Raw genomic sequence first — 57,671 nt, 5'->3', positions numbered from 1 at the left:
CACTCGGCTGGTTGATTTACCTGCCGGTGTTGTTGTGGGCGATCTGTCGTGCGCCGTGGGTCGAGTTGTTCACTGACAGTCGCCGCCAGCATCTGCTGTTCGGCACGGTGTTCGCCTTGTTTCTGCTGTGGATGGTGCGCAGGGATTTCGACACCGGGGTTTCTTATCACTTTATCGGCATGACCGCCGTGACGTTGCTGCTCGACTGGCCGCTGGCGATCATCGGCGGGCTGGTGGCGCAGCTCGGGCTGGTGTTGCTCGGGCGTCAGGATCTGGCTGCGGTCGGGGTCAACGGTACGTTGCTGATCCTGTTGCCGGTGTTGATCACCGAGTGCGTTGCGATGGTGGTCGAGCGCGCCCAGCCGCGTAATCCGTTTGTGTACATCTTCTGTTCCGGGTTCTTTGCCGCAGCGTTGTCCGCATTGCTGTGTCTGACGCTGAGTCTGGGCCTGCTGTGGTACGACGGTCTGTTTGCCATGCCGGAATGGCTGGAAGATTTCATCGGCTACCTGTGGCTGCTGATCTTTCCCGAAGCGTTCATCAACGGCATGGTGATCAGCGCGCTGGTGGTGTTCAGCCCCGAGTGGCTGGAAACCTTCAACCGCACCCGCTACCTTTCGGCGCCCTGGAAGGACGACGATCCCAAGTCTTGATCCACATCAAATCCGTCATCCACGCGGCATTTCATGCTCGGCCAAATTCCTTCAGGAGCAGCGGCATGAGTGTTTACGAGTGGGCGAGGCAGGAGACCCGGCAGAGTCTGGACATGGCGCTGGAGGTGGGCTTCGATCCGGGCCTGAGTTTGCGCGCCTTGCTCAGCGCGGTGGTGCAGCAGAGCAAGACGGTGCGCAACGCCGAAGACCTGGCCGACGAGTTGCGCTTTCTCGCGGAAAACCTCGACGACGATCAGGACTACGGCTTCATGCGGCCCTGATCGCGATCAGTGACGCGGGTCGAAATCGCCGGAGAACATTTCGTCTTCGGCATCCGGAGCGACCGGAATCTTGTGCTCTTCGGACGCCCAGGCGCCGAGGTCGATCAGCTTGCAGCGATCGGAGCAGAACGGGCGGAATTTGTTCTCGGGGGTAAATTCCACGGGGGCGCCGCAGGTTGGGCATTCGACGGTTGTAGGGCTCATGACTGGCCTCCGGATAAAGTCAGGTAAAAGTGATGCAGGCGCTCGACTTCGCTGTGCAACGAGGCGAGGTCGCGGTCGTTGACCACCACATCATCGGCACGGCTCACGCGGTCTTCACGGCTTGACTGGGCCTTGAGGATCGCCTGGACCTGCTGCTCGCTGGTCTGGTCACGCTGCAAGGTGCGTTCGATCTGCAGTTGTTGCGGGGCGTCGATCACCAGGATGCGCTGGGTCATCGCGTACTGCCCGGATTCGATCAGCAGCGGCGACACCAGAATCGCATAAGGCGATGTTGCCAGCGCCAGATGGTGAGCGATTTCCTCGGCGATCAACGGATGCAGCAGGGCTTCGAGCCAGCGGCGTTCTTCAGACACTTCAAAGATCAACTTGCGCAGGGCCGCACGGTCCAGCGTGCCATCGGCTTGCAGGACACCGGAACCGAAGTGTTCAGCAATCTTCGCCAGTGCCGGGCGCCCCGGCTCGACCACCCAGCGCGCCGCATGGTCGGCGTCGACCACATGGATCCCGAGATCGATGAAGTGCTGGGCCGCGGCGCTTTTGCCGCTGCCGATGCCGCCGGTCAGGCCGAGAATCCAGGGTTTTTCCACAGGGGTATTCATTTCAAACCGACAAACTGCCAATAGAAGTCGGTTATTTGACCACCCCAGAGCAAGGCAATCCAGCCGGCAATTGCCAGATACGGGCCGAAGGGGATCGGCGTCGAGGTTTTCTGCTCACGCAGACGTAGCAGAATCACTCCGACAATCGCCCCCACCAGCGACGACAGCAGGATTGTCAGCGGCAGAATCTGCCAGCCGCCCCAGGCCCCGAGCAGCGCCAGCAGCTTGAAATCGCCGTGGCCGATGCCGTCCTTGCCGGTCAGCAGCTTGAACAGCCAGAACACCGACCACAGCGCCATGTAACCGGCCACCGCACCCCACAACGCCGCGTGCAGCGAGACGAACAGCCCGAAACTGTTGACGATCAGCCCCAGCCACAACAACGGCAACACCAGCACATCGGGCAGCAGTTGATGTTCGGTGTCGATCAGGCTCATCGCCAGCAGCCCCCAGGTAAGGACGATCAACAGGCCCGCCGGCCAGCCGAAACCCAAATGCCAGGCAACGAATGCCGAAAGCAGGCCGCAGGCCAGTTCGGTCAGGGGATAACGTTTGCTGATGGGCGCGGCACACGCCGAACAGCGTCCGCGCAGCACCAGGTAACTGAGCAGCGGAATGTTTTCCCAAGCCCGAATCCGGTGGCCGCAGTGTGGGCACTGGGAGTGCGGCAGCATCAGGTTGTAGGTCGGCAGTGGCGTTTCGGTCGGCAGGCCGAGGACGTCCTGCGCCTGCTGGCGCCAATCGCGCTCGAGCATTCTCGGCAGGCGCCAGACCAGTACGTTGAGGAAACTGCCGACCACCAGACCCAACAGCAGGGCGGTGCACACAAAGGCCAGCGGATACAGACTGAAGAGTTCGTCGATAGGCATGTCAGATCGCTGAGCCAAGCTGGAAGATCGGCAGGTACATGGCCACGACCAGCCCGCCGACGATGACCCCGAGCACCACCATGACGAACGGCTCCATCAGGCTGGTGAGGTTGTCGACCATGTTATCCACTTCCTCTTCATAAAAACCGGCGACCTTGTCGAGCATGTCATCCAGCGCGCCCGATTCCTCACCGATGGCGGTCATCTGCACCGCCATGTTGGGGAAGACGCCGGTGCTGCGCATCGAGAAATTCAGCTGCATGCCGGTGGCGACGTCCTGACGGATGCGCAGCACCGCGCGTTTGAACACCACGTTACCGGTGGCACCCGCCACCGAATCCAGTGCCTCCACCAGCGGTACGCCAGCGGCAAAGGTAGTCGACAGGGTGCGGGCGAATCGCGCCACCGCCGATTTGTACATCAGCGTGCCCACCAGCGGCAGCTTCAGCAGCCAGGTGTCTTTGCGGTCGCGCAAGGCCTGGGATTTCTTCAGCGCATGGCGGATGCCGAACACCGCCGCGATCAGCGCACCAAGTACCGCCCACCACCATTGCTGCAGGAACTCCGAGATACTGATTACCATCAGGGTGAAGGCCGGCAATTCGGCGCCGAAGCCGGAAAATACCGACTGAAACTGCGGCACCACTTTTACCAGCAGAATCCCGGTAACGACCATTGCCACCAGCACCACGGCGCTGGGGTAGGTCAGGGCTTTCTTGATCTTGGCCTTGAGCGCTTCGCTTTTTTCCTTATAGGTCGCGACCCGCTCAAGCAACGTATCGAGGGCGCCGGATTGCTCGCCGGCATCCACCAGGTTGCAATACAGCTCATCGAAATACTGCGGTTTCTTGCGCAGTGCGGCGGCGAAGCTGTTGCCGGCGGCCACTTCCTGCTTCACCTCGTCTACCAGTTTGCGCATCGCCGGGTTGTCGAAGCCTTCGCCAATGATGTCGAACGACTGCAGCAGCGGTACGCCGGCTTTCATCATGGTTGCCATCTGCCGGGTGAACAGGGCGATGTCCTGGGCCTTGATGCGTTTGCCGAGGCTGAGCAGGGAGGTGGATTTCTTCCGTACCTTGCCCGGATTGATTCCTTGCTTGCGCAGTTGGGCCTTGATCAGCGCGGGGTTCTGCCCGCTCAACTCGCCCGTGACCTTGCTGCCTTTGCGATCCGTGCCTTCCCAGGCGTAGATGCTGATTTTCGCTGCCTTGACCGCCATGTTCAGTCCTTGGTGACCCGGTTGATTTCTTCCAGGCTGGTGATGCCTTGCATGGCCTTGTGCAGGCCCGAGGTGCGCAGGTCGTCGAAGCCGTCGCGACGCATCTGGCTGTCGATTTCCAGCGAATTGCCTTCGGCCATGATCAGCCGTTGCAGGTCAGGGGTGTTTTTCACCACTTCGTAAATCCCCACGCGTCCCTTGTAGCCGCCGTTGCAGAGGTCGCAACCGACCGGCTCATAGATCGTGAAACTGCCGATCTGTTCCGGCGGGAAACCTTCCTTGATCAGTGTTTCGCGGGGGATCTCGATCGGTTTCTTGCAGTGGCTGCACAGCTTGCGCGCCAGGCGCTGTGCGATGATCAGGCTGACCGAGGTGGCGATGTTGAACCCGGGAATGCCCATGTTGTGCAGACGGGTCAGGGTTTCGGCAGCGCTGTTGGTGTGCAGCGTGGACAGCACCAGGTGGCCGGTCTGCGCGGCCTTGATCGCGATTTCGGCGGTTTCCAGGTCGCGGATTTCCCCGACCATGATCACGTCCGGATCCTGCCGCAGAAACGAACGCAGGGCCTGAGCAAAATCCAGCCCCTGTTTCGGATTGACGTTGACCTGGTTGATGCCTTCCATGTTGATTTCCACCGGGTCTTCGGCGGTGGAAATGTTGATGTCGACGGTGTTGAGAATATTGAGGCCGGTGTACAGCGATACGGTTTTCCCCGACCCGGTAGGTCCGGTTACCAGAATCATCCCTTGGGGCTGCTTGAGCGCGGCCATGTACAGGTCTTTCTGCGCCGGTTCGTAACCCAATGCATCGATGCCGATCTGCGCGCTGGACGGGTCGAGAATCCGGATCACCACTTTTTCGCCCCATAGGGTCGGTAAAGTGTTGACCCGGAAGTCGATGGACTTGGTCTTCGACAGGCGCATCTTGATCCGCCCGTCCTGGGGTTTGCGCCGTTCCGAGATATCCAGGCTGGCCATGACTTTCAGGCGTGCGGCGATTCGCCCGGCCAACTGGATCGGCGGTTTGGCCACCTCGCGCAGGATGCCGTCGGTGCGCACCCGCACCCGGAAGGTCTTTTCGTAAGGTTCGAAGTGCAGGTCAGAGGAGCCACTCTTGATCGCGTCGAGCAGCATCTTGTGCACGAAACGCACGACCGGCGCGTCATCGGCGTCGAGTCCGCCGATGGCGTCCTGGCGGCTGTCGTCGACGGACTCGACATCCACGCCGTCGAGATCGACGTCGGCCATTTCTTCGAGGCCGCTGGCGTGGGTGTCGAAGAATTTCTCGATGGCCTCGGTGAGCTTGTCGTCCTCCACCAGAATGGCTTCGGTACTCAGCCCGGTGCTGAACTGAATGTCATTGATCGCCTGATGATTGCTCGGGTCGGAAATGCCCACGAACAGCTTGTTGCCACGGCGCCACAAGGGCAGGGCGTGATGCTGGCGCACCAGTTTTTCACTGACCAGGCCTTTGGGCTGGGTTTCCTTGTCCAGGCAATTGAGGTCCATGAAGGCCATACCGAAATGCTCGGAAGCGATCTCGGCCACCTGTGAGCTCTTCACCAGTTTGTTCTGCACCAGGTAGCTGACCAGCGACAGCCGATTGCGCTGCGCCTGTTGCCAGGCCTGCTGGGCGCTTTTTTCCGTAAGCAGTTCGGCCTGCACCAATTGCTTGGCCAGACCGCTCAGAGCGATGTCATTCATGGGGATTCCGGATGCTGACAGTTCATGACTTATAGCCTAGTCAAGTGACAGCGCCAAACACGCCCGGTACAGGTGACAAAAAGTGTCAGATAGTGCGGTTACGGGTTGTAGGAAAGCGCGACACGGCACCTTTATGCCGAGCGTGCGGGGTCTGCAAGCGGTTGGCACGGCCTATGCTGAGCCCTTTGCAGATCATGAGATTCCGACTCATGCATGGAGAGCCTGTCTATGAACAACCAAAAAGGTTTCACTCTGATCGAGCTGCTGATCGTGGTAGCGATCATCGGGATTCTGGCGACGATTGCCCTGCCGCAATACACCAAGTATCAGGCACGCTCGAAAGTCACTGCCGGGCTGGCGGAAATCAGCGCGCTAAAAGTGCCTTTCGAGGACACCATTAATCAAGGTACGGACCCGACGCTGACGCTGGTGGCAGGTAGCGCGTCGTTTACTACCACCAATTGCGGCACCGTGACCGCGTCCGGCACGGCGTCGACTGGCGCGGGGACCATCGTCTGCACCTTGGCCAACGCCCCGGCTCCAGTGCTGGGCAAAACCATCACGCTGACTCGTTCTTCGGGGACCGGCTCGGCGGCGGGTGTCTGGAGCTGCGCTTCGACGGTGAACGCCGACTACGCGCCTAAGGGTTGCCCAGGCAGCGGTGCCTGATTGACTCGACAAGCGTCACCGGATGCCCCGCTTTGCGGGGCATTTTTTTGTCTTTTGACGCTGGAAAAAAGCTTCAAGAATTTCAGCGTGTTAGGAACTTTCCGAAAAGCCGCAACTTGCATGTCGATAATGCACTTGTCATGCAAATTGCATGATTCCGAAAATTTGCTTAATTCATAACTCATTGATTTAAAAGGATTTATTGTCTTTCGAAAAGTTGGCACAGCCTTCGCAATATACCCAGTAACCCTGCTGACAAGACAACCAGCAGACTTTCCAGAAAAACAGGAGTTACTCGTATGAAGAAGTTCGCTATCACTGCCGCTGCTGCTACCGCGCTGACCCTGACCATGGCTTCCGGTGCTTTCGCACAATCCACCCAGGCTACTCAGGCTCCAATGACTCTGGCTGCTGGTGAAATGACCAAGGCTAAAGAAGCTACTTCCGATACCTGGATCACTACCAAAGTCAAAAGCGACCTGGTAACCGAAAAAGGCATCCCAGGTACCGATATCAAAGTTGAAACCAACAAAGGCGTTGTATCCCTGTCCTCCACTGTTGCAGTGACCGAGGCTCAGAAAACCACCGCCGTGGCTATCGCCAAGAAAATCAAAGGCGTCAAAGCGGTCTCCGCTGACGGCCTGAAAGCCGAGTAAGGCATGACTTCTCGCCTGGACCGGGAGAAGGCGCGACAGACGGGCCGAGCAATACGTCTGCCGCAACTTTAGAGTTCATGCGAACGGTCACACGGATGTGACCATTACGGGCCCCGGCACTTGTGTCGGGGCCTGTTCTATTTCAGGGGCACCACAAAACAATTGTAGGAGTGAGCCTGCTCGCGATAGCGGTGTGTCAGATTGAGAAATCTGCTGACTGACACACCGCTATCGCGAGCAGGCTCACTCCTACAGGGGGGGTGAATTAATTACCGCGCTTGCTGTTGATCTGCCGCAGACGATTGCCTTCAAAGCGCAGATATTGATACATGCCGTTGCTCGGGCCGTAGGTCCATTCCTCGACCTGAAACTCTTCGCGGCGGTTGGCGCTGCGCTTGTAGCCGAGGACATCGCGGCTCACCGGTTCGCCACACTTCTGCAGTACTTCGCTGGCGCGGTCACCGAGGCTGACCAACTGACTGCCACAGCGCAGCGTGTCGGAGGCCAGCGCAGGGCTGCCAGCGAGCAGCAGCGTCAACGCAGCCAGCCATTTGTGGTTCATCATTCCGCGTCCAGGTGCATTTGCGTCACGACCCGACCATCGCTTTCGGCTTCGCCAAGGTTGGCGTCGATGAAGTACACCCGGTCATCCGCCAGTTGGCCCTTGTCGACCAGATAGTCCTTGATGCTGCTGGCGCGTTCCTGACCCAGCTGCCGCAGCAGTACATCGCTGGAACTCCAGAACTTGATCACACCATCACGCATTTTCGCCGTGCGTTCTTCTTTGCCCAGATCCTTCCATTCGGCCGGTGGCTGAGTTTTCAGACGGGTGCGGTAGATGCCTTCGAGCAGCGGGCCTTTCTCGCTCTCCGGCACTTGCAGCAGTGAAGCCTGGGCCGGCACCTTGTCGCCCCGGCGCTGGAGCATCTTGTAGTAGTTGTACTGGTATTCGCGCTCCAGACGCTGCTCGGCAATCAACGGGCCGTCGCTGCTCTGTGCGGCAGTGCCTTCGATTTCCAGACGCAGGGCTGGACGTTCCTTGAGGGCTTGGGACAGTTTATCCAGCGCTGCTTCGGCATCCTTGCTCAAATCGCTTGAGCCCGCAGCAAATGACACGGTACCGAGGTCTTCGGAGCCGCCACCGTTGATCAGTCCGCCAATCATCTTGAACGGTGCGGCGGCGGCCTTGACGATCAGGTTGCGCAGGGTCTGCCAGACAATCGGCATCACGCTGAACTGCGGGTTGTTGAGGTCGCCGGTCACTGGCAGTTCGATGGAGATCTTGCCGTCTACGTCCTTGAGCAGGGCAATCGCCAGTTTCAGCGGCAGGCTCACGGCATCCGGGCTGTCGACTTTCTCGCCGAGTTGCAACTGCTCGACCACCACTTTGTTTTCAGCCTTCAACTGGCCCTTGGTAATCAGGTAGTGCAGGTCGAGGTTGAGCCGGCCCTTGCGGATGCGGTAACCGGCGAACTTGCCGGAATACGGGGTCAGGGTAGTCAGCTCGACGCGTTTGAAACTGGTGGCGATGTCGAGGCTGGCCATCGGGTCGAACGGATTGACCGCGCCTTTGATGGTCACCGGGGCATAGCGGTCGACCTTGCCCTTGATGTCGACGCTGGCCGGTTTCGCCTGACGACTGTCGATGGTGCCGATCTGGCCGTTGAGCTGTTGAACCGCCGTAGCGAAATTCGGCGTCAGGCTGAAGTCGGCGAAGTTGGCCGAGCCGTCGTTGATCGCAATCGCGCCGATGTGAATGCCCAGTGGTTTGTCTTTACTGGCCGGTTTCGCCGCTGCGGTTTTCGCACCATTGTCGGCGGGCTGCGGGATCAGCAGATCGTCGATGTTGGTGGTGCGGTCGTCGTTGATCATGAACCGCGCGTACGGCTGGAACAGGTTGACCTTGTCGATCGACAGGCTGTCACCGTGTTGATAGTTGATGCCTTCAACCACCACTTGCTGCCACTTGAGGAAGTCGCGGGTTTTCAGGGTGTCGAGGGTGTGCAGTTGATCGATCTGCGCGCGCCCGGTCACGCCGAGTGCGAGGGGGGCGGTGCTCTTGAGGTTGACCTTGAGGTCGCTGCCGAGCATGCCGCTGCGCAGCTCAAGGCGAATGAACGGATTGATGTAGGACTGTGCAACCCGCAGGTCGATGTCCTGGGTTTTCACATTGAGCTGGGCGGTGACCGGCGCGAGGTTGACCACGCCATCGGCGTTGATCTTGCCTTGTTTGCCCAAGCCGCTGTCGAGCCTGACCTTGAAGGGCGAACCGTTGAGGCTGTCGAAATCCTGCAGATCAATGTTCAGCGGCGTCACATCCAGCGCCACCGGCGGGTTGGCCGAACGGTCGGCGAGATGCACGGTGTAGTTGCGTAGCTGGACGTCTTTGAGCAGCACTTGCCAGGGCTTGCTCGGCGCGACCGGTTCTTTCGGCGAGTCGGCGGCGGCCGGAGTGGTCTTGGGTTCGGCGGCGGCCTTGGCGGCAGGTTTCGATGGCTGGCTGGCGAACAGTTTCTGCCAGTCGAGCTGGCCGTCGGCTTCGAGCGCAACCCAGGTTTCCAGTTTGTTGCTGCGGATCTTGCCGACCACTACTTGCTGTTTGGCCAGGTCCAGCGAGGTTTCGCTGACATCGAGGCGTTCGAGTTTTGCCAACGGACGCCCGTCCGGCGCCTTGATCGCGAACGGCGCAATGCTCACCGCGACGTTGTTCAACAGCAGTTCGGTTTCTTTCGACAGATTCAGTTTGTATTCGGTGCTGAGATTCAGCACGCCGTCTTCGAGTACCAGCGGCAGCGCGTCACGCACGTAAGGCCAGAAGGATTTCATCTTGCCGTCGGTGACTTTCAAGGTGCCTTCGGAGGTGAACGGGATCAGGCTGAAGTTGCCTTTCCAGTCGATCTGCCCACCGGCCGGGCCGGCGGCGACCAGGGTCATGTCGGCGTTATCGTCGGGGAGGGTGCTGAGGTTTTTCAGCTCGAAGTCGAGTTTGTCGTAGATGAACTCGATCGGCTCACTCGGCCGGGCGTCCTGGAAATGTACGTTGCCACCGGCCAGCTGGATGCGATCGATGCGCAGCGGGAACGGCTTGGCATTCGGATCGGCCGGGGTCGGTTCGCTGGCGGGAATTTTGAACAGGCCCAGCAGATTGAGCTGGCCGTCCTTGGCGAAGAGGATTTCGGTCTTGGGCTTGTCCAGCTCGATATCGGCCAGATGCAGCGCCTTGGTCCACAGGCTGTCGAGTTGCAGGTTGGCATACAGTCGCTCGAAGCCGACCTGCTCCTTGCCCGGCTCACCGACGACCAAGCCCCACAGGGTGACTTCCAGGCTGAACGGATTGAGTTCGATGCGCTGGATATGCGCGGGCACCGTGGCGTAGTTCGCCAGTTGCTGGTTGGCGATACGCAGGGCGATGCCCGGCAAAATCAGAAACCCCAGCAGGCTGTAGAGGGCCAGAGCAGTCAACAAGGCGCCAATCGCGCGAATCAATCCTTTGGGCATGTGCGGCGTCATCTCTGAATCGGAGTGCCTTGGAGTATGGCACGCGATTCTGGTTCCGAAGTACATCGTGGGGGGCAGGATTGTTCAGATTGTTCTGTAGGACCAAGACACTGTGGGAGCGAGCAAGCTCGCTCCCACATTGGATGATTGCCAGTCCCGCAGGGGGGGTTACAACTGCAGGATCAGGGTTTTCAGCGGTGGCTGCTGATCCAGCGACGGGAAATCCGCGCCCGGAGTCATCACGCTCCATTCGCGGACCGGTCGCCCGGCTTTCTCGGCGCAGCGCAGGACCTGTTCGCGCCAGTCGTCCATGCTGACCTTCGCCAGGTTGTTGCAGCAGATCAGCACGCCGTTGTCAGCGGTGGTCAGCAGCGCCGGCTTGAGCAGGCTCTGATAGTCGCGCAACAGGTCGACGGTGCCGAAGGCGCTCTTGGCCCAAGCGGGCGGATCGAGCAGCACCAGATCGTATTGGCGCTGTTCGAGGCGCTGATAGCTCGGCAGTTTCTGCCCGCGCCGCTGGCTGATCGGCAGGCCGGCGAGCTGACGGATCGCCGGGAAATAATCGGACTGGATGAACTGCATCTCGGGCAATTGCGGGTTGAGCAGGCCGTTTTCTCGGCCGACTGCCAGATTGCCTTCGGCGAAGTCGAGGTTACACACCTCGCGCGCGCCACCGGCAGCGGCACTCAGGCCGACGCCACAGGTGTAGGCAAAGAGGTTGAGCACACTTTTGCCCTTGGCGTGATCCTTGACCCAGCCGCGAGTGTTGCGCAGGTCGAGAAACAGCAGCGGATCCTGCCCGGCATGTCGCCCGCGCACGCGATAGTTCAGGCCCCATTCGTGGCCGACCAGATCCGCCAGTGCGGCGGCGTCGGCTTTGTAGACGCTGTCTTCGCGATCGATGCGCGAGTTGCCCCGGGAGCGGTCGTTGTAGACCAGCAGGGTGTCAAAGCCCAGGGTCTGATTGACCATGGCGTGCAGTTGCAGCAGGTCGTCACGCTCCAGCGTCTGGTGAAAACTTTGCACCAGCAATTGCGGACCGTAGCGGTCGACGGTCAGGCCACCGGCGCCTTCCTGGCTGCCGTGGAACAGCCGGTAGCAATCGGTGCCCTGGCTGTGCAGCTCAGCGAGCAGGTCCTGGCGTTTGTCGAGGGCGGCGCGCAGCGCCTGATTCAAGGAAGACATGCGTGCGCCTTGCTGATGAGAATTGAGGCGCGGGAGTTTAGCAGTTTGGCGGGCAACCGAGGTGCTTCCATCGCGAGCAGGCTCACTCCTACAAGGGATCAGTGTTGCGCAGGAAGGTCCCTGTAGGAGTGAGCCTGCTCGCGATGCTTTTCAGGTCAGAATTCCCATCCGCCGCTGTGCCCGCTGCACCGAGCCATTGCGCATCGCCCAGCGCAGCATCGGCGCACTGCGCTTGACGCTGGCGCGGATCAACTGGCGTTGCAGCGGGTTCTGCCGTATGCCGAACATGGCGCTGGCCCAGTCCGGCAACAGATCGATGCCGGCCTTCATCATCAAGTCGCCAAACGGTCGGGCCAGCACGCTCGGGGCCGGGGCATCGAGCAGCAGGCGCAGGACTTCGCGGCTGCGCTCATCACAGAGCAGTTGCGGGCGCATGCATTGCAGATAGTCAGCCACGGCCTGCCGCGATTTCGGCACATGCCGCGCACCCAGGCGCTCGGCGACCACGGCGATTTCAGCGTAGTAACGATCCTGATCCGCCGCCGACAATTGCGGATTGCGGTAACGCAAATGCGCGGCGAGGAAGTTGCTGACTTCGGCCACATGCACCCAGGTCAGCAGGTCCGGATCGCTGGCCGCGTAGGGCCGGCCATCCGGTGCAGTGCCGACCACTTGCAGGTGAATGGTGCGCACTTTGTCGATCAGCCATTCGGCGTCGCGGCGCGAGCCGAAGGTGGTGCCGGAAACAAACTGGCTGGTGCGGCGCAGGCGTCCAAGCATGTCCTGACGAAAGTTCGAATGATCCCAGACCCCGGCCAGCGCCAGCGGATGCAAGGCTTGCAGCAACAGCGCGCTGATACCGCCGATCAGCATGCTGCTGAAATCGCCGTGCACTTGCCAACTGATCGAGTCCGGGCCGAACAGCCCGGGATCGCCCTTGGGATTTTCCAGGTCAAGCTGACCGAGCGACAGCCCGGTCAGGCTCATGAGTTGCTGTTCGATACGGCTGCGGATGAATTCCATGACAACTCATTGCGGGTGGACGGGCGCGGCCGGTTGACCGCGCCGCAGACGTTACTGATTCAGGCGTTTGTCGATCAGGCCCTGGACCACGCTCGGATCGGCCAGGGTCGACGTGTCGCCGAGGCTGTCGAGTTCGTTGCAGGCGATCTTGCGCAGGATCCGCCGCATGATCTTGCCTGAGCGGGTTTTCGGCAAGGCCGGCGCCCACTGGATCAGGTCCGGTTTGGCGAAGCTGCCGATTTCCTTGCTGACGTGGGCCAGCAATTCTTTCTTCAGCTCATCGCTCGGTTCGACGCCGTTCATGGGGGTGACGAAGGCGTAGATGCCCTGGCCTTTGACGTCGTGCGGGTAACCGACCACGGCCGCCTCGGCGATGCTGTCGTGCAGCACCAGCGCGCTTTCCACTTCGGCGGTGCCGATGCGGTGGCCGGAGACGTTGATCACGTCATCGATGCGTCCGGTGATCCAGTAGTCGCCGTCCTCGTCACGGCGTGCGCCGTCGCCAGTGAAGTAATAGCCGGGGTAGGGCTTGAAGTAGGTGTCGACCATCCGTTGCGGGTCGCCGTAGACGCTGCGGATCTGCGCCGGCCAACTCGACTTGATTGCCAGCACGCCGCTGCCCGCGCCTTTGATTTCCTTGCCGTGCTCATCGAGCAGCACCGGTTGCACGCCGAACATCGGCTGCGTGGCGCAACCCGGTTTAATGCGTTTTGCACTGACCAACGGGCTGAGCATGATCCCGCCGGTTTCGGTCTGCCACCAGGTATCGACAATCGGGCAGCGCTGCTCGCCGACCACGTTGAAGTACCATTCCCACGCTTCCGGGTTGATCGGCTCACCGACGCTGCCGAGCAATCTGAGGCTTTGGCGCGAAGTTTCCTGCAGCGGCCCGGCACCTTCGCGCATCAGCGCACGCAGGGCGGTCGGTGCGGTGTAGAAGATGTTCACTTTGTGTTTGTCGATCACCTGCCAAAAGCGCGAGGTGCTCGGATAACTTGGCACGCCTTCGAAGATCAGGGTGGTCGCGCCGTTGGCCAGCGGGCCGTAGACGATGTAACTGTGGCCGGTCACCCAGCCGACGTCGGCGGTGCACCAGAACACTTCGCCATCGCGATAATCAAGCACGTACTTGAAGGTCATCGCCGCTTGCAGCAGGTAGCCGCCGGTGGTGTGCAGCACGCCCTTGGGTTTGCCGGTGCTGCCGGAGGTGTAGAGGATGAACAGCGGATCTTCGGCGTCCATCGGTTCTGGCGGGCAATCGTCGCTGACGTCACGTACGGCCTGGTGATACCAGAGATCACGGCCCTCGACCCAATCGACCTGGCCTTGGCTGCGTTCGACTACGACGACGGTGCTGACGTCCGGGCAACTTTGCAGGGCCTTGTCGACGTTGTGCTTGAGTGGCACGAACTTGCCGCCGCGTACGCCTTCATCGGCGGTGATCACCGTGCGGCAGTCGGCGTCGAGAATGCGGTCACGCAATGAGTCCGGGGAGAAGCCGCCGAACACCACCGAGTGAATCGCGCCGATCCGCGCGCAGGCGAGCATGGCGTAGGCCGCCTCGGGGATCATCGGCATGTAGATGCACACCCGATCACCTTTTTTCACCCCACGGCTTTTCAGCACATTGGCCAGACGGCAGACGTGATGGTGAAGTTTTTTGTAGGTGATCTGCGCTGATTCGGCCGGGTCGTCACCTTCCCAGAGGATCGCAGTCTGCTCGCCGCGCTGGGCGAGGTGACGGTCGATGCAGTTGTAACTGACGTTCAGTTGACCGCCGGCAAACCAGGACGCTTCACCGGTTTTCAGGTCGTAACGCTGAACGGTCTGCCACGGTGTGCTCCAGTCAAGGAAGCGGGTGGCCTGTTCGGCCCAGAAGGCGCTGGGGTGTTCAATGGATTCGCGGTACAGACGCTTATAGTCGTCCTGACTCAACTGCGCAGCCCGGCGGACGGCATCGGCTTTGGGGAACGTGCTGATATCGAACATGACGGTTCCTTATTCTTGTTGTGCGAAGAATAAAGATGCGCCGAGAGGGCCAAGGGTTCAAGCCGCATCAGGAATCTGATGTTTGAGCCTGATTTTGAATACACCCTAAAACAACTGTAGGAGTGAGCCTGCTCGCGATCGCGGTGTGTCATTCAACATCAATGCTGATTGACACCCCGCGATCGCGAGCAGGCTCACTCCTACAAGGGATTTTTTGCCCACAGGATCCGGGGAACCAAAACCTGTGGGCCGCACTATCAAATCACCCGCGGTGACGACCGCGGAAGTAGTTGATCAGGCCTTGGGTAGAAGCATCGTCAGCGACGGTTTCATCGCTGCCGACCAGACGGTTGTAAACACCTTTGCCCAATTCCTTGCCCAGTTCCACGCCCCACTGGTCGAAGGCGTTGATGCCCCAGACCACGCTCTGCACGAACACTTTGTGTTCATACATGGCGACCAGCGCACCCAGACGACGCGGGCTGATGCGCTCGACCACGATGGTGTTGCTCGGACGGTTGCCCGGGATCACCTTGTGCGGTGCGAGTTTGTGCACCTGCTCTTCGCTCATGCCTTTGTCGCGCAGTTCGGCCTCGGCTTCCGGCAGGGTCTTGCCGAGCATCAGCGCCTGGCTCTGCGACAGGCAGTTGGCGTACAGCCACTGATGGTGGTCGGAGACCGGGTTGAAGCTGACGATCGGCACGATGAAATCGGCCGGGATCAGTTGGGTGCCCTGGTGCAGCAACTGGTGATACGCATGTTGACCGTTGCAGCCGACGCCACCCCAGATCACCGGGCCGGTATCGGTCGACACCGAGGTGCCGTCCTGACGCACGCTCTTGCCGTTGGACTCCATGTCCAGCTGTTGCAAGTGCTTGGTGATGTTGCGCAGGTAGTGGTCGTACGGCAGGATCGCGTGGCTTTGCGCGCCCCAGAAGTTGCCGTACCACACGCCGAGCAGGGCCAGCAGCACCGGCATGTTCTGTTCGAACGGTGCGCTCTGGAAATGCTGGTCCATGGTGTAGGCACCGGACAGCAGTTCCTTGAAGTTGGACATGCCGATGGCCAGGGCAATCGGCAGACCGATGGCCGACCACAGCGAGTAACGACCGCCTACCCAGTCCCACATCGGGAAGATGTTTTCTTCACGGATGCCGAACGCAACGGCCGCGGCGTTGTTGCTCGATACCGCGATGAAGTGGCGATACAGCTCGGCTTCGGAACCGCCCTGAGCCAGATACCAGGCGCGTGCGGCCTGAGCGTTCTTCAGGGTTTCGAGGGTGTTGAAGGATTTCGACGAAACGATGAACAGTGTGGTTTCGGCGCGCAACTTTTGCGTCAGTTCGTGGAACTCACTGCCGTCGATGTTCGCCAGGTAGTGGCAACGCACGCCTTTCTGCGCGTAGGACAACAGCGCTTCGGAGACCAGCTCCGGGCCGAGGAACGAACCACCGATGCCGATGTTGACCACGTCAGTGATCGGCTTCTCGGTGTAACCACGCCACAGGCCGTCGTGGATGCGGCCGACCAGATCCGTGATCTGGTTCAGCACCTTGTGCACTTCCGGCATCACGTTGACGCCGTTGACCGATAGCTTGTCGCCGACCGGACGGCGCAGGGCGGTGTGCAGCGCCGGGCGGCCTTCGGAGGCGTTGACGATTTCGCCGTCGAACAGCGCTTTGATCGCGCCTTTCAGATCGACTTCATTGGCCAGACCCACCAGCAGGTTGCGGGTTTCGGCGTTGATCAGGTTCTTCGAATAATCGAGAAACAGTCCGCAGCTGCTGAGCGTGAATTGATTGAAGCGCTGCGGATCGGCGTTGAAGGCTTCGCGCATGCTGAAATCCTGCATGGCTTGGCGGTGATCTTTCAACGCCTGCCAGGCAGGCAGAGCGGTAACGTCATGAGGAGTGCGGTAGTACGCCATCGCTGCGGTTTTCCTTTTTACTTGAACGGCCTTTTGAACACAGAACAGACCGATACGCCATGTTTGGGCGAGGGTCAAATGCGTCGACACGATTTTTCAACGCAGGGCGAATACAGTAAACCTCGCGCTGCGATCTGTCTTGACTTCTTCTGACCTGTTCCCTGTACTTTTTTAACATCAATACCGGGAACTGGCCGACCAACGGAAGGGGAGTGGCGCGTCGAAGCGGCTCAGGCCACCTGAACCGGAATGGCGTTGCTGGTGTGGCTGAGCTCGTTGCCCGGCGCCATGTACAGCATGCGCGGCTTGAAATTCAGCAGTTCCGCTTCGCTGTAATGGGCGTAGGCGCAAATGATCACGCGGTCGCCGACCTTGGCTTTATGCGCGGCTGCGCCATTGACCGAAATCATCCGCGAACCCTCTTCGCCACGAATCGCGTAGGTGGTGAAGCGCTCGCCATTGTCGACGTTATAGATCTGGATCTGCTCGTACTCACGGATGCCGGACAAGTCCAGCCACTCGCCATCAATGGCGCAGGAACCTTCGTAATCGAGTACCGCATGAGTGACTTCGGCGCGGTGCAGTTTGGCCTTGAGCATGATGGCGTGCATGAGGGATTTCCCGGGTTGGAAGCAAACGGCGGGCAGTGTGCCCGAAGGCTTTGGGGGCGGCAATATGGTCTGTGTGGACACCAGAAACCAATGTGGGAGCAGGCTTGCTCGCGAATGCGGTGTGTCAGTCAACCTATCTGCTGAATGATGCACCGCATTCGCGAGCAAGCCCGCTCCCACAGGGGTATTGCGGTGTTTTTTAGACTGGGGTATCGAGGTTCAGGTGCAGGTTGTCGATCAACCGCGTGGTGCCGAGGAACGCCGCCACCAGAATCACCAGATCGCGGTCTTCTGCCGTCGCCGGACGCAAGGTCAGGGCATGACGGATTTCCAGGTAATCCGGACGCAGGCCGGCGGCTTCCAGCTGTTGCACTTGGGCGGCGATCAGCGCCGGGTAGTCACGCTCACCGTGCTTGATCGACTCGGCAATCGCGCTCAGGGTGCGATAGACCACCGGGGCCACGGCACGTTGATCTTCGCTGAGGAAACCGTTGCGCGACGACAGCGCCAGGCCGTCGGCCGCACGCACGGTCGGTTCGCCGATGATCTGGATCGGCATGTTCAGGTCATGCACCAGCGCGCGGATCACCGCCAGCTGCTGGAAGTCCTTCTGGCCGAAGATCGCCAGATCCGGCTGAACCATGTTGAACAGCTTGCTGACCACCGTCGCCACACCTTCGAAGTGCCCCGGACGACTGGCGCCGCACAGGCCTTCAGACAGTTGCGGCACGCTGACCCGGGTCTGCCCGGCCATGCCGTCGGGGTACATCTCTTCGACGGTCGGGGCGAACAGCAAATGGCAGCCGGCTTGCAGCAGTTTCTCCTGATCCGCCGCCAGGGTGCGCGGGTACTTGTCGAGGTCTTCGCCGGCGCCGAACTGCAGCGGGTTGACGAAAATGCTCGCGACCACGAAGTCCACGCGCTGGGTGGCTTTGGTGATCAGCGCGACATGGCCGCTGTGCAGGTTGCCCATGGTCGGCACGAAGCCGATGCGCTTGCCTTCACTGCGGGCGCGGGCCACGGCGGCGCGCAGTTCGCGTACGGTTTTAACGGTATTCATGCAGAGAATCCGTGTTCGATGCCAGGGAACGTGACGGCTTTGACTTCATTAACATAAGCCTTCAATGCTGACTGGATGCTGTCTTGGCCGTTCATGAAGTTCTTCACGAATTTCGGCACGCGGCCGGTGATCGACAGGCCGAGCATGTCGTGCAGCACCAGTACCTGCCCGTCGGTATCGCTACCGGCGCCGATGCCGATGACCGGAATCTTCACGGCCTGGCTGATTTCCGCAGCCAGTTCGCTCGGCACGCATTCGAGCAGCAGCATGGCTGCGCCAGCCTGCTCCAGCGAGATCGCGTCGGCACGCATCTGCCGCGCCTGGTTCTCGTTGCGGCCCTGCACTTTATAGCCGCCAAGAATGTTCACCGCTTGTGGGGGTCAGGCCCATGTGCGCGCAGACCGGCACACCGCGTTCGGCCAGCAGGCGGATCGACTCCGCCAGCCACAGCGCACCTTCGACCTTGATCATGTGCGCGCCGGCCTGCATCAGCGTGGCGCTGTTGGTCAGGGTTTGTTCGATAGTGGCGTTGGCCATGAACGGCAGGTCGGCCAGAATCAGGGCGTCGGTGTTGCCGCGTTTGACGCACGCGGTGTGGTAGGCCATTTCTGCGATGGTCACCGGCAAGGTGCTGTCGTGCCCTTGCAGAACCATGCCGAGGGGAGTCGCCCACCAGCAGCACTTCGACACCGGCCTCGTTGCAGGCGTGGGCGAAGGTCGCGTCATAGCAGGTCAGCATGGTGATCTTTTCACCTTTCTGCTTGAGGCTCTGGAGCGTGGTCAGGGTGATGGCTGGCATGTAAAAAATCCTCGTTCAGGCGCTCTGGAAACTACTGCGAGTAACGCGCGTGATTCTTCGTCTACTCAGGCGCACGGTCTTTTGTCGTGCTTATAAGGCCTGGATTGCGCCCGTATGTGCCGGGTTGGCGGCAGCGGGACGCCTATAGTCGTGAGGAGCCAAGCGGAAGTCAATTGCGTGTGTTACCGCATTGTTACGAGGGGAGTGTTACCGGCGTTACTGATGCGATTCAGCGGTGCGGCGGGGCTGATTGGCGGGTTTTTTGTCCGACAAAAAATCAGAATTGGAATACTCGATGTGGGAGCGGGCTTGCTCGCGAAAGCGGTGGGTCTGTTGACTGATTGAGTGACTGACACGACGCTTTCGCGAGCAAGCCCGCTCCCACAGGAGGTGTGGTTTCAAGCGTGCGCGAGGCGTTCGAGGCCTACGAACGGGCAGGCGGCGAGCAGATCGGACAGCGCGCGGCCATCGGCCAGGCGCAGGTCTGCGGGAGCCAGTTCGGCCAGCGGATACAGAACGAACGCCCTTTCCTGAATCTGATAATGCGGGACTTTCAGGCGTGGCTCGTCGATAAGCCGATCGCCGAACAGCAGGATATCCAGATCCAGCGTACGCGGCCCCCAACGTTCCAGACGCTCGCGACCCTGATCGTTCTCGATCGCTTGCAGCGCATCGAGCAGATCGAGCGGCGCGAGATCACTGTCGAGGGCGGCGACCGCGTTGGTGTAACGCGGTTGCCCTGGCAGCAGTGAATCGCTCTGATAGAACGCCGAAACACCAGCAAGGGAAGTCCGCGGCAATTGCCCCAGCGCGTTGAGCGCGCTGCGCAATTGTTCGGCCGGGTCAGCGAGGTTGCTGCCCAGGCCGATATAGATGCGTTCCATGCCTTATTCGCCCGAGGCGCTCGGAGAGCTCCGGCGCGCTTGCGCTTGGAACCGCTGCTGCGGCGACGTTTGCGCGGCGCGCCGCTGGCGTCATCACCCTTGCCGCTGAGTTCGCGAATCATCTCGCGACGCTCGCTGTCGTTGGCGTCCTGATAATCCGTCCACCATTCGCCCAGGCCATCGGTCTGCTCGCCAGCGCTTTCACGCAGCAGCAGGAAGTCGTAACCGGCGCGGAAGCGTGGATTGTCCAGCAGCAGGTCGGCGCGTTTGCCGCTGCGGCGTGGCAAGCGTTCCTGCATGTCCCAGATTTCGCGGATCGGCATGGTGAAGCGCTTTGGAATGGCGATGCGCTGGCACTGCTCGGCGATCAGCTCGTGCGCACCTTCCTGCATCGCCGGAATCGGCGGCATGCCACGCTCTTGCAGACGCAACACGCGGGCCGGCAGGGCAGGCCAGAGCAGGGCGGCAAACAGGAACGCCGGGGTCACCGGTTTGTTCTGCTTGATGCGCAGGTCGGTGTTGGTCAGCGCTTCGCTGATCAGCGTGTGGGTGTATTCCGGGTTGTGCTCCAGTGCGTCGGCACTGGCCGGGAACAGCGGGGCGAACAGTTGCAGATCGACCAGCATCTCGAACGTGATCGCGCCATGGCCGGAGAGGAACAGCTTGAGCACTTCCTCGAACAGGCGGGCCGACGGGATCTCGCGCAGCATCGGCGCCAGTTCGCGGATCGGCTGCACGGTGTGTTTTTCGATGCCGAAATTCAGCTTGGCGGCGAAACGCACGGCACGCAGCATGCGCACCGGGTCTTCCTGGTAACGCTGCTTCGGATCGCCGATCAGGCGGATCAGGTGATTGCGGATGTCGTGTACACCGTTGGCGTAATCGAGAATGCGCTCGCTGACCGGATCGTAATACAGGGCGTTGATGGTGAAGTCGCGGCGTTGCGCGTCTTCTTCCAGGGTGCCGTAGACGTTGTCGCGCAGAATCCGCCCGCTCTCGTTGCGCGAAGACTGGTTGCTGTCCTCGTCGTCTTCATTGACCGGGTGATTGGCGCGGAAGGTCGCGACTTCGATGATTTCGCGACCGAAATGAATGTGCACCAGTTTGAAGCGGCGACCGATGATCCGCGCATTGCGGAATTCGGCACGGACTTGCTCGGGGGTGGCGCTGGTGGCGACGTCGAAGTCCTTGGGCGTGATGCCCAACAGCATGTCACGCACGCAACCACCGACCAGATAGGCCTGGTAGCCGGCGCCCTGCAAGCGTTCGACGATATTGACCGCGTAGCGGCTGAATTGCCCCTTCTGCAGCGAATGTTGGCCGCTGTTGAGCACTTCAGGGGTGCTGCGGATGTGTTGCGTACGACGCACGGGAGTTCGGAATGACTGGAACAGCTTCTTCAGCATGGGATGCACTGTTTGAAGGAATGTTCGGCCATACCAAAGAATGACCGCATGATGGGCGCAGATTCTAGCATTTAGTCGGGGGATGGTGTAGGACGCAGCGGATTTGCGCTGTAAGTCGCAGGCTAAAGGCTTTGGGGGCGGGTTTTTGCGGGGGGGAAGAAACTACAAGGGGAGCCGAAGCTCCCCCAGAAGTAGTTGCGTGCTCTTTTTATTATTGATTCGGGCTTCTTGTTTTTGTTGAGTGCCCTCGCCATGAAGCTTTTCCTTCATGACCCTCCCAATCGGGAGCCAAGAGCAAACGGATTGCTTTGGTCGCTGTGTTGCAGTGATCTTGCGATCCAACCAGTACAGGCTCTGTCTTAGGACAGTTTTTGTTGTTCTCGGCCTGGTCGTGGGGCTAGCCCCAAATACAACGCCTCTCCAAAAGAATCAGTTAGCTGCGCCTCTCGCCGTCTTGTTTTTATTGTGCGTGAGTCGATTCGTCTTATTTTTATTGTCTTGTGCATTGCTTGTTATTGTTCTTGTACCAAACATATAGCAGGTGCCGTGCCAACTTTTGCGAAGCCCAATAAAACAAGGGGTTAGGTCGATATAACGGTTTTCTCGGGGCGAAAAAAAGCCGGGGTTTCGTTACCGATAACCCCGGCTTCTGTTACGTGAAAGGACTGAGGTAACAGTTTTTTCACATCTTCAAGCGTTACGCGCACACTCGACAGGTAACGTTCAGCTCTCGCTGGTGACCCCGGTCTTGCGCCGTGGAATACCCAGGCGCTGGCGGCGTTCCCACAGGCACTTGCGGCTGACGCCCAGTTTGCGCGCCAGTTCGGTCTCGGTCATGTGGTCCTGATGCTCAAGAACGAAGTGCTGGAAGTAATCTTCCAGCGACAGGTCTTCCGTCGGCTCATGGCTGCTGTTGCTGGTGTTACCTGCGGTTTGCGCAGGCAAGCCGATGAACTCGTCGTCTTCCAGATCGCTCAACTCGATGTCGATGCCCAGCAGGTCGGCAGAGATTTCCGGGCTTTCGCTCAGGATCACTGCGCGCTCCACCGCGTTTTCCAGCTCGCGCACGTTACCCGGCCAGGAATAGTGCCGGATGGCCTGTTCGGCATCGGCGGCAAATTTCAGGTCGGTACGGTTGATGCGCGCACTCTGGCGAGCGAGGAACGCGGTGGCGATTTCGTTGACGTCGGCGCCACGTTCACGCAGGGCCGGCAATTTCAGGGCAATCACGTGCAGGCGGTAATACAGGTCTTCACGGAACTGGCCGATTTTCGCCAGGCTCTTGAGGTCGCGGTGGGTCGCGGCGATCAAGCGCACATCGACTTTTTGCGACTGCACCGAACCCACACGGCGAATCTCGCCTTCCTGCAGCACGCGCAGCAGGCGGGCCTGGGCTTCCAGCGGCAGTTCGCCGATCTCGTCGAGGAACAGCGTGCCGCCGTCCGCCGCTTCCACCAGACCGGCGCGACCGGCGCTGGCGCCAGTGAACGCGCCTTTTTCGTGGCCGAACAGTTCGGACTCGATCAGGCTTTCCGGGATGGCTGCGCAGTTCACCGAAATCATCGGTGCCTTGGCACGCTTGGACAGGTTATGCAGGGCGCGGGCCACCAGCTCTTTACCGGTGCCGGACTCGCCCTGGATCAGGACATTGGAATCGGTCGGTGCGACCTTGCGGATCTTGCTGTACAGATCCTGCATCGGCGGGCACGAGCCAATGATGCCGATCTCGCCGTTGCTGTTGTCGACAGACGACTTGCCGCTGCCATTGGCTGCTTTGCCGGCAGGCACTTCGCCGGCGGCAGGCGTCGACTGGTGATCACGCAGGATCCGTGCGACGGCCTGGAGCATTTCATCGTGATCGAAAGGCTTGGCGATGTAGTCCACCGCGCCCATCTTCATCGAGTCGACCGCCGAGCGCAGGCTGGCGTAGCTGGTCATGATCAGCACCGGTTTGCCCTGGCCAAGCTTGATCAGCTCTGTGCCGGGGGCGCCAGGCAGGCGCAGGTCGCTGACGATCAGATCGAATGTGGGAATACTGAAGCGTTCTTGTGCTTCCTGCACAGAACCGGCTTCGCTGACCTGATACTGGTTACGTTCCAGCAGGCGGCGCAAGGCGGAGCGGATAATGGTTTCGTCTTCGACGATCAAAATGTGCGGCATTGATTCGATACTCTCGACGGTCTCAGTTCACAGCGGACGTCGCTTCGACATGACGCGGTAAGGTCACCCGGATACGGGTGCCGCGCTGGCTTTGTACATCAGCCGGGCTGTCGATGGTGATTTGTCCATAATGCTCTTCAACGATGGAATAGACCAGTGCAAGGCCCAGACCGGTACCTTCACCCGGATCCTTGGTGGTGAAGAAAGGTTCGAACAATCGGTCCATGATGTTCTGCGGAATACCACTGCCTTCGTCTTCGACGATCAGATCGACCGTGTGTTCGCCGGCTTCACTCTTGACCCGTACGGCGCTGTGCGGCGGCGAGGCGTCGCGGGCATTGGAGAGCAGATTGATCAGCACCTGGGCGAGGCGCTGCGGATCGCCTTCGACCCAGTGATCGGGGTCGCACAGGTTGTAGAACTGCACTTCGAAGTTGCGCCGGTTCAGCGCCAGCAGGCCAATTGCATCCTGCGCGACTTCGGCCAGACAGACGGGTTCGTCGCTGTGCTGGTGGCTGCCGGCGTGGGCGAAGCTCATTAGCGACTGCACAATGCGCGACACGCGCTTGGTCTGTTCGAGAATCTGCCCGCTGATTTCCGTCAGTTCGCCATCTTCTTCACGCTCTTCGCGCAGGTTCTGCGCCAGACAGGCGATACCGGTGATCGGGTTGCCGATTTCATGGGCCACACCCGCCGCCAGTCGGCCGATGCTCGCCAGACGCTCGGAGTGCACCAGTTTGTCTTCAAGCATTTGGGTTTCGGTCAGGTCTTCCACTAGCAGCACCAGGCCGCTGTTGCCCGGGGCCAACGGCTCATCGATCGCTGCTTTGTGCAGATTGAGCCAGCGGGTCTGGCCGTCTAGGGCCAGGTGCTGCTTGTGCAAATGTTCATCGGGCAGGTTGATGAAGCCTTGCAGCAATTGCTTCCACGGATTGGCGATGGTGCTCAGGCGCGAACCCACCACCCGTTGCGCGGCGATGCCGGTGAGTTCTTCCATGGCCTTGTTCCACATCAGGATCTCTTGATCCTTGGCCAGCGAGCAGACGCCCATTGGCAGTTCCTGCAGGGTCTGGCGGTGGTAGCGGCGCAAGGCGTCGAGCTCAGCGGCCAGCCCGGTGAGGCGCGAGTGGTAGTCCTCGAGGCGGCTTTCAATGAAGTGGATGTCTTCGGTTACGTAGTTCTCGCCGCCAGCCTTGTACGGCAGGAAGGTTTCGACCATGTCCTGCGCCACGCTCGGGCCCATCAGGCCGGAGAGGTTGGCTTCGATGCGGTCGCGCAAGCGGCGCAAGGCATAAGGACGGCGTTCGTCGAACGGCAGATAGAGGTCGCGCAGGGCCTGCTCGACTTCTTTCTGCGCCGCCTTGGCGCCTAGCGGTTTGGCCAGTTGCGTAGCGAACTCCTGGGGCGAGGCGGCGTGCAGTTCACGACGTTGCGGACGGCGCACGTTATCCACCGCGCAGGCTTCGGCGGCGCTGGCTTCTTCAGGGCTGGCGTTGGTGAACAGAGAGATCAGGGTGAACATCAGCACGTTGGCCGCCAGCGAGGCGATCGCCGCCATGTGCCAGCTGGTGTCGTCCAGCACGTAGATCATGTTCAGCAGTGGAATGTAGAAACCCTGCAGGTTGCCGACCAGCGGCAACAGCATGGTCACCACCCACACCAGTATCCCCGCCAGCAAGCCGGCGATAAAGCCGCGACGGTTGGCGGTCGGCCAGTACAGCACCGAGAGCACGCCGGGCAGGAATTGCAAGGTTGCAACGAAGGCGACGATGCCGAGGTTGGCCAGGTCCTGTCCGGCGCCGAGCATCAGGTAAAAGCAGAAACCGGCCATGATGATCGCAACGATCAGCGCCCGGCGGGTCCACTTCAGCCAGCGATAGATATTGCCTTCGGCCGGCGGCTGATAGAGCGGCAGCACCAGATGGTTCAGCGCCATGCCCGACAGTGCCAGGGTGGTGACAATGATCAAGCCACTGGCCGCTGACAATCCGCCGACGTACGCCAGCAAGGCCAGCGGTTTGCTGTTGGCGGCAATGCCGATGCCGAGGGTGAAGTATTCCGGATCGGTGGTGGCGCCGAGCTTCAGGCCGGCCCAGAGAATCAACGGCACCGCCAGACTCATCAGCAACAGGAACAGCGGCAGGCCCCAACTGGCACTGACCAGCGAGCGCGGGTTGAGGTTTTCGGTGAAGGTCATGTGGTACATGTGCGGCATCACGATCGCCGAGGCGAAAAACACCAGCAACAGCGTGCGCCACGGCCCTTCCTGCAGCGGCGTGTGCAACGCGGCGAGGGCGGTCTGGTTTTGCAGCAGCCACAGTTCAAGCTGTTGCGGGCCGTCGAACACGCCGTACAGCGCATAGAGGCCGACGCCGCCGAGGGCTATCAGTTTGATCACCGATTCGAAGGCAATCGCGAACACCAGCCCTTCGTGTTTCTCGCGGGTGGCGATATGCCGGGAGCCGAAGAAGATCGTGAACAGAATGATCAGCGCACAGAACGCCAGCGCGACGCGGCTCTGGATCGGCTCGCCGGTGAGGATGCCGATGGAGTCGGCCACCGCCTGAATCTGCAACGCCAGCAGCGGCAGTACGCCGATCAGCATGAAGATCGTGGTCAGTGCGCCGGCCCAGGTACTGCGGAAGCGGAAGGCGAACAGATCCGCCAGCGACGACAGTTGATAGGTGCGGGTGATTTTCAGGATCGGATACAGCAGCACCGGCGCCAGCAGAAACGCACCGGACACCCCGAGGTAACTGGAGAGAAAGCCGTAGCCGTACTGATAGGCCAGGCCCACGGTGCCGTAAAACGCCCACGCACTGGCGTAGACCCCCAGCGACAGGGTGTAGGTCAGCGGGTGGCGAATGATCGCTCGCGGGATCATGCCCCGTTCGCTGATCCAGGCGACGCCGAACAGCACCGTCAGGTACGCGGCGCTGACCAGGATCATCTGGGTCAGGCTAAAGCTCATCGGCATCTTTTTGGCTCTGCAGGATGAAGGTCACGACAATCAGGATCAACCAGAGCAGATACGGCCGATACCAGGCGCCCGTGGCGTCGATCCACCAATCCATGATGGCTGGCGAAAACAGATAGATTCCCACGACCAGAAGCAGGACCAAGCGATAGATGTACATCCCGGCCTCTCTTTTTTATGCGCGTGCCCGAAAACGTGCGGCGATGGTAACGGATGGGCGCGCCACTGCAAGTGTCGTCATTGCAGTTGCGCTTCGGGCAGGGTCAGTGTGCGCGGGATCTTTGTCGCATCCCAGTGGGCTGCGCCCCATTTGAGCAATTCCTCGGGTGTGGCATGGGCCAGTTCGGCACCGGGGTTTTGTCCCAGCGCTCGCAGGGCCCGCAGCAGCAAAGGAGTGGCCTGATCCGCCTCAAGCGGCGGCGAACGGTAGGATTTGCCGAGTTTGTTGCCGTCCGGCTGCGTGATCAATGGCAAGTGCAGATAGCGCGGCTGACGCAGGCCCAACAGTTCTTGCAGGTAGAGCTGGCGCGGCGTGGAATCGAGCAGGTCGGCACCGCGTACGATGTCGGTGATGCCTTGCCAGGCGTCATCCAGCACCACGGCCAGTTGATAGGCGTAGAGGCCGTCGCGGCGGCGAATCACGAAATCGCCGACGTCGCGCCCCAGATGCTGGCGGAACTCGCCCTGCACGCGGTCGATGAAGTGGTATTCCAGTTCCGGCACGCGCAGGCGGATCGCCGCGTCTTGCTGCTCATGGCCGGCATTGCGGCACAAGCCCGGGTAAATGCCGTGATACGGCTCCAGCTGCTTGCGCGAACAGGTGCAGGCGTAGGCCAGGCCGTGATTGAACAGACTGTTGAGGACTTCGGCGTAGGCGTCGTGCCGGTCACTCTGGCGCACCATTTCGCCGTCCCATTCGAAACCGTAGCTTTCCAGCGCCTTGAGAATCGCCGCCTGCGCGCCGGGCTCTTCCCGGGGCGGATCGAGATCTTCCATGCGCACCAGCCAGCGCCCGCCGACCGCGCGCGCGTCGAGGTAAGAGGCGAGGGCGGCAACCAGCGAGCCGAAGTGCAGGTGGCCACTGGGGGTGGGGGCGAAGCGGCCGATGTAGGCGGGGGCGGTTTTGGCAGTCATTTGGACAATATAACTTTTCAGGATTCGCGCAGATTACCCCTGTGGGAGCGGGCTTGCTCGCGAAAGCGTCGGCTCAGACATCTTTGATGTTGAATGACACACCGAATTCGGGAGCAAGCCCCCTCCCACCAAAAGCGCAAACAGGGCAAAAGGTAGAAACATTACCCCTGTGGGAGCGGGCTTGCTCGCGAAAGCGTCAGTTCAGACAACCTGGATGTTGAATGGCCGGCCGCATTCGGGAGCAAGCCCCCTCCCACAAAAGCAAGGCATAAAGGGCAAAGGCAAAAGGCAGAAACAAAAACGGAGCGTTCGCACGCTCCGTTTTTCGTTCAGGTCGAGATTACTTGCCGACCTGCTTTTCCTTGATTTCCGCCAGGGTCTTGCAGTCGATGCACAGATCGGCGGTAGGGCGGGCCTCGAGGCGCTTGACGCCGATCTCGATGCCGCAGGACTCGCACCAGCCGTACTCTTCGTCCTGGATCAGTTCGAGGGTCTTGTCGATCTTCTTGATCAGTTTGCGCTCGCGATCGCGGGCGCGCAGCTCGAGTGCGAATTCTTCTTCCTGGCTGGCACGGTCGGCCGGGTCAGGGAAGTTGGCCGCTTCGTCTTTCATGTGATCAACAGTACGGTCGACTTCCTGCATCAAGTCCTGTTTCCACTTGTTCAGGATCTTGGTGAAGTGCGCGCGCATGGGAGCGCCCATGTACTCTTCGCCGGCCTTCGGAACGTAAGGTTCGAAGCCGCTGATCGTCGCTTGCTGCTGTTGCTTTGCTTGGGTGGGCATGAAATGGACCGCCTCTACTCTTGTAATCCATTGCGCAGGATTGCTCCATCACCGACACCTGCCGGCCCTGCGGCTGCAAGCGGGCGAACTTACCAGATCAATTCGGCCTGCGCTACTCCCGGATGTCGAGGCCCCGGCGGGTGGCGCTTGCAGATGTTTGGCAAGCCGTGTCTGGCGCTGTTGAAAGCCTGTTCAATCACTGATTTTAGTCAATCCTGGAGCGTACGCTCATATCGTTACAGTCCAGCGTTCTTGAGGCTGTGACCGCGACGGGTTCTCGCTCGTTCCGGCAGATGGGTAGAATCGTCTCTTTTTCCCCGTCGAAGGAAAACCAATGGCTCAGCCTTACAGTGCGCGCAGTCGTGCGATCGAACCGTTCCATGTGATGGCGCTGCTGGCGCGGGCCAACGAACTGCAGGCCGAAGGTCACGACGTGATCCACCTGGAAATCGGCGAGCCGGACTTCACCACGGCCGAGCCGATCATCCGTGCCGGGCAGGCTGCGCTGACGGCGGGCAAGACCCGCTACACCGCCGCGCGGGGCATTCCTGAACTGCGCGAGGCGATTTCCGGTTTCTATCAGACACGTTACGGCTTGAACATCGATCCGCGGAGGATCCTGATCACCCCCGGTGGCTCCGGTGCGCTGTTGCTGGCCAGTGCCTTGCTGGTCGATCCCGGCAAACACTGGCTGCTGGCGGATCCGGGCTACCCGTGCAACCGGCACTTTCTGCGACTGGTCGAAGGCGCGGCGCAACTGGTGCCGGTCGGGCCGGAGGTGCGTTACCAACTGACCCCGGATCTGGTGGCGCGGCATTGGGATCACGACAGCGTTGGTGCGTTGGTGGCATCGCCAGCCAACCCCACCGGTACCATCCTGACCCGCGATGAACTGGCCGGGTTATCCACAGCGATCAAGGCGCGGCACGGGCATCTGGTGGTGGACGAGATCTACCACGGCCTGACTTATGGCACCGATGCCGCCAGCGTGCTGGAAGTGGATGACAGTGCCTTTGTCCTCAATAGTTTCTCCAAATATTTCGGCATGACCGGTTGGCGGCTCGGCTGGCTGGTGGCGCCGGATGCGGCCGTCAGTGAGCTGGAAAAACTCGCCCAGAACCTGTACATCAGCGCCCCGAGCATGGCGCAGTACGCCGCTTTGGCCTGCTTCGAGCCGGACACCATCAGCATCCTCGAAGAGCGCCGCGCCGAATTTGGCCGCCGCCGCGACTTCCTGCTGCCGGCATTGCGCGAGTTGGGTTTCAATATCGCCGTCGAGCCTGAAGGGGCGTTTTACTTGTACGCCGATATCAGCCAGTTTGGCGGTGATGCCTTCGCTTTCTGTCGACATTTCCTCGAAACCGAGCATGTTGCCTTTACTCCAGGGCTGGACTTCGGGCGTTATCAGGCCAGTCACCATGTGCGTTTTGCTTACACGCAAAACCTCCCTCGCTTACAGGAGGCGGTGGAACGGATTGCCCGTGGCTTGAAGAGTTGGCAAGGCTGATGCGCTTTTATCCGGCTCTGGAAGAGGCGCGCTTGATTCGCCGCTACAAACGTTTTCTGGCGGACGTTGAAACGGTCAATGGCGAGTTGTTGACCCTGCACTGCCCGAATACCGGCTCGATGCTCAACTGTCAGGTCGAAGGCGGGCAAGTGTGGTTCAGTCGCTCAAACGACCCGAAGCGCAAACTGCCCGGCACTTGGGAAATCGGCGAAACCCCGCAGGGGCGGCTGTTCTGCGTGAACACCGGGCGCGCCAATGCGCTGGTCGAAGAGGCGCTGCAAGCCGGAGTCATCAGCGAGTTGAACGGCTTTACGGCGCTTAAACGCGAAGTGCCGTACGGCCAGGAAAAGAGCCGCATCGATTTCCGCCTCGAATACCCGAGCGGCCCGGCTTATGTGGAAGTGAAGAGTGTCACGTTAGGCTTCGATGGAACCAACGTGGCGGCGTTTCCCGACGCGGTCACCCAGCGCGGTGCCAAGCATCTGCGTGAACTGGCGCATCTGGCCCGTGACGGTATTCGTGCGGTGCAGTTGTATTGCGTCAATCTCAGCGGGATTGAAGCGGTGCGGCCGGCCGAGGAAATCGATTCGGCCTACGCCGACGCCCTGCGTGAAGCGGTGGCGTGCGGGGTCGAGGTGCTGGCCTACGGCGTGCGTTTGAACCACGAAGAGATGGTGATCGACCGGCGGCTGGACGTTTTGCTCAGCGGTTAAACATCTATCCACAGCCCCTGTGCGTCTTCGCGGCAGGGGATGGCGGTCAGGGATTGCCCGGCGCAGGGCCCGGCGACGCATTCGCCGTCCTCGATCAGAAACAGTGCGCCGTGGGTGGCGCACTGGATCAGGCTGTTGCTCGGGTCGAGAAACTGGTCGGGGTGCCATTCCAGACCGACGCCGCGATGCGGGCAACGGTTGAGATAAACATAGGCCTGACCATTGCGGCGTACGGCAAACAGTTTGTTGCCGTCGATGTCGAACCCACGGCTGCCGGCCTCAGCGAGATCGGCGCCGGCGCACAAAAACTTCATGGCTATCCTCAAGTCTCGGCTCGTTTCAGGAAATGTCCGAGCTTGACGTTTAAATGCAAACAATTATCAAATGGCCGCCTTCGCCCACTGCGCGCAACCGCCGTCAAGGATACTTGGCCCGCCGGTTCGCTGCCCGGGAAAACTTTTCAAGGAAAGCTGCGTATGCGCCTGATTACCCGCGTTGCCGTGCTGTGTGTCGGACTGCTCGCCAGCCTTCAGGCGACAGCTGCCGATTTGCCACAGCGTTGGGTCAGCGCCGGTGGGGCGCTTTCGGAGTGGGTGAGTGCATTGGGTGGCAAATCCAAACTGGTCGGGGTCGACACCACCAGCCAGCATCCGCAATCGCTGAAGAAGCTGCCCAGCATCGGCTATCAACGCAGTCTCTCGGCAGAAGGCATTCTCAGTCTGCGCCCGGACATCCTCATTGGCACCGAAGAAATGGGCCCGCCACCGGTTATCGCTCAAGTGAAAAACGCCAAGGTACATGTCGAACTGTTCTCGGCGCAGCCGGATCTGCCGACACTGGAAAAAAACATCACGCATCTCGGGCAGTTGCTCGGCGCGCAAGCCCAGGCGGCGCAGTTGCTGGAAAGTTATCAACAGCAGCTAACCGCGCAGAAAGCCCGAGTCGCCGAGTTGCAGACCAAACATAAAGCGCCCGGTGTGCTGGTGCTGATCGGGCATGCCGGCGGCAAGCCATTGATTGCCGGCAAGGACACTGCCGCCGACTGGCTGCTGCAACGGGCCGGCGGACATAACCTGGCGACGCATACCGGTTACAAGCCGTTCTCCGTGGAGTCGCTGGCCGGGCTCGATCCTGAGGTGCTGGTGTTTGCTGATCGCGCGTTGAGCGGTGAGGCGGCAAAAGCGGCATTGTTCAAGGAAAACCCCATTCTCAATTCAAGCCGCGCGGCCAAGGCCGGACGGGTGCTGGAGCTGGATCCGACGCTGCTGGTCGGCGGGCTCGGGCCGCGTTTACCAGCGGCACTGAAGAATTTGTCTGACGGCTTCTACCCGACTGCGAGCGGCCAATGACCGTACTGGTCAAACCACGAAGCCTGTTTATCGGCCTGACGCTCCTGTGTTTGCTGGCCATCTGGCTGTCGTTGGCGCTGGGGCCGGTGAGCCTGCCGCTGTTCGATACGTTACGCGCTGCATTGCGCATGGTCGGTGTGCCGTTGGCGCCGGACGGTCTGGAGCAAGCCGAGCTGATCCTCGGGCAGATCCGTCTGCCGCGCACCTTGCTCGGTCTGGCCGTCGGCGGTGTGCTGGCACTGTCGGGTGTGGCGATGCAGGGCTTGTTTCGCAATCCGCTGGCCGATCCCGGGTTGGTCGGGGTTTCCAGTGGGGCAGCGCTGGGTGCGGCGGTGGCGATTGTCGGCGGGTCATTTTTTGGCGGTTTGCCGGAGTGGTTCGGGCCGTACCTGTTGTCGGCGTGCGCGTTTCTCGGTGGACTGGGGGTGACGGCGCTGGTCTATCGGCTCGGTCGGCGCAACGGCCAGACTAACGTCGCGACCATGCTGCTGGCCGGGATCGCCCTGACGGCATTGGCAAGCTCGGCGGTGGGTCTGTTCACCTATCTGGCGGATGACGCGACTTTGCGTACGCTGACTTTCTGGAATCTGGGCAGCCTCAATGGCGCCAGTTACGCGCGTTTGTGGCCGTTGCTGATTATCAGCGCTGGCGTCGCGCTGTGGTTGCCGCGGCGTGCCAAGGCGCTGAATGCGCTGTTGCTCGGGGAGTCCGAAGCCGGGCACCTGGGGATTGATGTCGAACGGCTCAAACGTGAATTGGTGTTCTGCACGGCGTTGGGTGTTGGCGCGGCGGTAGCGGCAGCCGGGATGATCGGTTTCGTCGGGCTGGTGGTGCCCCATCTGGTGCGTTTATTGGCCGGGCCCGATCACCGGGTGTTGCTGCCAGCGTCGGTACTGGCGGGTGCGAGCCTGTTGTTGCTGGCGGATCTGGTGGCGCGGCTGGCGCTGGCGCCGGCGGAGTTGCCGATCGGTATCGTCACGGCGTTTATCGGCGCGCCGTTCTTCCTCTACCTGTTGCTGCGAGGTCGTGCCTGATGCTGCGTGCGCACAATCTGCACATCCGTCGCGGACGCAAGACCGTCCTCAGCGACGTCACCCTGCAGCTTGAACCCGGTGAGGTGTTGGGTGTGCTCGGACCGAACGGTGCCGGCAAAAGCACCTTGCTCGGTGCCCTGTGCGGTGAGCTGGCGGCCAGTGAAGGTGAGGTGTTGCTCGACGACAAGGTGCTGAGTCACTGGACAGGTACGCAGCGCGCTCAGCGCCTGGCGGTATTGCCGCAGGTGTCGACGCTGGATTTTGCCTTTCGCGCGGAAGAAGTGGTCGGCATGGGTCGCTTGCCGTATCAAAGTGGTCGGGTGCTCGACGACGAGATCGTTGCGGCAGCGCTGGACGCTGCGGATGCCGGGCATCTGAGCGGGCGCAGTTATCTGGCGTTGTCGGGTGGCGAGCGTCAGCGCGTGCATCTGGCGCGGGTGCTGGCGCAGTTATGGCCGGGGCAGGCCGGGCAAACGCTGTTGCTGGATGAGCCGACCTCGATGCTCGATCCCTTGCATCAACACACCACGTTGCAGGCGGTGCGCGAGTTTGCCGATCGTGGCGCGGCGGTGCTGGTCATCCTGCATGATCTGAATCTGGCGGCGCGCTATTGTGATCGGGTGTTGCTGCTCGAAGGCGGGCGCCCGGTGGCGCTGGATACGCCGCAGCAAGTCTTGCGACCGGACTCGCTCAAAGCTGTGTTCGGTCTCGAGGTATTGGTGCAGCCGCACCCGGAGCGTGGGCATCCGCTGATCATCGCCCGCTGATTTCTCATCGAGGTGATGGTATGCGCGGGATGTGGTTGTTAGCGGTGTTGCTGCTTGCAGGGTGTCAGCATGTTGCCCCGCCCCCGCCAATCCGTGGCGAAATTCGTGATCTGCACAGCGGCCAGATACTGACGGCACAGGAACTGCTGACGCGTCTGTCGGGGCCGCAACTGCTCATCATCGGCGAGCAGCATGACAACGCCGATCACCACGCCGCGCAGTTGTGGCTGTTGCAGGCACTTGGGGAGCAGCGTCCTCAGGGCAGTCTGCTGCTGGAAATGCTCACGCCGAAGCAACAGCCGAACGTTGACCAGGTTCGCCATGCAGCAGCGCTCCCTACTGATCTTCCCGCCGCGTTCGCCTGGCAGGATGGCTGGGACTGGAATCTCTATGGACCGATTGTTCGGTTCGCCCTCACGCAAGGCTATCCGCTGTTGGCGGCCAATCTGGACGACAGTGAAATCCGCGCTGTCTATCGTCAGCCGCCAGCCCTGAGCGGTGTCCGCAGCAATGCGGCCTCGGTGAAAGCCAGGCTGTTTGAGCAGATCAGCGATTCACATTGCGGCTTGCTGCCCAAATCACAGATGCCGGCGATGCTCGCGGTTCAGCAACAGCGGGATCGGCGTATGGCCGAACGCTTGATGGCTGCGCCGACGCCAGCGTTACTGTTGGCGGGTGCCTGGCATGCGCGCAAGGATGTTGGCGTGCCGCTGCATGTGCTGGATTTGGGCGCAGCCCGGGCGCCAACAGTGCTGATGCTGGCCGAGCAGGGCGCCGAGGTGACTGCGGCGATGGCCGATTACGTCTGGTACACCCCGGCCACGCCCGCGCAGGATTACTGCGCACAGATGCGCAAACGGTTCGGCCAGTGACTTTTCCACAGGCAAAAAAAGACCCGGTAAAAACCGGGTCAAATAACCGTGATTAGCCTGATGAGGAGATAATCTGAGAGTCCGAACCAAGGGCTTTTCAGAATATCGACTGATCTCGCGACCAGTTGTGATAATCATAGCGATTCTCATTAGCGAGTCAACCACTGTTTTTCCGTTTGCTTGATTTAGTCGTGCAAATGGCCGGAATGTCCCGGAAACAGGGGGCTTAACGCGCAGCCTTGATCGCACTCAGTTGCGTGATCTGCTGATTAAGCTGGCCGATGCGCCTGGCCATGCTCTCAATCAGGCTGTGGGCAATCTTCGGATTGTTACGGGTCATGCTCAGAAACTGCTCGCCTGGAATCAGCATCACCGTGCTTGGCTCGCGAGCGATGACAGTGGCATTGCGCGGTTCACCGGTGAACACCGCCATGGCGCCGAAAATCTCGTCCTTGGGCACTTCGCCGACCTTGTGCCCATCAACAAACGCTTCGGCATGCCCCTCGATGATCACGAAGACGTGATCAGCGGCATCGCCCTGCCGGATCAACACCTCACCACTCTCGACCCGTTTGAAGCCATTGGTGCTGCGAAACTCCCGTGGCTTCAGTTCGGCCACCGCGTGAGCCAGCAGCGCCATCTGCCCCAGCAGATACTCAAGCCACTGTTCGGCCCGGCCCGGTTCGGCATACAAATGCTGGAACAGTTCGGTTCGCCGATAGGGCAGCAAGCGCGATGGTCCGTCGCTGCGCAGACGGCAGTCGGCCCAGGCGTCACCTTGCTGCAGACCGAGCAGATCGCCTTCCTGCCAGTAAAAGAGCGCACGACCGCCGATATAGCCGTGGATCACGCCTTCTGTCAGCAGAAACAGCTGATCGTGTGGGAGCTGCTCCATCAGGTCGTCAGAGATTTCTGGCTCAAAGGCTGGCCCGCACGGCGCAAGGCCTTCCAGCCAGCGCGCGGGCAAGCTCTGCAAACGATTGATCAGTGCATCGACCGGTGCCGATTGTTCTCCGAGCAGATACATGGCCGTCAGTGCCTGTTCAGTTCTTGTGGCGCGAGGAAATGGCTTCGAGCTGCTTGTTCAAGGCGTCTTTGCGTTCGGCCGGGATGTCGTTCCAGTGCACATCCATCAGCGCCCCTTCGATCGCGTACAACAACACCTTTGATGCGCGAAACCCGCGGGTACGCACGGCCCGATAGGCGTCCACCGCCCCCAGGCGACGCAAGTCCGAGGCGCTGTGGATGCCCACGGCATGCAGCCACTGCGCCGACGTCTTGCCAAGATTCTTCAGGTGTTGCAGTTCATCATTCATCAAGCCTCCTTGCGACGGCCGAATGGTGCGTGGGCGATCTTCTCAGGAGTGTAGCCATCAGTAGGAAAAGCGTGGTTGTTTGGTCGGATTCGACGCAAACGCTTCTAAGAAAGGCGATGAGATCTGGCGAATGCAATAGTAAGGAGTGTGACGCATACAACTGTAGGAGTGAGCCTGCTCGCGATAGCGGCGTAACAGCCGACATCCATTTTGAATGTCAGTCGGCTATCGCGAGCAGGCTCACTCCTACAAGGGGAGGGTGTTGTGTCAGGGGCTGCCGATGGTGCTCAGCGAGTGCGATAGCGCAGGCGGGTGCCGAAATTCATCGACATCAGGATCTCGTCCGCACTCAGTTCCGGCGGGAAGTACGCGCCGGAAATCTGCGCATGGGCCAGGCTCGCGCCTTCGAGTGATGCATTACGGAAGTCGATGCCACGCAAATCGGCAGAACGGAAGTAGGCGTCCCGGAAATCCACGCCATCGGCGTTCAGTTCACGCAAGTCGAGACCACGAAAGTCGCCACCAACCATGTCGATCGGGCCGTCGTTCGGGCGTTCCTTGTTGAAGCCTGTGATGTCGTCTTTGTGCAGCAAGGCATAAAGCGGGGTGTCGAGAAGTTTCGGCTGGCTCATGTCACATCACCTGTTGGTTTTATGACGCCAGTATAGTGCCACTATTTGACGGCCGTGAAGCAAGCGAGGGCTTCACGGCCGAAATAGTTTCTTACAGGCCTGGCAGGCGCTGGCGGATCTGCGCCACTACGGTGTCGAGGGTCCCGCTTTCATTGGTCTGTACGCGTTTGCTGCGCAGAATTTCTTCTGGCGTCAGCGCTTCGCGGCTGGCCTGCTGGGCCTCGATTACCGCTAGCGTGGCGTCGGAAGGATCCTTCTTGTCTGCCTGACGAATCGCCAGCCAGCTCTCGATCACGGCTTGCGGTGCGTTGCAGTCGAGGATCAGGAACGGCGTGCCGGTGGCTTCGGCGACTTGAGCGGCGTTGTCGCGTTGCTCGCGCTTGAGGTAGGTCGCATCGATCACTACCGGGAAACCGGCGTGCAGGATCACTCCGGCAATCTCATGCAGGCGGGCATAAGTGGCGGCGCTGGCGTCGGCACTGTAAATCCCCGCCTGCACGTCGTTGGCTACGGTCTGCTCACCGAACAGGCGCTTGCGCTCGACGTCGGAACGCAGGCGAATCGCGCCCAGCGCTTCGACCAGACGCATCGCCACGTGGCTCTTGCCGACAGCCGATACGCCGTGGGTGATGGCCATGAAGCGCGAAGGAATGGTGCTGTAGCTTTCCGCCAGGTTGGCGTAGTTGCGGTACTGGCGCAGGGTGGTGGCGCGCTGCACCGGGGTGGCGTCCGCCGGCATGCTGAACAGTGCAACTTTGGCGCGAACCAGTGCGCGGTAGGCTTTATAGAAGTTCAGCACTTCCAGGCCTTGATAGTCGCCGGTCAGCTCCAGGTACTGGCTGATGAAGCGGCGGGCCAGGGATTTCAGGCCACGGTCTTCCAGGTCCATCGCCAGGAAACCGGTGTCGGCCCAGACGTCAGTGAAGCGGAACGGTTCGTTGAACTCGATGCAGTCGAAGATCACCACTTTGCCATTGATGACAGTGGCGTTGCCCAGGTGGATGTCACCGTGGCATTCGCGAGTGAAACCCTCGGCCTTGCGCTGGGCGAACAGTGGTTTGAGGCGTTCGAAGCTGCTCTCAGCCCAGGCTTGCAGGGCCTCGAGTTGCAGCAGATCGTTTTTGTCGCTGAGGAACGGCAGGATCTGCTCGAAGTTCTGGCGCACCGGGGCCATCACGCTGTCCGGGGTACCGGCCTCGTGGTCGGCCGGGACTTTTGGCGCACTGAGGTGGAATTTGGCGATCTGCTCGGCCATTTCATCAATGTGCTGAGTGGTCAGCTCACCGTTGGCCTGCAGGGTGCTGAGCAGGCCGGTCTGCGGGAATTGACGCATCTTCAGCACATATTCGATCACCGGGCCGTCGCCACCCAGTTGTGGCGCCTCGACGCTGCCGGTCACCGGCAACACGTCCAGATACAAATCGTCGGTCAGACGCTGGTTCAGACGCAGTTCTTCAGCGCAGAAATGTGCGCGCGACTCTAGGCCAGTGAAGTCGAGGAAGCCGAAATTCACTGGTTTCTTCACTTTATAAGCAAACGGGCCGGTGAGGATCACCCACGAGATATGGGTTTCGATGACCTGGAACCCTTCGACGGGGTGCGGGTAGAGGGCCGGGTTTTGCAGGGCAGCGATCAGGGACTGGCTCACGGGCGATCCTTCAGAGACTGGGAAATTCGAGGTCGCCATTATGGCCGCTCGCCAGCCTGACGCAAACCTCGGAGCGCTCCTGTTGAGTATGAATAAAGTGCGTATAATCCGCCGCCATGACTCGAACTCGATCCCCCCGTACCAAGAAAAAACCAGTCTCCAAGGGCCTCAGCCCATGGTTGAGCTGGGCCATTAAACTCAGTCTGGTCGGCCTTGTGGTGCTGGCCGGCTTCGCCGTTTACCTCGATGCCGTGGTGCAGGAGAAGTTCTCCGGCAAGCGCTGGACCATCCCGGCCAAGGTATACGCGCGTCCGCTTGAGCTGTTCGTCGGACAAAAGCTCAGCAAGGACGATTTCCTCACCGAGCTCGATGCCTTGGGCTATCGCCGCGAAGCCGTGAGCAATGGCCCCGGTGCTGCTGCCGTCAACGGCAATACCGTTGATCTGAACACTCGTGGCTTCCAGTTCTATGAAGGCCTGGAAAAAGCCCAGCCGGTGCGCGTGCGCTTCTCCGGCGACTATGTGGCCGAACTCTCGGGGCTCAATGGCGGTAAATTGTCCGTGGTGCGGCTTGAGCCGCTGATGATCGGCGGCATTTACCCGAAAAACCTTGAAGACCGCATCCTGATCAAGCTCGATCAGGTGCCACCGTACCTGCTGGAAACCCTGGTAGCGGTGGAAGACCGCGACTATTACAGCCACTGGGGCGTGTCGCCGAAATCGATTGCCCGGGCCATCTGGGTCAATACCTCTGGCGGCAAGATGACCCAGGGCGGCAGTACGCTGACCCAGCAGTTGGTGAAAAACTTCTACCTCACCAACGAGCGCAGCCTCAGCCGCAAGCTCACCGAAGCGATGATGGCGATGCTGCTGGAGCTGCACTACGACAAGAAGGAAATTCTTGAGGCCTACCTCAACGAAGTCTTCGTCGGGCAGGACGGTCAGCGTGCGGTGCACGGCTTTGGTCTGGCCAGTCAGTTCTTCTTCGGTCAGCCATTGTCCGAGCTGAAGCTGCATCAGGTAGCGTTGCTGGTCGGCATGGTCAAAGGGCCGTCCTACTACAACCCGCGCCGCAACCCCGAGCGTGCGCTGGAGCGGCGTAACCTGGTGCTCGACGTGCTTGAGCAGCAAGGCGTGGCGACTGCCGAACAGGTTGAAGCGGCGAAGAAAATGCCCTTGGGCGTGACCACGCGCGGCAAGCTTGCCGACAGCTCGTTCCCGGGCTTTATCGATCTGGTCAAACGCCAGTTGCGCGAAGACTATCGCGATGAGGACTTGACCGAAGAAGGCTTGCGGATCTTCACCAGTTTCGACCCGATTCTGCAGATGAAGGCCGAAGCGTCGGTGAATGACACCTTTAAACGCCTGGCTGGACGCAAGGGCTCCGATGACGTGGAAGCGGCGATGGTCGTGACCAACCCGGAAACCGGCGAAGTGCAGGCGATGATCGGTAGTCGTCAGGCCAGTTACGCCGGTTTCAACCGGGCGCTGGACGCCGTGCGGCCGATCGGTTCCCTGGTCAAGCCAGCGGTGTATCTGACCGCACTGGAAAAACCGAGCCGTTACACGCTGACCAGTTGGCTTTCGGATGATCCGCTGTCGATCAAAGGCGCGGACGGCCAGGTGTGGAAGCCACAGAACTACGACCGTCGCTCCCACGGCACAGTCTTCCTCTATCAAGGGCTGGCGCATTCGTACAACCTGTCGACCTCGCGCCTGGGTCTGGAAGTCGGTGTGCCGAATGTGCTCAAGACCCTTGCGCGTCTGGGCGTGACCCGGGAATTCCCGGCGTTCCCGTCGATGCTGCTCGGGGCTGGCGGCATGACCCCGATCGAAGTGGCGACCATGTATCAGACCCTCGCCAACGGTGGTTTCAATACGCCGATGCGCGGGATTCGCAGTGTGCTGACCGCCGATGGCGAACCACTCAAGCGTTATCCGTTCCAGATCGAGCAGCGTTTCGATCCGGCGTCCATCTACCTGATCCAGAACGCCATGCAGCGTGTGATGCGTGAAGGTACCGGCAGCTCGGTTTATAACGTGCTGCCCAAGACCCTGACGCTGGCCGGCAAGACCGGTACCAGTAACGATTCGCGTGACAGCTGGTTCGCCGGTTTCAGTCAGGATCTGCTGGCGGTGGTCTGGCTGGGGCGCGACGACAACGGCAAGACCCCGTTCACCGGGGCGACCGGTGCGCTGCAGGTGTGGACCAGTTTCATGCGCAAAGCCGATCCGCTGCCGCTGGACATGCCACAGCCGGACAACATTGTGCAGGCGTGGGTCGATTCGCGTACCGGGCAAGGCTCCGATGCCAACTGTCCGGGGGCGGTGCAGATGCCGTATATTCGCGGCAGCGAACCGCCACCCGGCGCCGCGTGTGCAAGCGAAACGCCTGCCTCCCCGGAGTCGGTGATGGATTGGGTCAAGGGCTGGATGAATTAAGCAAAGAGGGTTTCAAGTGAACAAGTGGTTGATTCCAGCGGTGACTGCCGTGGCTTTGCTCAGCGGCTGCTCTACCGTGCAGCGTGGTTCGATCCCGGTGGTGGACTCCGGCACAGCCGTATCCAACAGCGAACGGCTGTCGGCCAACGGCGGTTTCCGCAAGACGACGGTCAAACGCCCAGTCCAGGGCCAGGCGCAATCCCAGGCCATCCCGCAAGGCGATACCGGCGTGGTGGTGATGGTGCCGGGTGGTGGCGCCACGACATCGGCACCGATCAGCTCCTCGCCGATCGTTCCGGGCCCGGCTTCCGGCGGTATCACCGCGGGGCCGTACAACCCGTCGCCGGTCGAATCGGCACCGATCAACTCCGGCAGCTACAGCATGCCTTCGACGCCAAGCGGCATTCCTTCGGCCAGCAGTGGCGGTGGTCTGTCGGCGGACGAGCAACTGGATGGCCCGGTGCTCGCCTTGCTGACCACTGCGCAACAGCAGCAGGCTGTTGGCGACCTCAACGGTGCGTCTTCCAGCCTGGAGCGTGCTCAACGCGTTGCCCCGCGTGAACCGCAAGTGCTCTATCGTCTGGCGCAAGTACGCATGGCTCAAGGTGATGCGCCACAGGCCGAGCAGTTCGCCCGTCGTGCACTGACCATGGCCAACGGTCGTCCGGACTTGCAGGCCAACCTATGGGAAATCATCGCGCAGTCCCGTGAGAAACAAGGCGATTCCGCCGGCGCAGCGCTGGCTCGTCAGAAGGCCAAGGTTTCGCTGTGATGGATTCCCGTTTCCCGAAAATCGCCGATCAGTTGCTGCTGATCGAGCGCGAACTGCGCACGCAGGGTTGGTGGGACGAGGTCCAGCCGTCCGCCGAGGCTTTGAGCAGTGTGGAGCCGTTTTCGGTCGACACGCTGGATTTCGAGCAATGGCTGCAATGGATCTTCCTGCCACGGATGAAAATGATCCTTGAGCAGGATCTGTCGTTGCCCAACGCCTCGGGCATTCAGGAAATGGCTGAAATGGTCTTCGCCCAGCGCAATCTGCAGGGCAAGGATCGACAGCTGCAGGTGCTGCTCAAAGAGTTTGACCTGCTGATCACCGCTTCCCGCTAGAGCCGATCCCCTGTAGGAGCTGCCGCAGGCTGCGATCTTTTGATCTTGCTTTCAAAGATCAAAAGATCGTGCGATCGCGGCCCGAGCCTGCGACAGCTCCTACAGGTGACTATTCGCAGTTCTGCGCAATCTGCTTCTGCGCTTCGACAATGCGCTCCTGCCGCTGCGCATCATCCAGCCGCCGTAATTGTCCTTCCACTTCCTCCCTCAACCGCGGATTGTTCTGCAATTGCGCCAGGTTCGTCCGTGCCTGTTCGCAAAATGCCTTGAGCTGCGCCTGCTGCTCCGCCACCTGTTTCTTCACCTTGTCGTCGATGGCTTTCTGATCGCCCAGCGCACCGCTGCCAGGCATGGCGGCAGGTTTCGGTGGGGGCGAGGAGGGCGTCTGCACAGTCGTCGCCGGCAGCCCTTGCGGTGGCTGCGCATCGAAGTGCGTGACGCCCTGGGCATCTACCCATTTGTAGATTTGAGCGGCCGAGCACCAGGGGCTGAGGCCGATCAGCAGAGTTAACAGAAGCGTTCGCATGCTGATTCCTTGGCAAAATTGCGCAATTGACGCTAACAGAGTAGCTGTTTTCAGGTTTTTTCTTGCGTTCTCATGTGCTTACCCACAATTAAGCACATTGACGGCTTGACTTGGAGAGGGCGAAACAGAAGAATCCAAAGTCCGCTGTAGAGGGACTGCCAGAAGCAGACCCACTCGGTAGATCATGAGGCGCATATCCGCGTCGACCTGTTACACCCGCAACGCGTTACCTCGCGCTGGGTGGGAAAGGCCCGCAACACTTGGGACGATCCCAATACTTGCTCAGTCAGTGCTGACGTAGTCGGCGACCACCGTCGCTCATGCTCTGCCGAGAAGTAAACCTATTAAGACCCGCCCCTTTTGTGTGGACGGTATTCTGGCGTTTTAGAGGTGAACAACGTGGAGCTTTTATCTGGCGGTGAGATGCTCGTCCGCTTCTTGCGTGACGAAGGCGTCAAATATATCTACGGGTACCCGGGTGGTGCTCTTCTTCATGTTTACGATGCCCTGTTCAAAGAACCGGAAGTGACCCACATCCTGGTTCGTCACGAACAAGCGGCCACCCATATGGCTGACGGTTACGCCCGTGCCACCGGTAAAGCCGGCGTGGTATTGGTGACATCAGGTCCTGGCGCCACAAACGCCATCACCGGTATCGCCACCGCCTATATGGATTCGATTCCAATGGTGATCATTTCCGGTCAGGTGCCAAGCACCATGGTCGGCACCGACGCGTTCCAGGAAACCGACATGATCGGTATCTCCCGGCCGATCGTGAAGCACAGCTTCATGATCAAGCACGCCTCGGAAATCCCGGAAGTCATGAAGAAGGCCTTCTACCTGGCGCAGTCCGGTCGTCCGGGCCCGGTCGTGGTCGATATCCCGAAAGACATGACCAACCCGGCCGAGAAGTTCGAATACATTTTCCCGAAAAAAGCCAAGCTGCGTTCCTACAGCCCGGCCGTCCGCGGTCACTCCGGGCAAATCCGCAAGGCGGCAGAAATGCTCCTGGCAGCCAAACGCCCAGTGCTCTATTCCGGTGGCGGCGTGATCCTCGGCAACGGTTCCGCACCGCTGACCGAACTGGCGAAAATGCTCAACCTGCCAGTGACCAACACCTTGATGGGCCTGGGCGGTTTCCCTGGCACCGACCGGCAGTTCATCGGCATGCTCGGCATGCACGGCAGCTACACCGCCAACCTGGCGATGCACCATGCCGACGTGATCCTGGCTGTCGGCGCGCGTTTCGATGACCGTGTGATCAACGGCGCGGCGAAGTTCTGCCCGAACGCCAAGATCATCCACATCGACATCGACCCGGCTTCGATCTCCAAGACCATCAAGGCCGACGTGCCAATCGTTGGCCCGGTGGAGAGCGTCCTGACCGAAATGGTCGCGATCCTCAAGGAAATCGGCGAGACCCCGAACAAGGAGTCCGTTGCCAGTTGGTGGAAGCAAGTCGATGAGTGGCGCGGTGATCGCGGCCTGTTCCCATATGAAAAGGGCGACGGCAGCCTGATCAAGCCACAGACCGTGATCGAGACCCTGTGCGAAGTGACCAAAGGCGATGCCTTCATCACTTCCGACGTGGGCCAGCACCAGATGTTCGCGGCGCAGTACTACACGTTCAACAAGCCGAACCGCTGGATCAACTCCGGTGGTCTGGGCACCATGGGCTTCGGTTTCCCGGCGGCCATGGGCATCAAGTTGAGCTTCCCGGATGACGACGTTGCCTGCGTCACCGGTGAAGGCAGCATCCAGATGAACATCCAGGAGCTGTCGACCTGCCTGCAATATGGCTTGCCGGTGAAAATCGTCATCCTGAACAACGGTGTTCTGGGGATGGTTCGTCAGTGGCAGGACATGAGCTATGGCAGCCGCCACTCGCACTCTTATATGGAGTCGCTGCCTGACTTCGTCAAACTGGCTGAGGCCTACGGTCACGTCGGCGTGCGCATCACCGATTCGAAAGACTTGAAGTCGAAGATGGAAGAGGCGTTCGCCATGAAAGATCGTCTGGTGGTGATCGATATTTCGGTCGATACCAGCGAGCACGTCTATCCGATGCAGATCAAAGACGGCTCCATGCGCGATATGTGGCTGAGCAAGACGGAGCGTACTTAATCATGCGGCACATTATTTCCCTGCTTCTGGAAAACGAACCCGGCGCTTTGTCTCGCGTAGTCGGCCTGTTCTCGCAGCGCAACTACAACATTGAAAGCCTGACGGTGGCGCCAACCGAAGACCCGACTCTGTCGCGTCTGACGCTGACCACTGTTGGCCACGATGAAATCATCGAGCAGATCACCAAAAACCTGAACAAGCTGATCGAAGTGGTCAAGCTGGTGGACCTGTCGGAAAGCGCTCACATCGAGCGCGAGCTGATGCTGGTCAAGGTCAAGGCCACTGGCGCCCAGCGCGCCGAGATCAAACGCACCACCGATATTTACCGTGGACAGATCGTCGACGTCAGCGCCAGCGTGTATACCGTTCAACTGACCGGTACCAGCGACAAGCTCGACAGCTTCATTCAGTCCATCGGCACCGCATCGATTCTGGAAACCGTCCGTAGCGGCGTGACCGGCATTGCCCGCGGCGACAAAGTACTCAGCATCTAAACCAAATTAGCGAATGGCCTGAACGGCCTGGATATATAGGGGAAATTCATGAAAGTTTTCTACGATAAAGACTGCGACCTGTCGATCATCCAGGGCAAGAAAGTTGCCATCATCGGTTACGGTTCCCAGGGCCACGCCCAAGCGTGCAACCTGAAAGATTCCGGTGTCGACGTAACCGTCGGTCTGCGTAAAGGTTCGGCTACCGTTGCCAAAGCCGAAGCTCACGGCCTGAAAGTGACCGACGTGGCCGCCGCTGTTGCCGGCGCCGACCTGGTCATGATCCTGACCCCGGACGAATTCCAGTCCCAGCTGTACAAGAACGAAATCGAGCCGAACATCAAGAAAGGCGCCACCCTGGCCTTCTCCCACGGTTTCGCGATCCACTACAACCAGGTTGTTCCGCGTGCCGACCTCGACGTGATCATGATCGCGCCGAAAGCGCCGGGTCACACCGTGCGTTCCGAGTTCGTGAAGGGCGGCGGTATCCCTGACCTGATCGCGATCTACCAGGACGCTTCGGGCAACGCCAAAAACGTTGCACTGTCCTACGCAGCTGGCGTGGGTGGCGGTCGTACCGGCATCATCGAAACCACCTTCAAGGACGAGACCGAAACCGACCTGTTCGGCGAACAAGCCGTACTGTGCGGCGGTACCGTTGAGCTGGTGAAAGCCGGTTTCGAAACTCTGGTTGAAGCTGGCTACGCGCCGGAAATGGCCTACTTCGAGTGCCTGCACGAACTGAAGCTGATCGTTGACCTCATGTACGAAGGCGGTATCGCCAACATGAACTACTCGATCTCCAACAACGCTGAATACGGCGAGTACGTGACCGGCCCGGAAGTGATCAACGCCGAATCCCGTCAGGCCATGCGCAACGCCCTGAAACGTATTCAGGACGGCGAATACGCCAAAATGTTCATCAGCGAAGGCGCGACCGGCTACCCTTCGATGACCGCCAAGCGTCGTAACAACGCCGCTCACGGTATCGAAATCATCGGCGAGCAACTGCGCTCCATGATGCCGTGGATCGGTGCCAACAAGATCGTCGACAAAGCCAAAAACTAAGTCGTCATCCTTGTACGAAAAACGCGGCCTCGGCCGCGTTTTTTCGTTTGAAACCGATGGTTCTGGTATAAAGCTGCATCGTTTGTGGCCGAACCGTCGTCACAGGCACCTGTCGAAACTTTCCAAACCGTTGCAAGGTAATGTCCATGAGCGAACGTCCCGAAGAGCCGAACCAGGCTTCTGACGCCGAAAGCCTGCTGCCCATCGATGAACATGTCGAGGAAGGGCACGACGCAGAAGGTCGTAAAGTCCGGCATCGTGGTATCTATCTGCTGCCGAATCTGTTCACCACTGCGAACCTGTTCGCAGGGTTTTATTCCATCATCAACTCGATGAGTGCCCAGGCTGCCTTGAGCGCCGGTGACTCTGCGAATGCGAGCAAGTATTTCGCCTTCGCCGCGATCGCGATTTTTGTGGCCATGGTGCTCGATGGTCTTGATGGCCGTGTAGCGCGCATGACCAATACGCAAAGTGCCTTCGGCGCCGAGTATGACTCGTTGTCGGACATGGTCGCGTTCGGTGTAGCGCCGGCGCTGCTGGCCTTTGGCTGGGCATTGGGCGACATGGGCAAGGTCGGCTGGATGGTCGCCTTCATCTATGTAGCCGGCGCGGCATTGCGTCTGGCGCGTTTCAATACCCAGGTCGGTACGGCTGACAAGCGATACTTCATCGGCCTGGCCAGCCCGGCAGCTGCCGGCGTGGTCGCAGGCATCGTCTGGGCGTTCAGCGATTACGGCATTCAGGGTTCGAAGATGTCGTTCCTGGTCGCCTTGATGGTGGCGGCTGCCGGCATGTTGATGGTCAGCAACATCAAGTACAACAGCTTCAAGGAGCTGGACTTGAAGGGGCGCGTGCCGTTCGTGGCGATCCTCGCCGTGGTGCTGGTGTTCGCCGTGGTGTTCAGCGATCCACCGCGAATTCTACTGCTGGTGTTCCTCGGTTACGCCGCTTCCGGTCCTGTGCAATACCTGTTGCGTCTTCGTCGTCACAAAAACGCCGAATGATGTAATTTCCCGCATACTCCGCAGTCTATGGGTGCATCTGTCCTCCAAAGCTGCGGAGTTGCCATGCTGATCAAAATCCCCAAAGCGTCCGACTGCCATGAGTCGGATGTCACGCCTGAATCCATTTATCTTTCTCGTCGCCAATTGCTCGGAGCTACCGCGGCCGGTATCGCCGTGAGCAGCCTGCCGCGTTGGGCCAGTGCCGGGGATGCGGCGCGTTATGCCGATGTCGAGCCGGGCAAGACGCCTGCCTGGTTTGCCGAGAAGCTTCCTTCTACCAAGTGGGGCGCCGTCAACGCCAAGGACGAGGCGATCACGCCTTATAAAGACGCGACCCATTACAACAACTTCTATGAGTTCGGTACCGACAAGGGTGATCCGGCGGCCAATGCCGGTTCGCTGAAAACCGAGCCGTGGAGCGTTGTCGTCGATGGGGAGGTGGGTAAGCCAGGGCGTTACGCGCTGGAGGACTTCATGAAGCCGTACCAGTTGGAGGAGCGTATCTATCGCCTTCGCTGTGTTGAGGCGTGGTCGATGGTCATCCCGTGGATCGGCTTTCCGATCTCTGCGCTGCTCAAACAGGTCGAACCCACCTCCAACGCCAAGTACATTCGCTTTGAGACTCTGCAGGATCCCAAAAGCATGCCAGGCCAGCGTTCGGGGTTCGCCCTGATCGATTGGCCTTATGTAGAAGGCTTGCGCCTGGATGAGGCGATGAATCCCTTGGCGATTCTGGCGGTAGGCATGTATGGCCGCGAGTTGCCGAATCAGAACGGTGCGCCGCTGCGTCTGGTGGTGCCGTGGAAGTACGGCTTCAAGAGTGTGAAGTCCATTGTGCGGATCAGTCTGGTCAGCGAGCAGCCCAAGACCACTTGGCAGAGCATCGCGGCAGATGAATACGGGTTTTATGCCAACGTGAATCCGACGGTTGATCATCCGCGCTGGACTCAGGCACGGGAGCGGCGTCTGCCGAACAGTCTGTTCAAGCCGAATGTGCGTGATACACAGATGTTCAACGGCTATGCGGATGAAGTCGCTTCTTTATATACAGGGCTCGATCTGCGGAAGAACTACTGATGCGATATCCGTTCTGGCGTGTAGGCGTTTTTATCGCTGCGGCGATTTGGCCATTGCTTTGGTTTTATCAGGCGTTCGCCGATTTGCTCGGGCCGGATCCTGGCAAAGTCCTGGTTGATCGATTGGGGCTGGGGACGCTGGTATTGCTGCTGATCACTTTGAGCATGACGCCGTTGCAGAAATTGACGGGGTGGGCGGGCTGGATTGCTGTGCGCCGTCAGTTGGGACTTTGGTGTTTTGCCTATGTGGGTCTGCATTTGTTCAGCTATATGGCGTTTATCCTCGGCTTCGACTGGTCGCAGTTGGGCGTGGAGTTGCGTAAGCGGCCATACATTATTGTCGGCACACTGGGTTTTCTCGGGTTGTTGGCGTTGGCAGTAACCTCTAATCGCTACAGCCAGCGTCGTTTAGGTGTGCGCTGGAAGAAACTGCATCGGTTGGTCTACGTGATTCTGGGGCTGGGATTGCTTCATATGTTGTGGATCGTGCGTGCTGATCTCAAGGAGTGGGCGATCTATGCCTTTATAGGTGCAGTGCTTTTACTGCTGCGTGTGCCTGCCGTTGCCCGTCGAATCCCGCGTTTATTGGCTAAAAAGCAGGTTTTGCAATAAAACTGAAATTAACGGTTGACGGCAGATTCAGGAGGTCTATAATTCGCCCCACTTCCGGCGCAGTCGAAACGGAAAACTCCTTGAGATTCAATGAGTTACGCAGTTTTCGACAGCGACTTGCTTCAGTTCATCGAAGCCTGGAAGGAGTTGAAAGAGCGGTGATGTTTGGCTCTTTTGACGGTTCGATCTTCTCGGTCGAAAGCGGAGAAAAAGAGGTGTTGACAGCAGCGTGTAACGCTGTAGAATTCGCCTCCCGCTAACGAGAGATCGGAAGCGCAAGTGGTTGAAGTTGTTGAAGAAATCTTCGAAAACTTCTGAAAATAATCACTTGACAGCAAATGAGGCTGCTGTAGAATGCGCGTCTCGGTTGAGACGAAAGATCTTAACCAACCGCTCTTTAACAACTGAATCAAGCAATTCGTGTGGGTGCTTGTGGAGTCAGACTGATAGTCAACAAGATTATCAGCATCACAAGTTACTCCGCGAGAAATCAAAGATGTAACCAACGATTGCTGAGCCAAGTTTAGGGTTTCTTAAAAACCCAAAGATGTTTGAACTGAAGAGTTTGATCATGGCTCAGATTGAACGCTGGCGGCAGGCCTAACACATGCAAGTCGAGCGGATGAAAGGAGCTTGCTCCTGGATTCAGCGGCGGACGGGTGAGTAATGCCTAGGAATCTGCCTGGTAGTGGGGGACAACGTTTCGAAAGGAACGCTAATACCGCATACGTCCTACGGGAGAAAGCAGGGGACCTTCGGGCCTTGCGCTATCAGATGAGCCTAGGTCGGATTAGCTAGTTGGTGAGGTAATGGCTCACCAAGGCGACGATCCGTAACTGGTCTGAGAGGATGATCAGTCACACTGGAACTGAGACACGGTCCAGACTCCTACGGGAGGCAGCAGTGGGGAATATTGGACAATGGGCGAAAGCCTGATCCAGCCATGCCGCGTGTGTGAAGAAGGTCTTCGGATTGTAAAGCACTTTAAGTTGGGAGGAAGGGTTGTAGATTAATACTCTGCAATTTTGACGTTACCGACAGAATAAGCACCGGCTAACTCTGTGCCAGCAGCCGCGGTAATACAGAGGGTGCAAGCGTTAATCGGAATTACTGGGCGTAAAGCGCGCGTAGGTGGTTTGTTAAGTTGGATGTGAAATCCCGGGCTCAACCTGGGAACTGCATCCAAAACTGGCAAGCTAGAGTATGGTAGAGGGTGGTGGAATTTCCTGTGTAGCGGTGAAATGCGTAGATATAGGAAGGAACACCAGTGGCGAAGGCGACCACCTGGACTGATACTGACACTGAGGTGCGAAAGCGTGGGGAGCAAACAGGATTAGATACCCTGGTAGTCCACGCCGTAAACGATGTCAACTAGCCGTTGGGAGCCTTGAGCTCTTAGTGGCGCAGCTAACGCATTAAGTTGACCGCCTGGGGAGTACGGCCGCAAGGTTAAAACTCAAATGAATTGACGGGGGCCCGCACAAGCGGTGGAGCATGTGGTTTAATTCGAAGCAACGCGAAGAACCTTACCAGGCCTTGACATCCAATGAACTTTCCAGAGATGGATTGGTGCCTTCGGGAACATTGAGACAGGTGCTGCATGGCTGTCGTCAGCTCGTGTCGTGAGATGGGTTAAGTCCCGTAACGAGCGCAACCCTTGTCCTTAGTTACCAGCACGTTATGGTGGGCACTCTAAGGAGACTGCCGGTGACAAACCGGAGGAAGGTGGGGATGACGTCAAGTCATCATGGCCCTTACGGCCTGGGCTACACACGTGCTACAATGGTCGGTACAGAGGGTTGCCAAGCCGCGAGGTGGAGCTAATCCCACAAAACCGATCGTAGTCCGGATCGCAGTCTGCAACTCGACTGCGTGAAGTCGGAATCGCTAGTAATCGCGAATCAGAATGTCGCGGTGAATACGTTCCCGGGCCTTGTACACACCGCCCGTCACACCATGGGAGTGGGTTGCACCAGAAGTAGCTAGTCTAACCTTCGGGAGGACGGTTACCACGGTGTGATTCATGACTGGGGTGAAGTCGTAACAAGGTAGCCGTAGGGGAACCTGCGGCTGGATCACCTCCTTAATCGACGACATCAGCTGCTCCATAAGTTCCCACACGAATTGCTTGATTCATTGAAGAAGACGATAGAAGCAGCCCGAAATTGGGTCTGTAGCTCAGTTGGTTAGAGCGCACCCCTGATAAGGGTGAGGTCGGCAGTTCGAATCTGCCCAGACCCACCAATTTTTGTGTGGGAAACCTGTAGAAATACGGGGCCATAGCTCAGCTGGGAGAGCGCCTGCCTTGCACGCAGGAGGTCAGCGGTTCGATCCCGCTTGGCTCCACCACCACTGCTTCTGAAGTTTGAAAGCTTAGAAATGAGCATTCCATCGCTGTGATGGTGAATGCTGATTTCTAGTCTTTTGATTAGATCGTTCTTTAAAAATTTGGGTATGTGATAGAAAGATAGACTGAACGTTACTTTCACTGGTAACGGATCAGGCTAAGGTAAAATTTGTGAGTGACTCTTAAGAGTTTTGCGAATTTTCGGCGAATGTCGTCTTCACAGTATAACCAGATTGCTTGGGGTTATATGGTCAAGTGAAGAAGCGCATACGGTGGATGCCTTGGCAGTCAGAGGCGATGAAAGACGTGGTAGCCTGCGAAAAGCTTCGGGGAGTCGGCAAACAGACTTTGATCCGGAGATGTCTGAATGGGGGAACCCAGCCATCATAAGATGGTTATCTTGTACTGAATACATAGGTGCAAGAGGCGAACCAGGGGAACTGAAACATCTAAGTACCCTGAGGAAAAGAAATCAACCGAGATTCCCTTAGTAGTGGCGAGCGAACGGGGACTAGCCCTTAAGTGGCTTTGAGATTAGCGGAACGCTCTGGAAAGTGCGGCCATAGTGGGTGATAGCCCTGTACGCGAAAGTCTCTTAGTCATGAAATCGAGTAGGACGGAGCACGAGAAACTTTGTCTGAATATGGGGGGACCATCCTCCAAGGCTAAATACTACTGACTGACCGATAGTGAACTAGTACCGTGAGGGAAAGGCGAAAAGAACCCCGGAGAGGGGAGTGAAATAGATCCTGAAACCGTATGCGTACAAGCAGTGGGAGCCCACTTTGTTGGGTGACTGCGTACCTTTTGTATAATGGGTCAGCGACTTATTTTCAGTGGCGAGCTTAACCGAATAGGGGAGGCGTAGCGAAAGCGAGTCTTAATAGGGCGTCTAGTCGCTGGGAATAGACCCGAAACCGGGCGATCTATCCATGGGCAGGTTGAAGGTTAGGTAACACTGACTGGAGGACCGAACCGACTACCGTTGAAAAGTTAGCGGATGACCTGTGGATCGGAGTGAAAGGCTAATCAAGCTCGGAGATAGCTGGTTCTCCTCGAAAGCTATTTAGGTAGCGCCTCATGTATCACTGTAGGGGGTAGAGCACTGTTTCGGCTAGGGGGTCACCCGACTTACCAAACCGATGCAACCTCCGAATACCTACAAGTGCCGAGCATGGGAGACACCGGCGGGTGCTAACGTCCGTCGTGAAAAGGGAAACAACCCAGACCGTCAGCTAAGGTCCCAAAGTTATGGTTAAGTGGGAAACGATGGGGAAGGCTTAGACAGCTAGGAGGTTGGCTTAGAAGCAGCCACCCTTTAAAGAAAGCGTAATAGCTCACTATCGAGTCGGCCTGCGCGGAAGATGTAACGGGGCTCAAACCATACACCGAAGCTACGGGTATCACGCAAGTGATGCGGTAGAGGAGCGTTGTAAGCCTGTGAAGGTGAGTTGAGAAGCTTGCTGGAGGTATCAGAAGTGCGAATGCTGACATGAGTAACGACAATGGGTTGTGAAAAACACCCACGCCGAAAGACCAAGGTTTCCTGCGCAACGTTAATCGACGCAGGGTTAGTCGGTCCCTAAGGCGAGGCTGAAAAGCGTAGTCGATGGAAAACAGGTTAATATTCCTGTACTTCTGGTTATTGCGATGGAGGGAGAAGGCTAGGCCAGCTTGGCGTTGGTTGTCCAAGTTTAGGTGGTAGGCTGAGATCTTAGGTAAATCCGGGATCTTAAGGCCGAGAGCTGATGACGAGTTACCTTTTAGGTGACGAAGTGGTTGATGCCATGCTTCCAAGAAAAGCTTCTAAGCTTCAGATAACCAGGAACCGTACCCCAAACCGACACAGGTGGTTGGGTAGAGAATACCAAGGCGCTTGAGAGAACTCGGTGAAGGAACTAGGCAAAATGGCACCGTAACTTCGGGAGAAGGTGCGCCGGTGAGGGTGAAGGACTTGCTCCGTAAGCTCATGCCGGTCGAAGATACCAGGCCGCTGCGACTGTTTATTAAAACACAGCACTCTGCAAACACGAAAGTGGACGTATAGGGTGTGACGCCTGCCCGGTGCCGGAAGGTTAATTGATGGGGTTAGCTAACGCGAAGCTCTTGATCGAAGCCCCGGTAAACGGCGGCCGTAACTATAACGGTCCTAAGGTAGCGAAATTCCTTGTCGGGTAAGTTCCGACCTGCACGAATGGCGTAACGATGGCGGCGCTGTCTCCACCCGAGACTCAGTGAAATTGAAATCGCTGTGAAGATGCAGTGTATCCGCGGCTAGACGGAAAGACCCCGTGAACCTTTACTATAGCTTTGCACTGGACTTTGAATTTGCTTGTGTAGGATAGGTGGGAGGCTTTGAAGCGTGGACGCCAGTTCGCGTGGAGCCATCCTTGAAATACCACCCTGGCAACTTTGAGGTTCTAACTCAGGTCCGTTATCCGGATCGAGGACAGTGTATGGTGGGTAGTTTGACTGGGGCGGTCTCCTCCTAAAGAGTAACGGAGGAGTACGAAGGTGCGCTCAGACCGGTCGGAAATCGGTCGTAGAGTAAAGGCAAAAGCGCGCTTGACTGCGAGACAGACACGTCGAGCAGGTACGAAAGTAGGTCTTAGTGATCCGGTGGTTCTGTATGGAAGGGCCATCGCTCAACGGATAAAAGGTACTCCGGGGATAACAGGCTGATACCGCCCAAGAGTTCATATCGACGGCGGTGTTTGGCACCTCGATGTCGGCTCATCACATCCTGGGGCTGAAGCCGGTCCCAAGGGTATGGCTGTTCGCCATTTAAAGTGGTACGCGAGCTGGGTTTAGAACGTCGTGAGACAGTTCGGTCCCTATCTGCCGTGGACGTTTGAGATTTGAGAGGGGCTGCTCCTAGTACGAGAGGACCGGAGTGGACGAACCTCTGGTGTTCCGGTTGTCACGCCAGTGGCATTGCCGGGTAGCTATGTTCGGGAAAGATAACCGCTGAAAGCATCTAAGCGGGAAACTTGCCTCAAGATGAGATCTCACTGGAACCTTGAGTTCCCTGAAGGGCCGTCGAAGACTACGACGTTGATAGGTTGGGTGTGTAAGCGCTGTGAGGCGTTGAGCTAACCAATACTAATTGCCCGTGAGGCTTGACCATATAACACCCAAGCAATCTGAATGCTCGAAAGAGACCAGATTGCGGTGTGTGAAGACGCAATGAACCGAAAGTTCGCGATGCTCACAAAACACCTGTATCACATACCCGATTTGCTGAAGCGAGGCCAGCCGGTCACGAGTCAGTACCCGAATTTCTTGACGACCATAGAGCGTTGGAACCACCTGATCCCATCCCGAACTCAGAAGTGAAACGATGCATCGCCGATGGTAGTGTGGGGTTTCCCCATGTGAGAGTAGGTCATCGTCAAGATTAAATTCCGAAACCCCAATTGCGAAAGCAGTTGGGGTTTTGTTTTGCCCGCAGGAAAGTATTTTTACTTAGGCAGCGAACAATTTTGCACAGTTATTTTCGAATCAGAACACTAGAATAACCCCCATCTTCTTCGGAGCCAGAGCCTTTATGTCAAATCCGGTTGACGCCCAAGGGCTGTCAGATTTACCGCTGGAAGACTTGGTGGCCTGTCATGAGTGCGACCTGCTGATGCGCAAGCCCAAGCTTGCCCATGGCGAGAAAGCACTCTGCCCGCGCTGCGGTTACGAGTTGTACGCCCATCGCCATAATGTGGTGCAGCGCAGCCTTGCCTTGGTGATCGCAGCATTATTGCTGTATATCCCGGCAAACTTTTTACCCATCATGCAACTCAATATCCTCGGACAATCTTCGCAGGATACGGTCTGGAGCGGCGTGCTCGGCTTGTTCAATACGGACATGCAGGGCGTTTCGATCGTTGTATTCCTGTGCAGTATGGCTATTCCGTTGCTGAAGTTGCTGTGCCAGTTATTCGTTTTGCTGACGATTCGATTCAACGTCGGACGCAGTTACGGCTTATTGCTCTACCGCATTTATCACCACCTCAAAGACTGGGGAATGCTCGAGGTCTACCTCATGGGCGTCCTCGTGGCGATCGTCAAACTGGCGGACATGGCGGCCATCACCGTCGGCCTCGGTCTGGCGTGTTTCATCGGTTTGTTGTTGGTTCAGGTCTGGCTGGAAGTGGTGATGTCACCGCATCAGATCTGGCAGGCGTTATCAGGAGAGGATGCCCATGCGGGCGATTGATGCGGGCATTCTGATCTGTACCGAATGCCATGAATTGAACAAACGGGATGCGGACACCGACGAGCAGACCTGCACCCGCTGCGGTGCGCTGGTTCACGCTCGTCGTCCGAACAGTCTGGCCCGAACCTGGGCCCTGCTGATCACGGCTGCGATTATCTACATCCCGGCCAATGTGTTGCCGATCATGACGGTCAGTTCGCTGGGGCAGGGCGACCCGAGCACCATCATGTCCGGCGTGATCCAGTTGGTGCAGCACGGCATGATCCCGATTGCCGCCGTGGTGTTCATCGCCAGTATTCTGGTGCCGACCTTCAAACTGGTGGGCATCGCACTGCTGCTGTTTTCGGTGCAGCGGCGTCAGCCGTTGTCCGCGCGGCAGCGGATCTGGATGTACCGCTTCATCGAGTTCATCGGTCGTTGGTCGATGCTCGACATCTTTGTGATCGCCATTCTGGTGGCGGTCGTCAACTTCGGCCGGCTTGCCAGTGTCGAAGCCAACCTTGGCGCCATCGCCTTCGCCAGTGTGGTGATTCTGACGATGCTTGCCGCAGTAACTTTCGATCCCCGACTGATTTGGGATAACACGGAGTCGGACGACGACCATGACTGATTTGCCTGTAGCGAAAACCCGACCGGCCTCCAACTGGTCTGCCATTTGGGTACTGCCTCTGATTGCCCTGATCATCGGTGGCTGGCTCGGCTGGCGTGCCTATAACGAAACCGGCATCGAGATTCAGGTGCGTTTCGAAAGCGGTGAAGGCATCCAGGCCAACAAGACCGAAGTGGTCTACAAGGGCATGCCGGTGGGTAAGGTGAAGACGCTCAAACTTGATGACGAGGGTAATTCCAAAGGGGTGATTGCCACCGTCGAGATGAACAAGGACGTCGAGCAATACCTCAAGACCAGCACCCGCTTCTGGCTGGTGAAACCGAGCGTGACCCTGGCCGGCATCACCGGTCTGGAAACCCTGGTTTCAGGTAACTACGTGGCCATCAGTCCCGGTGAAGGCGAGCCGACCCGCAAGTTCAAGGCGCTGGCCGAAGAGCCGCCGCTATCGGACTCCAAGCCCGGCCTGCACCTGACGATCAAGGCCGATCGCCTTGGTTCGCTGAACCGCGGCAGTCCGGTGTTCTACAAGCAGATCAAGGTCGGTCAGATCAAAAGCTACGTGCTGTCTGAAGACCAGAGCACCGTTGAGCTCAAAGTGTTCATCGAGCCGACCTACGCCAAACTGGTGCGCAAACATACACGTTTCTGGAATGCCAGCGGCATCAGCATCGACGCCAACCTGTCCGGGGTGAAGGTACGCAGTGAATCCCTGGCGAGCATCGTCGCCGGCGGTATTGCCTTCGCCACTCCGGAGAATCGCAAGGACAGTCCGCCCACCGATCCAAGCCTGCCGTTCCGTCTCTATGAGGACTTCGACGCCGCCGCTGCCGGTATTCGGGTCAAGGTCAAACTCAGTGACTTCGAAGGCTTGCAGGCCGGCCGTACGCCGGTGATGTACAAAGGCATTCAGGTCGGCAACATGAAAGCGTTGAAAATCGATCCGGATCTGAACAGCGCCACGGCCGAGCTGACGCTGGATCCTCTGGCCGAAGACTATCTGGTCGAAGGCACGCAGTTCTGGGTGGTCAAACCGTCGATTTCCCTGGCCGGTATCACCGGACTCGAAGCGTTGGTGAAAGGTAACTACATTGCCGTGCGTCCGGGCGACAAAGGTGCCGCGCCGAAACGCGAATTCGAGGCGCGGCCAAAAGCGCCGCCGCTGGATCTGCGTTCGCCGGGTCTGCATCTGGTGCTGTTCACCGATGTTCTGGGTTCGATCGAAGTCGGCAGTCCGATTCTGTACAAACAGGTCAAGGTCGGTTCGGTACAGAGCTATCAGTTCTCCAAGACCAAAAAACAAATCGTCATCGGCGTGCATATCGAGAAGGAATACGAAAACCTGGTCAACGCATCGACACGCTTCTGGAATGTCAGCGGCATCACCCTCACCGGTGGTCTTACGGGTGGTATTCAAGTGAAGAGCGAGTCGTTGCAGACATTGATGGCCGGCGGTATCGCTTTCGAAACGCCGCAAGCCAAAGCGCCGCTGCAAAAGCGTATTCCGCGCTTCCGTCTGTTCGCCAACCATGACGAGGCCAACCAGAAAGGCACTTTGGTCACGATCAAGGTCGACCGCGCCGATGGTTTGCGTCCGGGCACACCGATTCGTTTCAAAGGGCTGGATGTCGGCAAGATTGAAGACGTCGATCTGACTGACGATTTGCAAGCCGTGATGATTACCGCGCGGATCACCGAAGTACCGGAGCGCATTGCGCGGGTCGGCAGTCAGTTCTGGGTGGTCAAGCCGGAGTTGGGACTGATCAAGACCCAGAACCTGGAAACCCTGGTCACCGGGCAATATGTGGAAGTGCAGCCGGCGGCGAAAAATCTCGGCCCGCAGAAGAACTTCGTTGCGCTGGCCAGTCCGCCGGAAGTGAGCAAGCAGGAGGCTGGCTTGAGTCTGGTGTTG

47 protein-coding genes, 2 tRNA genes, 3 rRNA genes and 2 pseudogenes (2 of these 54 cut by a window edge) are annotated in these 57,671 nt (G+C 59.2%); 27 read left to right on the top strand and 27 right to left on the bottom strand.

The annotated features are described in order from the left end of the window. A protein-coding gene (locus tag E3Z29_RS27065; protein WP_115988876.1) for an energy-coupling factor ABC transporter permease crosses the window boundary here: on the top strand, positions 1–653 show its 3' portion. The gene continues 37 nt to the left of window position 1, outside the view; only the last 653 of its 690 coding nucleotides appear in the window; its start codon lies off the left edge, out of view; it ends in the stop codon at positions 651–653. A gap of 65 nt (positions 654–718) precedes the next feature. Beyond that, the gene (locus E3Z29_RS27060) at positions 719–934 is read left to right on the top strand and encodes a hypothetical protein (protein ID WP_003228298.1); all 216 of its coding nucleotides are present in this window, start codon (positions 719–721) and stop codon (positions 932–934) included. A gap of 6 nt (positions 935–940) precedes the next feature. Here the strand turns inward: E3Z29_RS27060 and yacG are convergent, their stop codons facing one another. From yacG to pilB, 5 genes are read right to left on the bottom strand one after another with little or no spacing between them, the layout of a single operon-like run. Further along, positions 941–1,138, bottom strand: a complete 198-nt coding sequence (gene yacG, locus E3Z29_RS27055; protein ID WP_003228296.1) for a DNA gyrase inhibitor YacG — start codon at positions 1,136–1,138, stop codon at positions 941–943. Continuing rightward, positions 1,135–1,758 carry a dephospho-CoA kinase gene (coaE, locus tag E3Z29_RS27050; protein ID WP_134787356.1) on the bottom strand — a complete coding sequence of 208 codons (624 nt, stop codon included), beginning with the start codon at positions 1,756–1,758 and terminating at the stop codon, positions 1,135–1,137. The genes yacG and coaE overlap by 4 nt, the downstream gene beginning before the upstream one ends. Further along, positions 1,755–2,627 carry an A24 family peptidase gene (locus tag E3Z29_RS27045; RefSeq protein ID WP_134787355.1) on the bottom strand — a complete coding sequence of 291 codons (873 nt, stop codon included), beginning with the start codon at positions 2,625–2,627 and terminating at the stop codon, positions 1,755–1,757. The genes coaE and E3Z29_RS27045 overlap by 4 nt, the downstream gene beginning before the upstream one ends. Position 2,628: 1 nt before the next feature. After that, a complete protein-coding gene (locus E3Z29_RS27040; protein ID WP_098965663.1) occupies positions 2,629–3,846 on the bottom strand; it encodes a type II secretion system F family protein in 1,218 nt (405 codons plus the stop codon). Positions 3,847–3,848: 2 nt separating this feature from the next. After that, positions 3,849–5,549 (bottom strand): type IV-A pilus assembly ATPase PilB, encoded by a 1,701-nt coding sequence (gene pilB, locus E3Z29_RS27035; RefSeq protein WP_098965662.1) that lies wholly within the window; start codon positions 5,547–5,549, stop codon positions 3,849–3,851. Positions 5,550–5,777: 228 nt separating this feature from the next. On the opposite strand from pilB, the gene E3Z29_RS27030 reads away from it, so the two are divergent. Next, positions 5,778–6,218, top strand: a complete 441-nt coding sequence (locus E3Z29_RS27030; protein ID WP_098965660.1) for a pilin — start codon at positions 5,778–5,780, stop codon at positions 6,216–6,218. Between the two features lie 299 nt (positions 6,219–6,517). Further along, on the top strand, positions 6,518–6,874 hold the full coding sequence (locus E3Z29_RS27025) for a BON domain-containing protein (RefSeq protein ID WP_025108814.1): 357 nt from the start codon (positions 6,518–6,520) through the stop codon (positions 6,872–6,874). 265 nt (positions 6,875–7,139) lie between these two features. Here E3Z29_RS27025 and E3Z29_RS27020 read toward each other — a convergent pair whose 3' ends face one another. From E3Z29_RS27020 to dksA, 16 genes and pseudogenes are all read right to left on the bottom strand, one after another. Beyond that, positions 7,140–7,436, bottom strand: coding sequence for a DUF2845 domain-containing protein (locus tag E3Z29_RS27020; protein WP_134787354.1), 297 nt, complete (start codon positions 7,434–7,436; stop codon positions 7,140–7,142). Then, positions 7,436–10,384 (bottom strand): DUF748 domain-containing protein, encoded by a 2,949-nt coding sequence (locus E3Z29_RS27015; RefSeq protein WP_134787353.1) that lies wholly within the window; start codon positions 10,382–10,384, stop codon positions 7,436–7,438. The genes E3Z29_RS27020 and E3Z29_RS27015 overlap by 1 nt, the downstream gene beginning before the upstream one ends. Before the next feature lie 156 nt (positions 10,385–10,540). Then, positions 10,541–11,557 carry a class I SAM-dependent rRNA methyltransferase gene (locus E3Z29_RS27010; protein WP_134787352.1) on the bottom strand — a complete coding sequence of 339 codons (1,017 nt, stop codon included), beginning with the start codon at positions 11,555–11,557 and terminating at the stop codon, positions 10,541–10,543. Positions 11,558–11,707: 150 nt separating this feature from the next. Next, on the bottom strand, positions 11,708–12,580 hold the full coding sequence (locus E3Z29_RS27005) for an oxygenase MpaB family protein (RefSeq protein ID WP_134787351.1): 873 nt from the start codon (positions 12,578–12,580) through the stop codon (positions 11,708–11,710). A 51-nt stretch (positions 12,581–12,631) separates the two neighbouring features. Further along, entirely contained in the window at positions 12,632–14,569 is a 1,938-nt protein-coding gene (gene acs / locus E3Z29_RS27000; protein ID WP_134787350.1) for an acetate--CoA ligase, read from the bottom strand. Positions 14,570–14,831: 262 nt separating this feature from the next. Then, positions 14,832–16,496 (bottom strand): glucose-6-phosphate isomerase, encoded by a 1,665-nt coding sequence (gene pgi / locus E3Z29_RS26995; RefSeq protein ID WP_134787349.1) that lies wholly within the window; start codon positions 16,494–16,496, stop codon positions 14,832–14,834. A 230-nt stretch (positions 16,497–16,726) separates the two neighbouring features. Beyond that, positions 16,727–17,107, bottom strand: a complete 381-nt coding sequence (gene panD, locus E3Z29_RS26990) for an aspartate 1-decarboxylase (protein WP_003228271.1) — start codon at positions 17,105–17,107, stop codon at positions 16,727–16,729. A 199-nt stretch (positions 17,108–17,306) separates the two neighbouring features. Beyond that, positions 17,307–18,167: a pantoate--beta-alanine ligase gene (gene panC, locus E3Z29_RS26985; protein ID WP_134787348.1), complete on the bottom strand. Its 861-nt coding sequence runs from the start codon at positions 18,165–18,167 to the stop codon at positions 17,307–17,309. Then, positions 18,164–18,966: pseudogene (panB, locus tag E3Z29_RS26980) on the bottom strand (3-methyl-2-oxobutanoate hydroxymethyltransferase). The gene panC and the pseudogene panB overlap by 4 nt, the downstream one beginning before the upstream one ends. Before the next feature lie 398 nt (positions 18,967–19,364). Further along, a complete protein-coding gene (gene folK / locus E3Z29_RS26975; RefSeq protein WP_134787347.1) occupies positions 19,365–19,850 on the bottom strand; it encodes a 2-amino-4-hydroxy-6-hydroxymethyldihydropteridine diphosphokinase in 486 nt (161 codons plus the stop codon). 3 nt (positions 19,851–19,853) lie between these two features. Continuing rightward, positions 19,854–21,256: pseudogene (locus E3Z29_RS26970) on the bottom strand (polynucleotide adenylyltransferase PcnB). Positions 21,257–21,979: 723 nt separating this feature from the next. Further along, positions 21,980–23,416 carry a sigma-54 dependent transcriptional regulator gene (locus E3Z29_RS26965; RefSeq protein ID WP_134787346.1) on the bottom strand — a complete coding sequence of 479 codons (1,437 nt, stop codon included), beginning with the start codon at positions 23,414–23,416 and terminating at the stop codon, positions 21,980–21,982. Between the two features lie 22 nt (positions 23,417–23,438). Further along, positions 23,439–26,393 (bottom strand): sensor histidine kinase, encoded by a 2,955-nt coding sequence (locus tag E3Z29_RS26960; RefSeq protein WP_027614096.1) that lies wholly within the window; start codon positions 26,391–26,393, stop codon positions 23,439–23,441. Further along, positions 26,377–26,553 (bottom strand): hypothetical protein, encoded by a 177-nt coding sequence (locus E3Z29_RS26955; RefSeq protein ID WP_003176118.1) that lies wholly within the window; start codon positions 26,551–26,553, stop codon positions 26,377–26,379. The genes E3Z29_RS26960 and E3Z29_RS26955 overlap by 17 nt, the downstream gene beginning before the upstream one ends. 77 nt (positions 26,554–26,630) lie before the next feature. Further along, on the bottom strand, positions 26,631–27,527 hold the full coding sequence (gluQRS, locus tag E3Z29_RS26950) for a tRNA glutamyl-Q(34) synthetase GluQRS (RefSeq protein ID WP_098965640.1): 897 nt from the start codon (positions 27,525–27,527) through the stop codon (positions 26,631–26,633). A gap of 340 nt (positions 27,528–27,867) precedes the next feature. After that, a complete protein-coding gene (gene dksA / locus E3Z29_RS26945; RefSeq protein WP_003228250.1) occupies positions 27,868–28,311 on the bottom strand; it encodes an RNA polymerase-binding protein DksA in 444 nt (147 codons plus the stop codon). 334 nt (positions 28,312–28,645) lie between these two features. Here dksA and E3Z29_RS26940 point away from each other — a divergent pair, with 334 nt between their 5' ends. Continuing rightward, entirely contained in the window at positions 28,646–29,818 is a 1,173-nt protein-coding gene (locus E3Z29_RS26940) for a pyridoxal phosphate-dependent aminotransferase (protein ID WP_134787345.1), read from the top strand. Beyond that, entirely contained in the window at positions 29,818–30,531 is a 714-nt protein-coding gene (gene sfsA, locus E3Z29_RS26935) for a DNA/RNA nuclease SfsA (protein WP_134787344.1), read from the top strand. Before E3Z29_RS26940 ends, sfsA begins: the two co-directional genes overlap by 1 nt. Here the strand turns inward: sfsA and E3Z29_RS26930 are convergent. After that, on the bottom strand, positions 30,528–30,845 hold the full coding sequence (locus E3Z29_RS26930) for a Rieske (2Fe-2S) protein (RefSeq protein WP_027614091.1): 318 nt from the start codon (positions 30,843–30,845) through the stop codon (positions 30,528–30,530). The two genes, sfsA and E3Z29_RS26930, sit on opposite strands and share 4 nt — an antisense overlap. A gap of 162 nt (positions 30,846–31,007) precedes the next feature. Here E3Z29_RS26930 and E3Z29_RS26925 point away from each other — a divergent pair, with 162 nt between their 5' ends. The 4 genes from E3Z29_RS26925 to E3Z29_RS26910 are packed head-to-tail and all read left to right on the top strand — an operon-like array spanning position 31,008 to position 34,553. Further along, positions 31,008–31,880 carry a hemin ABC transporter substrate-binding protein gene (locus E3Z29_RS26925; RefSeq protein WP_134787343.1) on the top strand — a complete coding sequence of 291 codons (873 nt, stop codon included), beginning with the start codon at positions 31,008–31,010 and terminating at the stop codon, positions 31,878–31,880. A 50-nt stretch (positions 31,881–31,930) separates the two neighbouring features. Then, positions 31,931–32,914: an iron ABC transporter permease gene (locus E3Z29_RS26920; protein ID WP_177416216.1), complete on the top strand. Its 984-nt coding sequence runs from the start codon at positions 31,931–31,933 to the stop codon at positions 32,912–32,914. Continuing rightward, complete coding sequence (locus E3Z29_RS26915; RefSeq protein ID WP_134787341.1) at positions 32,914–33,681, top strand: heme ABC transporter ATP-binding protein; 768 nt, start codon at positions 32,914–32,916, stop codon at positions 33,679–33,681. Before E3Z29_RS26920 ends, E3Z29_RS26915 begins: the two co-directional genes overlap by 1 nt. 20 nt (positions 33,682–33,701) lie before the next feature. Further along, a complete protein-coding gene (locus E3Z29_RS26910; protein WP_134787340.1) occupies positions 33,702–34,553 on the top strand; it encodes a ChaN family lipoprotein in 852 nt (283 codons plus the stop codon). Between the two features lie 226 nt (positions 34,554–34,779). On the opposite strand, the gene E3Z29_RS26905 is transcribed toward E3Z29_RS26910, so the two are convergent. The 4 genes from E3Z29_RS26905 to E3Z29_RS26890 all read right to left on the bottom strand — a co-directional run bounded on the left by E3Z29_RS26905 (position 34,780) and on the right by E3Z29_RS26890 (position 38,149). Further along, positions 34,780–35,580, bottom strand: coding sequence for a Crp/Fnr family transcriptional regulator (locus tag E3Z29_RS26905; RefSeq protein WP_134787339.1), 801 nt, complete (start codon positions 35,578–35,580; stop codon positions 34,780–34,782). Positions 35,581–35,596: 16 nt separating this feature from the next. Continuing rightward, positions 35,597–35,869, bottom strand: a complete 273-nt coding sequence (locus E3Z29_RS26900; protein ID WP_003228231.1) for a TfoX/Sxy family protein — start codon at positions 35,867–35,869, stop codon at positions 35,597–35,599. Positions 35,870–36,156: 287 nt separating this feature from the next. Further along, a complete protein-coding gene (locus E3Z29_RS26895; protein WP_098965625.1) occupies positions 36,157–36,501 on the bottom strand; it encodes a pentapeptide repeat-containing protein in 345 nt (114 codons plus the stop codon). A gap of 91 nt (positions 36,502–36,592) precedes the next feature. Then, positions 36,593–38,149 carry a bifunctional aminoglycoside phosphotransferase/ATP-binding protein gene (locus tag E3Z29_RS26890; protein ID WP_134787338.1) on the bottom strand — a complete coding sequence of 519 codons (1,557 nt, stop codon included), beginning with the start codon at positions 38,147–38,149 and terminating at the stop codon, positions 36,593–36,595. Between the two features lie 116 nt (positions 38,150–38,265). Here E3Z29_RS26890 and mrcB point away from each other — a divergent pair, with 116 nt between their 5' ends. The 3 genes from mrcB to E3Z29_RS26875 are packed head-to-tail and all read left to right on the top strand — an operon-like array spanning position 38,266 to position 41,697. Further along, positions 38,266–40,590, top strand: a complete 2,325-nt coding sequence (mrcB, locus tag E3Z29_RS26885) for a penicillin-binding protein 1B (protein ID WP_097089183.1) — start codon at positions 38,266–38,268, stop codon at positions 40,588–40,590. A gap of 16 nt (positions 40,591–40,606) precedes the next feature. Further along, the gene (locus E3Z29_RS26880; RefSeq protein ID WP_134787337.1) at positions 40,607–41,362 is read left to right on the top strand and encodes a hypothetical protein; all 756 of its coding nucleotides are present in this window, start codon (positions 40,607–40,609) and stop codon (positions 41,360–41,362) included. Next, positions 41,362–41,697, top strand: a complete 336-nt coding sequence (locus E3Z29_RS26875; protein WP_134787336.1) for a YqcC family protein — start codon at positions 41,362–41,364, stop codon at positions 41,695–41,697. Before E3Z29_RS26880 ends, E3Z29_RS26875 begins: the two co-directional genes overlap by 1 nt. A gap of 109 nt (positions 41,698–41,806) precedes the next feature. Here E3Z29_RS26875 and E3Z29_RS26870 read toward each other — a convergent pair whose 3' ends face one another. Continuing rightward, a complete protein-coding gene (locus E3Z29_RS26870) occupies positions 41,807–42,223 on the bottom strand; it encodes a DUF4124 domain-containing protein (protein ID WP_095140088.1) in 417 nt (138 codons plus the stop codon). 399 nt (positions 42,224–42,622) lie between these two features. Here E3Z29_RS26870 and E3Z29_RS26865 point away from each other — a divergent pair, with 399 nt between their 5' ends. From E3Z29_RS26865 to E3Z29_RS26795, 14 genes are all read left to right on the top strand, one after another. Continuing rightward, on the top strand, positions 42,623–44,347 hold the full coding sequence (locus E3Z29_RS26865; protein WP_027614081.1) for an acetolactate synthase 3 large subunit: 1,725 nt from the start codon (positions 42,623–42,625) through the stop codon (positions 44,345–44,347). Between the two features lie 2 nt (positions 44,348–44,349). After that, positions 44,350–44,841, top strand: coding sequence for an acetolactate synthase small subunit (gene ilvN / locus E3Z29_RS26860; protein WP_003205610.1), 492 nt, complete (start codon positions 44,350–44,352; stop codon positions 44,839–44,841). Between the two features lie 48 nt (positions 44,842–44,889). Further along, positions 44,890–45,906 (top strand): ketol-acid reductoisomerase, encoded by a 1,017-nt coding sequence (gene ilvC, locus E3Z29_RS26855; protein WP_007959661.1) that lies wholly within the window; start codon positions 44,890–44,892, stop codon positions 45,904–45,906. A 146-nt stretch (positions 45,907–46,052) separates the two neighbouring features. Further along, on the top strand, positions 46,053–46,910 hold the full coding sequence (pssA, locus tag E3Z29_RS26850) for a CDP-diacylglycerol--serine O-phosphatidyltransferase (protein ID WP_027614080.1): 858 nt from the start codon (positions 46,053–46,055) through the stop codon (positions 46,908–46,910). A gap of 63 nt (positions 46,911–46,973) precedes the next feature. Further along, on the top strand, positions 46,974–47,987 hold the full coding sequence (gene msrP, locus E3Z29_RS26845; RefSeq protein ID WP_134787335.1) for a protein-methionine-sulfoxide reductase catalytic subunit MsrP: 1,014 nt from the start codon (positions 46,974–46,976) through the stop codon (positions 47,985–47,987). Next, complete coding sequence (msrQ, locus tag E3Z29_RS26840) at positions 47,987–48,598, top strand: protein-methionine-sulfoxide reductase heme-binding subunit MsrQ (RefSeq protein WP_134787334.1); 612 nt, start codon at positions 47,987–47,989, stop codon at positions 48,596–48,598. Before msrP ends, msrQ begins: the two co-directional genes overlap by 1 nt. Positions 48,599–49,151: 553 nt before the next feature. After that, positions 49,152–50,684, top strand: a 16S ribosomal RNA gene (locus E3Z29_RS26830). A gap of 81 nt (positions 50,685–50,765) precedes the next feature. Next, positions 50,766–50,842 (top strand) — tRNA-Ile (locus E3Z29_RS26825). A gap of 29 nt (positions 50,843–50,871) precedes the next feature. Further along, a tRNA-Ala gene (locus E3Z29_RS26820) sits at positions 50,872–50,947 on the top strand. 247 nt (positions 50,948–51,194) lie between these two features. Beyond that, positions 51,195–54,072, top strand: a 23S ribosomal RNA gene (locus E3Z29_RS26815). A 154-nt stretch (positions 54,073–54,226) separates the two neighbouring features. Continuing rightward, positions 54,227–54,342: ribosomal RNA gene (gene rrf / locus E3Z29_RS26810) — 5S ribosomal RNA — on the top strand. The 16S, 23S and 5S rRNA genes sit together here with 2 tRNA genes alongside, the layout of an rRNA operon. A gap of 150 nt (positions 54,343–54,492) precedes the next feature. Further along, the gene (locus E3Z29_RS26805) at positions 54,493–55,152 is read left to right on the top strand and encodes a paraquat-inducible protein A (RefSeq protein ID WP_095136780.1); all 660 of its coding nucleotides are present in this window, start codon (positions 54,493–54,495) and stop codon (positions 55,150–55,152) included. After that, positions 55,139–55,762: a paraquat-inducible protein A gene (locus E3Z29_RS26800; RefSeq protein ID WP_027612260.1), complete on the top strand. Its 624-nt coding sequence runs from the start codon at positions 55,139–55,141 to the stop codon at positions 55,760–55,762. Before E3Z29_RS26805 ends, E3Z29_RS26800 begins: the two co-directional genes overlap by 14 nt. After that, positions 55,755–57,671, top strand: partial view of a PqiB family protein gene (locus E3Z29_RS26795; RefSeq protein WP_134787333.1) — the 5' portion only. The gene runs 387 nt beyond the window's last position; 1,917 of the gene's 2,304 nt are visible here — the first part of the coding sequence; its start codon is at positions 55,755–55,757; the stop codon falls past the right edge of the window. The genes E3Z29_RS26800 and E3Z29_RS26795 overlap by 8 nt, the downstream gene beginning before the upstream one ends.

The sequence above is a fragment of the Pseudomonas sp. S150 genome (genome assembly GCF_004526365.1).
GTDB classification, from domain to species: Bacteria; Pseudomonadota; Gammaproteobacteria; order Pseudomonadales; family Pseudomonadaceae; genus Aquipseudomonas; species Aquipseudomonas putida_A.
The sequence above is the reverse complement of the archived record's forward strand: the minus strand, read 5'-3'. Positions and strand labels throughout refer to the sequence as shown.

Bases quoted from the DNA above. Each gene is read 5' to 3' on its own strand.
- pssA (WP_027614080.1), top strand. From the start codon at position 46,053: ATGAGCGAACGTCCCGAAGAGCCGAACCAGGCTTCTGACGCCGAAAGC.
- E3Z29_RS27010 (WP_134787352.1), bottom strand. From the start codon at position 11,557: ATGTCTTCCTTGAATCAGGCGCTGCGCGCCGCCCTCGACAAACGCCAG.
- sfsA (WP_134787344.1), top strand. From the start codon at position 29,818: ATGCGCTTTTATCCGGCTCTGGAAGAGGCGCGCTTGATTCGCCGCTAC.
- E3Z29_RS26875 (WP_134787336.1), top strand. From the start codon at position 41,362: ATGGATTCCCGTTTCCCGAAAATCGCCGATCAGTTGCTGCTGATCGAG.
- E3Z29_RS26910 (WP_134787340.1), top strand. From the start codon at position 33,702: ATGCGCGGGATGTGGTTGTTAGCGGTGTTGCTGCTTGCAGGGTGTCAG.
- acs (WP_134787350.1), bottom strand. From the start codon at position 14,569: ATGTTCGATATCAGCACGTTCCCCAAAGCCGATGCCGTCCGCCGGGCT.
- E3Z29_RS27045 (WP_134787355.1), bottom strand. From the start codon at position 2,627: ATGCCTATCGACGAACTCTTCAGTCTGTATCCGCTGGCCTTTGTGTGC.
- E3Z29_RS26955 (WP_003176118.1), bottom strand. From the start codon at position 26,553: ATGTACATCTATCGCTTGGTCCTGCTTCTGGTCGTGGGAATCTATCTG.
- E3Z29_RS27015 (WP_134787353.1), bottom strand. From the start codon at position 10,384: ATGACGCCGCACATGCCCAAAGGATTGATTCGCGCGATTGGCGCCTTG.
- mrcB (WP_097089183.1), top strand. From the start codon at position 38,266: ATGACTCGAACTCGATCCCCCCGTACCAAGAAAAAACCAGTCTCCAAG.
- folK (WP_134787347.1), bottom strand. From the start codon at position 19,850: ATGGAACGCATCTATATCGGCCTGGGCAGCAACCTCGCTGACCCGGCC.
- E3Z29_RS26940 (WP_134787345.1), top strand. From the start codon at position 28,646: ATGGCTCAGCCTTACAGTGCGCGCAGTCGTGCGATCGAACCGTTCCAT.
- E3Z29_RS27020 (WP_134787354.1), bottom strand. From the start codon at position 7,436: ATGAACCACAAATGGCTGGCTGCGTTGACGCTGCTGCTCGCTGGCAGC.
- coaE (WP_134787356.1), bottom strand. From the start codon at position 1,758: ATGAATACCCCTGTGGAAAAACCCTGGATTCTCGGCCTGACCGGCGGC.
- panD (WP_003228271.1), bottom strand. From the start codon at position 17,107: ATGCACGCCATCATGCTCAAGGCCAAACTGCACCGCGCCGAAGTCACT.
- E3Z29_RS26900 (WP_003228231.1), bottom strand. From the start codon at position 35,869: ATGAATGATGAACTGCAACACCTGAAGAATCTTGGCAAGACGTCGGCG.
- E3Z29_RS26915 (WP_134787341.1), top strand. From the start codon at position 32,914: ATGCTGCGTGCGCACAATCTGCACATCCGTCGCGGACGCAAGACCGTC.
- panC (WP_134787348.1), bottom strand. From the start codon at position 18,167: ATGAATACCGTTAAAACCGTACGCGAACTGCGCGCCGCCGTGGCCCGC.
- E3Z29_RS26925 (WP_134787343.1), top strand. From the start codon at position 31,008: ATGCGCCTGATTACCCGCGTTGCCGTGCTGTGTGTCGGACTGCTCGCC.
- yacG (WP_003228296.1), bottom strand. From the start codon at position 1,138: ATGAGCCCTACAACCGTCGAATGCCCAACCTGCGGCGCCCCCGTGGAA.
- E3Z29_RS26870 (WP_095140088.1), bottom strand. From the start codon at position 42,223: ATGCGAACGCTTCTGTTAACTCTGCTGATCGGCCTCAGCCCCTGGTGC.
- E3Z29_RS26895 (WP_098965625.1), bottom strand. From the start codon at position 36,501: ATGAGCCAGCCGAAACTTCTCGACACCCCGCTTTATGCCTTGCTGCAC.
- E3Z29_RS27025 (WP_025108814.1), top strand. From the start codon at position 6,518: ATGAAGAAGTTCGCTATCACTGCCGCTGCTGCTACCGCGCTGACCCTG.
- pgi (WP_134787349.1), bottom strand. From the start codon at position 16,496: ATGGCGTACTACCGCACTCCTCATGACGTTACCGCTCTGCCTGCCTGG.
- E3Z29_RS27040 (WP_098965663.1), bottom strand. From the start codon at position 3,846: ATGGCGGTCAAGGCAGCGAAAATCAGCATCTACGCCTGGGAAGGCACG.
- ilvN (WP_003205610.1), top strand. From the start codon at position 44,350: ATGCGGCACATTATTTCCCTGCTTCTGGAAAACGAACCCGGCGCTTTG.
- E3Z29_RS27060 (WP_003228298.1), top strand. From the start codon at position 719: ATGAGTGTTTACGAGTGGGCGAGGCAGGAGACCCGGCAGAGTCTGGAC.
- E3Z29_RS26800 (WP_027612260.1), top strand. From the start codon at position 55,139: ATGCGGGCGATTGATGCGGGCATTCTGATCTGTACCGAATGCCATGAA.
- msrQ (WP_134787334.1), top strand. From the start codon at position 47,987: ATGCGATATCCGTTCTGGCGTGTAGGCGTTTTTATCGCTGCGGCGATT.
- E3Z29_RS26805 (WP_095136780.1), top strand. From the start codon at position 54,493: ATGTCAAATCCGGTTGACGCCCAAGGGCTGTCAGATTTACCGCTGGAA.
- dksA (WP_003228250.1), bottom strand. From the start codon at position 28,311: ATGCCCACCCAAGCAAAGCAACAGCAGCAAGCGACGATCAGCGGCTTC.
- E3Z29_RS27030 (WP_098965660.1), top strand. From the start codon at position 5,778: ATGAACAACCAAAAAGGTTTCACTCTGATCGAGCTGCTGATCGTGGTA.
- E3Z29_RS26905 (WP_134787339.1), bottom strand. From the start codon at position 35,580: ATGTATCTGCTCGGAGAACAATCGGCACCGGTCGATGCACTGATCAAT.
- E3Z29_RS26965 (WP_134787346.1), bottom strand. From the start codon at position 23,416: ATGCCGCACATTTTGATCGTCGAAGACGAAACCATTATCCGCTCCGCC.
- msrP (WP_134787335.1), top strand. From the start codon at position 46,974: ATGCTGATCAAAATCCCCAAAGCGTCCGACTGCCATGAGTCGGATGTC.
- ilvC (WP_007959661.1), top strand. From the start codon at position 44,890: ATGAAAGTTTTCTACGATAAAGACTGCGACCTGTCGATCATCCAGGGC.
- E3Z29_RS26960 (WP_027614096.1), bottom strand. From the start codon at position 26,393: ATGCCGATGAGCTTTAGCCTGACCCAGATGATCCTGGTCAGCGCCGCG.
- E3Z29_RS27005 (WP_134787351.1), bottom strand. From the start codon at position 12,580: ATGGAATTCATCCGCAGCCGTATCGAACAGCAACTCATGAGCCTGACC.
- pilB (WP_098965662.1), bottom strand. From the start codon at position 5,549: ATGAATGACATCGCTCTGAGCGGTCTGGCCAAGCAATTGGTGCAGGCC.
- E3Z29_RS26930 (WP_027614091.1), bottom strand. From the start codon at position 30,845: ATGAAGTTTTTGTGCGCCGGCGCCGATCTCGCTGAGGCCGGCAGCCGT.
- gluQRS (WP_098965640.1), bottom strand. From the start codon at position 27,527: ATGACTGCCAAAACCGCCCCCGCCTACATCGGCCGCTTCGCCCCCACC.